Origin of the sequence: Croceibacter atlanticus HTCC2559 (assembly GCF_000196315.1) — a bacterium.
In the GTDB taxonomy this organism is placed as follows: domain Bacteria; phylum Bacteroidota; class Bacteroidia; order Flavobacteriales; family Flavobacteriaceae; genus Croceibacter; species Croceibacter atlanticus.
This window is the reverse complement of sequence record NC_014230.1, coordinates 807,401-865,071: the sequence shown is the minus strand read 5'-3', so window position 1 is coordinate 865,071 and position 57,671 is coordinate 807,401. Positions and strand designations below refer to the sequence as shown.

Annotated in this window: 54 protein-coding genes (2 of these 54 running past the window's edge); 36 read left to right on the top strand and 18 right to left on the bottom strand. The window is 34.7% G+C overall.

All coding sequences use genetic code 11. The annotated features are described in order from the left end of the window. The 3 genes from CA2559_RS03815 to CA2559_RS03805 all read right to left on the bottom strand — a co-directional run. On the bottom strand, window positions 1–3,334 hold the 5' portion of the coding sequence (locus CA2559_RS03815; RefSeq protein ID WP_013186525.1) for a translocation/assembly module TamB domain-containing protein. 1,727 nt of this gene lie to the left of the window's left edge; 3,334 of the gene's 5,061 nt are visible here — the first part of the coding sequence; it begins with the start codon at window positions 3,332–3,334; the stop codon falls past the left edge of the window. A gap of 113 nt (window positions 3,335–3,447) precedes the next feature. Then, on the bottom strand, window positions 3,448–4,158 hold the full coding sequence (locus tag CA2559_RS03810; protein WP_013186524.1) for a phosphoglycerol geranylgeranyltransferase: 711 nt from the start codon (window positions 4,156–4,158) through the stop codon (window positions 3,448–3,450). 6 nt (window positions 4,159–4,164) lie between these two features. Then, window positions 4,165–4,797 carry a 4'-phosphopantetheinyl transferase family protein gene (locus tag CA2559_RS03805; RefSeq protein WP_013186523.1) on the bottom strand — a complete coding sequence of 211 codons (633 nt, stop codon included), beginning with the start codon at window positions 4,795–4,797 and terminating at the stop codon, window positions 4,165–4,167. A gap of 94 nt (window positions 4,798–4,891) precedes the next feature. Between CA2559_RS03805 and ahcY the strand changes: the two genes are divergently transcribed. The 11 genes from ahcY (at window position 4,892) to CA2559_RS03750 (ending at window position 14,762) form a co-directional block, all read left to right on the top strand. Beyond that, a complete protein-coding gene (ahcY, locus tag CA2559_RS03800; RefSeq protein ID WP_013186522.1) occupies window positions 4,892–6,208 on the top strand; it encodes an adenosylhomocysteinase in 1,317 nt (438 codons plus the stop codon). Window positions 6,209–6,372: 164 nt separating this feature from the next. Next, window positions 6,373–6,825, top strand: a complete 453-nt coding sequence (locus tag CA2559_RS03795; protein ID WP_013186521.1) for a lipocalin-like domain-containing protein — start codon at window positions 6,373–6,375, stop codon at window positions 6,823–6,825. Between the two features lie 136 nt (window positions 6,826–6,961). Then, the gene (gene serS / locus CA2559_RS03790; RefSeq protein WP_013186520.1) at window positions 6,962–8,233 is read left to right on the top strand and encodes a serine--tRNA ligase; all 1,272 of its coding nucleotides are present in this window, start codon (window positions 6,962–6,964) and stop codon (window positions 8,231–8,233) included. 63 nt (window positions 8,234–8,296) lie between these two features. Continuing rightward, window positions 8,297–10,078: a tetratricopeptide repeat protein gene (locus tag CA2559_RS03785; protein ID WP_013186519.1), complete on the top strand. Its 1,782-nt coding sequence runs from the start codon at window positions 8,297–8,299 to the stop codon at window positions 10,076–10,078. Window positions 10,079–10,086: 8 nt separating this feature from the next. Continuing rightward, a complete protein-coding gene (locus CA2559_RS03780) occupies window positions 10,087–10,410 on the top strand; it encodes a DUF4286 family protein (protein WP_013186518.1) in 324 nt (107 codons plus the stop codon). 21 nt (window positions 10,411–10,431) lie between these two features. Continuing rightward, window positions 10,432–11,241, top strand: a complete 810-nt coding sequence (rsmA, locus tag CA2559_RS03775; protein WP_013186517.1) for a 16S rRNA (adenine(1518)-N(6)/adenine(1519)-N(6))-dimethyltransferase RsmA — start codon at window positions 10,432–10,434, stop codon at window positions 11,239–11,241. Window positions 11,242–11,305: 64 nt separating this feature from the next. Beyond that, window positions 11,306–12,655: a magnesium transporter gene (gene mgtE / locus CA2559_RS03770; protein ID WP_013186516.1), complete on the top strand. Its 1,350-nt coding sequence runs from the start codon at window positions 11,306–11,308 to the stop codon at window positions 12,653–12,655. After that, complete coding sequence (locus CA2559_RS03765) at window positions 12,652–13,041, top strand: acyl-CoA thioesterase (protein WP_013186515.1); 390 nt, start codon at window positions 12,652–12,654, stop codon at window positions 13,039–13,041. The genes mgtE and CA2559_RS03765 overlap by 4 nt, the downstream gene beginning before the upstream one ends. A gap of 15 nt (window positions 13,042–13,056) precedes the next feature. Then, complete coding sequence (locus tag CA2559_RS03760; RefSeq protein WP_013186514.1) at window positions 13,057–13,422, top strand: cupin domain-containing protein; 366 nt, start codon at window positions 13,057–13,059, stop codon at window positions 13,420–13,422. 3 nt (window positions 13,423–13,425) lie between these two features. Beyond that, window positions 13,426–14,361, top strand: a complete 936-nt coding sequence (locus tag CA2559_RS03755) for a 2-hydroxyacid dehydrogenase (protein WP_013186513.1) — start codon at window positions 13,426–13,428, stop codon at window positions 14,359–14,361. 14 nt (window positions 14,362–14,375) lie between these two features. After that, the gene (locus tag CA2559_RS03750; RefSeq protein ID WP_013186512.1) at window positions 14,376–14,762 is read left to right on the top strand and encodes a VOC family protein; all 387 of its coding nucleotides are present in this window, start codon (window positions 14,376–14,378) and stop codon (window positions 14,760–14,762) included. Window positions 14,763–14,765: 3 nt separating this feature from the next. Here CA2559_RS03750 and CA2559_RS03745 read toward each other — a convergent pair whose 3' ends face one another. Next, window positions 14,766–15,494 carry a metallophosphoesterase family protein gene (locus CA2559_RS03745; protein ID WP_013186511.1) on the bottom strand — a complete coding sequence of 243 codons (729 nt, stop codon included), beginning with the start codon at window positions 15,492–15,494 and terminating at the stop codon, window positions 14,766–14,768. A 78-nt stretch (window positions 15,495–15,572) separates the two neighbouring features. On the opposite strand from CA2559_RS03745, the gene CA2559_RS03740 reads away from it, so the two are divergent. After that, a complete protein-coding gene (locus CA2559_RS03740) occupies window positions 15,573–16,643 on the top strand; it encodes an isoaspartyl peptidase/L-asparaginase family protein (protein WP_013186510.1) in 1,071 nt (356 codons plus the stop codon). Between the two features lie 21 nt (window positions 16,644–16,664). On the opposite strand, the gene CA2559_RS03735 is transcribed toward CA2559_RS03740, so the two are convergent. Beyond that, the gene (locus tag CA2559_RS03735) at window positions 16,665–17,414 is read right to left on the bottom strand and encodes a TerB family tellurite resistance protein (protein ID WP_013186509.1); all 750 of its coding nucleotides are present in this window, start codon (window positions 17,412–17,414) and stop codon (window positions 16,665–16,667) included. Between the two features lie 163 nt (window positions 17,415–17,577). On the opposite strand from CA2559_RS03735, the gene CA2559_RS03730 reads away from it, so the two are divergent. The 4 genes from CA2559_RS03730 to CA2559_RS03715 all read left to right on the top strand — a co-directional run bounded on the left by CA2559_RS03730 (window position 17,578) and on the right by CA2559_RS03715 (window position 20,506). Then, complete coding sequence (locus CA2559_RS03730) at window positions 17,578–17,988, top strand: BrxA/BrxB family bacilliredoxin (protein WP_013186508.1); 411 nt, start codon at window positions 17,578–17,580, stop codon at window positions 17,986–17,988. Between the two features lie 98 nt (window positions 17,989–18,086). Then, complete coding sequence (locus tag CA2559_RS03725; RefSeq protein ID WP_041240900.1) at window positions 18,087–18,836, top strand: lysophospholipid acyltransferase family protein; 750 nt, start codon at window positions 18,087–18,089, stop codon at window positions 18,834–18,836. Further along, window positions 18,836–19,837, top strand: a complete 1,002-nt coding sequence (locus CA2559_RS03720; RefSeq protein ID WP_013186506.1) for an acyl-ACP desaturase — start codon at window positions 18,836–18,838, stop codon at window positions 19,835–19,837. Before CA2559_RS03725 ends, CA2559_RS03720 begins: the two co-directional genes overlap by 1 nt. Before the next feature lie 6 nt (window positions 19,838–19,843). Then, on the top strand, window positions 19,844–20,506 hold the full coding sequence (locus CA2559_RS03715; protein WP_013186505.1) for an HD domain-containing protein: 663 nt from the start codon (window positions 19,844–19,846) through the stop codon (window positions 20,504–20,506). Here CA2559_RS03715 and CA2559_RS03710 read toward each other — a convergent pair. From CA2559_RS03710 to CA2559_RS03665, 10 genes are all read right to left on the bottom strand, one after another. Further along, the gene (locus CA2559_RS03710; RefSeq protein ID WP_013186504.1) at window positions 20,503–21,573 is read right to left on the bottom strand and encodes a PA0069 family radical SAM protein; all 1,071 of its coding nucleotides are present in this window, start codon (window positions 21,571–21,573) and stop codon (window positions 20,503–20,505) included. The genes CA2559_RS03715 and CA2559_RS03710 overlap by 4 nt on opposite strands. 82 nt (window positions 21,574–21,655) lie before the next feature. Beyond that, entirely contained in the window at window positions 21,656–23,203 is a 1,548-nt protein-coding gene (locus CA2559_RS03705; protein ID WP_148232773.1) for a hypothetical protein, read from the bottom strand. 72 nt (window positions 23,204–23,275) lie between these two features. Next, on the bottom strand, window positions 23,276–24,058 hold the full coding sequence (locus CA2559_RS03700; RefSeq protein WP_013186502.1) for an enoyl-CoA hydratase/isomerase family protein: 783 nt from the start codon (window positions 24,056–24,058) through the stop codon (window positions 23,276–23,278). A 4-nt stretch (window positions 24,059–24,062) separates the two neighbouring features. Beyond that, window positions 24,063–25,520 carry a sensor histidine kinase gene (locus CA2559_RS03695; protein WP_041240899.1) on the bottom strand — a complete coding sequence of 486 codons (1,458 nt, stop codon included), beginning with the start codon at window positions 25,518–25,520 and terminating at the stop codon, window positions 24,063–24,065. A 30-nt stretch (window positions 25,521–25,550) separates the two neighbouring features. Continuing rightward, entirely contained in the window at window positions 25,551–26,099 is a 549-nt protein-coding gene (locus CA2559_RS03690; protein ID WP_013186500.1) for a CopD family protein, read from the bottom strand. A gap of 85 nt (window positions 26,100–26,184) precedes the next feature. Then, on the bottom strand, window positions 26,185–29,283 hold the full coding sequence (locus CA2559_RS03685; RefSeq protein ID WP_013186499.1) for a VPS10 domain-containing protein: 3,099 nt from the start codon (window positions 29,281–29,283) through the stop codon (window positions 26,185–26,187). A gap of 44 nt (window positions 29,284–29,327) precedes the next feature. Beyond that, window positions 29,328–30,695, bottom strand: a complete 1,368-nt coding sequence (locus tag CA2559_RS03680; protein WP_013186498.1) for an MATE family efflux transporter — start codon at window positions 30,693–30,695, stop codon at window positions 29,328–29,330. After that, window positions 30,695–31,759 (bottom strand): ferrochelatase, encoded by a 1,065-nt coding sequence (gene hemH / locus CA2559_RS03675; RefSeq protein WP_013186497.1) that lies wholly within the window; start codon window positions 31,757–31,759, stop codon window positions 30,695–30,697. The genes CA2559_RS03680 and hemH overlap by 1 nt, the downstream gene beginning before the upstream one ends. A 180-nt stretch (window positions 31,760–31,939) precedes the next feature. Further along, a complete protein-coding gene (locus CA2559_RS03670; RefSeq protein WP_013186496.1) occupies window positions 31,940–32,680 on the bottom strand; it encodes a head GIN domain-containing protein in 741 nt (246 codons plus the stop codon). 66 nt (window positions 32,681–32,746) lie between these two features. Next, window positions 32,747–33,637, bottom strand: a complete 891-nt coding sequence (locus CA2559_RS03665; RefSeq protein ID WP_013186495.1) for an AraC family transcriptional regulator — start codon at window positions 33,635–33,637, stop codon at window positions 32,747–32,749. Between the two features lie 188 nt (window positions 33,638–33,825). Here CA2559_RS03665 and hemA point away from each other — a divergent pair, with 188 nt between their 5' ends. From hemA to hemB, 9 genes are all read left to right on the top strand, one after another. Then, window positions 33,826–35,094 carry a glutamyl-tRNA reductase gene (gene hemA, locus CA2559_RS03660; protein WP_013186494.1) on the top strand — a complete coding sequence of 423 codons (1,269 nt, stop codon included), beginning with the start codon at window positions 33,826–33,828 and terminating at the stop codon, window positions 35,092–35,094. Next, entirely contained in the window at window positions 35,094–36,011 is a 918-nt protein-coding gene (hemC, locus tag CA2559_RS03655; protein WP_013186493.1) for a hydroxymethylbilane synthase, read from the top strand. Before hemA ends, hemC begins: the two co-directional genes overlap by 1 nt. Before the next feature lies 1 nt (window position 36,012). Next, window positions 36,013–36,666, top strand: a complete 654-nt coding sequence (locus CA2559_RS03650; protein WP_013186492.1) for a uroporphyrinogen-III synthase — start codon at window positions 36,013–36,015, stop codon at window positions 36,664–36,666. Between the two features lie 7 nt (window positions 36,667–36,673). Beyond that, window positions 36,674–37,705 carry a uroporphyrinogen decarboxylase gene (gene hemE / locus CA2559_RS03645; RefSeq protein ID WP_013186491.1) on the top strand — a complete coding sequence of 344 codons (1,032 nt, stop codon included), beginning with the start codon at window positions 36,674–36,676 and terminating at the stop codon, window positions 37,703–37,705. 84 nt (window positions 37,706–37,789) lie between these two features. Further along, the gene (locus CA2559_RS03640) at window positions 37,790–38,266 is read left to right on the top strand and encodes a DUF6973 domain-containing protein (protein ID WP_013186490.1); all 477 of its coding nucleotides are present in this window, start codon (window positions 37,790–37,792) and stop codon (window positions 38,264–38,266) included. A gap of 3 nt (window positions 38,267–38,269) precedes the next feature. Continuing rightward, a complete protein-coding gene (locus CA2559_RS03635) occupies window positions 38,270–39,016 on the top strand; it encodes an EI24 domain-containing protein (protein WP_041240898.1) in 747 nt (248 codons plus the stop codon). Between the two features lie 12 nt (window positions 39,017–39,028). Then, complete coding sequence (gene hemF, locus CA2559_RS03630) at window positions 39,029–39,931, top strand: oxygen-dependent coproporphyrinogen oxidase (RefSeq protein ID WP_013186488.1); 903 nt, start codon at window positions 39,029–39,031, stop codon at window positions 39,929–39,931. An 11-nt stretch (window positions 39,932–39,942) separates the two neighbouring features. After that, window positions 39,943–40,590, top strand: a complete 648-nt coding sequence (locus tag CA2559_RS03625; protein ID WP_041240897.1) for a tetratricopeptide repeat protein — start codon at window positions 39,943–39,945, stop codon at window positions 40,588–40,590. After that, window positions 40,590–41,576 carry a porphobilinogen synthase gene (gene hemB / locus CA2559_RS03620; protein WP_013186486.1) on the top strand — a complete coding sequence of 329 codons (987 nt, stop codon included), beginning with the start codon at window positions 40,590–40,592 and terminating at the stop codon, window positions 41,574–41,576. Before CA2559_RS03625 ends, hemB begins: the two co-directional genes overlap by 1 nt. On the opposite strand, the gene CA2559_RS03615 is transcribed toward hemB, so the two are convergent. Next, a complete protein-coding gene (locus CA2559_RS03615) occupies window positions 41,571–41,984 on the bottom strand; it encodes an NUDIX domain-containing protein (RefSeq protein ID WP_013186485.1) in 414 nt (137 codons plus the stop codon). The genes hemB and CA2559_RS03615 overlap by 6 nt on opposite strands. Window positions 41,985–42,124: 140 nt before the next feature. Here CA2559_RS03615 and CA2559_RS03610 point away from each other — a divergent pair, with 140 nt between their 5' ends. The 5 genes from CA2559_RS03610 to CA2559_RS03590 all read left to right on the top strand — a co-directional run bounded on the left by CA2559_RS03610 (window position 42,125) and on the right by CA2559_RS03590 (window position 46,164). Further along, window positions 42,125–43,216 carry a CNNM domain-containing protein gene (locus CA2559_RS03610; RefSeq protein ID WP_013186484.1) on the top strand — a complete coding sequence of 364 codons (1,092 nt, stop codon included), beginning with the start codon at window positions 42,125–42,127 and terminating at the stop codon, window positions 43,214–43,216. Further along, a complete protein-coding gene (locus CA2559_RS03605) occupies window positions 43,197–43,694 on the top strand; it encodes a methylated-DNA--[protein]-cysteine S-methyltransferase (RefSeq protein ID WP_013186483.1) in 498 nt (165 codons plus the stop codon). The genes CA2559_RS03610 and CA2559_RS03605 overlap by 20 nt, the downstream gene beginning before the upstream one ends. A gap of 15 nt (window positions 43,695–43,709) precedes the next feature. Continuing rightward, a complete protein-coding gene (locus CA2559_RS03600) occupies window positions 43,710–44,861 on the top strand; it encodes a serine hydrolase domain-containing protein (protein ID WP_013186482.1) in 1,152 nt (383 codons plus the stop codon). Between the two features lie 45 nt (window positions 44,862–44,906). Then, the gene (locus CA2559_RS03595) at window positions 44,907–45,620 is read left to right on the top strand and encodes a 3'-5' exonuclease (protein WP_013186481.1); all 714 of its coding nucleotides are present in this window, start codon (window positions 44,907–44,909) and stop codon (window positions 45,618–45,620) included. Window positions 45,621–45,696: 76 nt separating this feature from the next. Further along, a complete protein-coding gene (locus CA2559_RS03590; protein WP_013186480.1) occupies window positions 45,697–46,164 on the top strand; it encodes a type II secretion system protein GspG in 468 nt (155 codons plus the stop codon). A gap of 437 nt (window positions 46,165–46,601) precedes the next feature. On the opposite strand, the gene CA2559_RS03585 is transcribed toward CA2559_RS03590, so the two are convergent. Both CA2559_RS03585 and CA2559_RS03575 read right to left on the bottom strand, forming a co-directional pair. After that, entirely contained in the window at window positions 46,602–47,384 is a 783-nt protein-coding gene (locus CA2559_RS03585) for a DUF4382 domain-containing protein (protein ID WP_041240896.1), read from the bottom strand. Window positions 47,385–47,532: 148 nt separating this feature from the next. Further along, window positions 47,533–50,997 carry a M4 family metallopeptidase gene (locus CA2559_RS03575; protein WP_013186478.1) on the bottom strand — a complete coding sequence of 1,155 codons (3,465 nt, stop codon included), beginning with the start codon at window positions 50,995–50,997 and terminating at the stop codon, window positions 47,533–47,535. 213 nt (window positions 50,998–51,210) lie between these two features. On the opposite strand from CA2559_RS03575, the gene CA2559_RS03570 reads away from it, so the two are divergent. The 6 genes from CA2559_RS03570 to CA2559_RS03545 all read left to right on the top strand — a co-directional run. Further along, on the top strand, window positions 51,211–52,905 hold the full coding sequence (locus tag CA2559_RS03570; protein ID WP_013186477.1) for an ABC transporter ATP-binding protein: 1,695 nt from the start codon (window positions 51,211–51,213) through the stop codon (window positions 52,903–52,905). A gap of 41 nt (window positions 52,906–52,946) precedes the next feature. Beyond that, window positions 52,947–54,401 (top strand): oligosaccharide flippase family protein, encoded by a 1,455-nt coding sequence (locus CA2559_RS03565; RefSeq protein WP_041240895.1) that lies wholly within the window; start codon window positions 52,947–52,949, stop codon window positions 54,399–54,401. A gap of 68 nt (window positions 54,402–54,469) precedes the next feature. Then, complete coding sequence (gene dut, locus CA2559_RS03560) at window positions 54,470–54,904, top strand: dUTP diphosphatase (RefSeq protein WP_013186475.1); 435 nt, start codon at window positions 54,470–54,472, stop codon at window positions 54,902–54,904. A 55-nt stretch (window positions 54,905–54,959) separates the two neighbouring features. Beyond that, a complete protein-coding gene (locus CA2559_RS03555) occupies window positions 54,960–55,970 on the top strand; it encodes a sugar phosphate nucleotidyltransferase (protein ID WP_013186474.1) in 1,011 nt (336 codons plus the stop codon). Window positions 55,971–56,053: 83 nt separating this feature from the next. Next, window positions 56,054–57,352 carry a tetratricopeptide repeat protein gene (locus CA2559_RS03550; protein WP_013186473.1) on the top strand — a complete coding sequence of 433 codons (1,299 nt, stop codon included), beginning with the start codon at window positions 56,054–56,056 and terminating at the stop codon, window positions 57,350–57,352. Continuing rightward, on the top strand, window positions 57,352–57,671 hold the 5' portion of the coding sequence (locus CA2559_RS03545) for a DUF4292 domain-containing protein (protein ID WP_041240893.1). 457 nt of this gene lie beyond the right edge of the window; the window shows 320 of its 777 coding nt (coding positions 1–320); its start codon is at window positions 57,352–57,354; the stop codon falls past the right edge of the window. The genes CA2559_RS03550 and CA2559_RS03545 overlap by 1 nt, the downstream gene beginning before the upstream one ends.

The window sequence follows — 57,671 nt, the reverse complement described above, 5'->3', positions numbered from 1 at the left end:
CTTTAATATCTAAGTTTAAATCTAGTTCTGCTCCTGTGGTTTTTGCTAGATAATCTCCTTTTAACTGCAAGTTTACAGCGCCACCGTTTACAAGCATATCTAGATTGTACTTATCACCACCAGAAGAATTAGCTTTTAAGGTTAAAGTATTTAAATCTACATCCATAACACGAAATCGCTGTATAGATAAATCTGCAAGGAGACCAGATTGTCCAAAAGGTTCTTCTAAAACAACCTCTCCATTAAGTTCTCCTTTTGCCAATACCTTATCTGGGTTTAAGTAACTTAAAATGCTGGAAAGTTTGAAGCCCTTAAAATCTATGCCTAAATGGTCTTTGGTTACGTTAGGTTTCTTGTTGCTTATTGTAACAGATTGCCCTTCATTACTAAGTATAAAGTCATCGATATCTAATACATTATCTATATACCTAAGCCTATTATTAGCAGGAATACTCCAAGGTTTGGCATTTAATGTTAGGTCTGAAGGGTTTATATGTACACTTAAGCTATCACCTTGTCTAAAAAATTCTGGTTTTAAGTGAATGAGCTTTTCTGTATCATTATAGGCTAAGAAATCTAGCTTTAAGGAATCGTTAGAAACCTCACCTAAAATCTCAGTGCGTTTTATAGCAATAGGTCCAGCTTTTAAAGATTTTAATCCAAAATTGAAGGTTAAGCTGTCTCTCGAAGAGTTAAGGTTAAATGCCAGACTATCTAGTTCATTGTCTGCATAATTTATAAATGGAGCTTCAACTTTTGCGACAAGGTTTCGTTTTTCTGCACTAAAGTTTACATCTATATTAACAGTATCTAGTTGTCGTAAATCTGCTAAAAACACATCTTTTAATACAGGTGCATCGGTTAATTTACCTTTCAGCTTAAGCTTTACAAACTTTAAGCTGTCTGGTAGTTCTTGTTTAGATAGATAGGTGTTTATATGTTCTGTAATTGCAGTAGTTGTTTGTGTTGGGTTTGCATTAGATTCTAATTCTAAATTCAACATCCTGTTATCTACCTTAAGATAGGTTGTATCTGGTCTTACAAATGTATTTGCTGTTAGCTCACCTATGAGATAGGTTTGGTTGTCGTATACACTTACAGCATCGTGAATTGTTGCTCGAGCATCAAACGTATCTGCATTTCCTTCAAAGTTAACATTAAATTGAAACGCCGTTTTAATATTGCGTTTAGTTAGACCGAGTGCCTGCAAATCTGCTCCAACAAGGTCTAAAGTTGCATCTATTTGTGGTGAAACAGAATCTAAAGTCACTATAGATTTTAACTTCAAGTTTAAATTCTCATCCTTGTAGTCTAGATTAATAGGACCTTGCCCATCTTTTAATTCGCCTTGCAAAGCAATTGTATCATAGGTGTAATTGGCGTATTTAAAGTCTCTAATATTTGCGCTAACATTAGCATTTAACGTATTAATAGTACTACCACTTCCATTTGCGTTTAGGGTTAAGTTAAGTGTGTTTAGTTGGTCATTCTTTAAAATCTTACCAAGCTTAAGACTATCTGTTTCAACAAAAGCATTAAATGCAATAGCGTTTGCATTCTTAAAGTTTCCATTAATAGTAACATTACCGTCAGTTGTTACAATTCGAGAATCTGTTGTGATATCATTCAACATACCGCGCAAACTTCCTTTAATCTGAATGTCCTTAGGAATACTTACACCCAAAGAATCTTCAACTACAAATTGGTTTAAATCTGTTTTGGTTGAGTTTACTATATACGTCGGGATATTAAGCTGAAGGTTTTCTACGTCTGTAGCATTTTGAATGCGTCCCTTAACTGAAATAGATGTTGAATTCCCCCAATTTATACGTGCATTAGGAATATTAACATCACTCAATAACCCATACATCCTTAGAGATCCAGAAATATTTTTTTTACTTAAAGCACGCAAGTATTCGTTTTGTTTTAATTCTGGTTGAAACAGAAAAGCATCATTTACATTAACTATAAGGTTTGGTATATCTAAATTTATAGTTGCATTTTCAGGAGTTTCTATTGCTGAAGCTATGTTATTGTAGTCTAACTTTAAGCGACCTCTTAAGAAGTTATTATTTACCTCAAGGTTTAAATCTGAAACAGTAGCTTCTGTATCTGTAACCGTTAGATTTAAATTAGTTTCTTTTAACTGTATGCCAGATACTTCTGTAAATTGAAGATTATTAATACTTGCTAATGCAGATTTTTCTTTTAATTGAAGGTCTTCTGCTTCAAAATTAAAGTCATTAATAATAATGGCATCAGGATTAAATACACCACGTTTAGACACTGCATTGTTCTTAAAATAGGATATGTTATTATCACTCATTTTAATACCGTCTACATTTACAGTCCAGATTGGCCACTCAAAAGGTTGTGATACTGTAGGGTTAGAGACCTCATCTTCATCTTCTTGAGTATCCTCTATTTTAAATAAAAGTGAAGTAGAGTTTAATGAAAGCTGAGATACATCGACAGTGTTTTTGAGCAAGTCTGCCTCATCTAATTTTAAAATTAATTCACCAATATTAGCATCTGCAAAAAGTTTGTTAGGAACAGATTCAAAAGTTCCTTTAACTTTTTCTAGGGATAACTTTCCTATAGATATGTAGGGTTTAGGAGACTCATTTAGATCTTCTGTTTCTGGGACACTTTTAGTTTGTGTAAATGAAGCTGCTGTGTTTTTTAGTGAGACATTATCTATCTCAAAACGCATTTGATTTAGATCAAATTCATCCATATCTAGATTAAATTCGCCTAAGTTAAGCTTGCTGTCTATCCCACTTACCTCATCAATAAACTTTACCTTAAAATCCTTAAAGTTTATGGTCCCAATACTAATCTCTGGAAACTGAGCGTCTTTATCTGTTGCAGTTGTAGTGGTATCTGTTGGAGTAAAGGCATTAACTAGAAACTCATAATTAAATCCATTTATGGAGTCTTGTCTAATAATGTTGGCACGTAGGCCTTTCCAGTCTACATTATCTATCCCAATATTTCCATTAATAGCTTCCCAAAGTGGTATGCCGGCTTCTAAAGATTTAGAGTATACGAGTGTGTCTCCTTTTTTATCTTCTAAGTACAAGCCATCTAACTGTATATCGCCATCAAAAGTGATAAAGAGTTTTTCTATATCTACTTTAGTATTTGTTTTATTAAATACATAATTTACAGCCTTGCTTACAATTAGGTTTTGTCCCCATTCACTTCTAACTACTAAAACAAGAATAATAAATAGTAAAATGAGTACAGCTAAGAATTTTAAAAAAATTCTCAATATGCGGTTCCAAAGTGGTCGCTTTTGTTTTGGATCGTTATGCTCTTTTTCTTTAGTCAAATTTTAAGCTGATTTACAAGCAAGCAAATGTCTTAAACAATAGGCTATTAAACTGTTTACAAGTTGTTATAATTTATAATTATTTTTTAACAGAAACGGTAGTTTTAAAAGCCTTAACTTTTAAATGAATTGTTTTCAAAAGCAGTACCAACAACAACCATGGTTGCTCCTGCCTTATAAATTTCTGCTATAGTATTGTTATCTCTTAAACCACCACCAACAATAATAGGAATAGAAACTACGCGTGATACTGCCCTAACTATTTCAGGGTTTACAAATTGCTTAGCGCCACTACCAGCTTCAAGGTAAATTAGTTTTTTTCCAGAAAACTCTGCTGCTAAAGCTGTATTTACAATTGCATCAATATTATTTTGAGCCATTGGTTTTGTGTTGCTTACACGCTGTACAGCTGTTTTTATGCCGCCATCTATTAATAAATATGCTGTAGGTATAATCTCTAGGTTAGTCGATATTAATTTTGGTATAGCCTTAACGTGTTGTTCAATTAAAAACTCTGGATTTCTACCAGATAACAAAGAAAGAAACAATAAAGCATCTGCTGTATTGGTAATTTGAGATGCATCACCAGGAAATAAAAACACTGGTAACGTTGTATGTTGTTTTAGTGCTTTTACTAATGGTTCTGTTTGGTCTTTCTGTACAGTGCTGCCTCCAACAAATATGTGCGTAGTTTGGTTGGGTAGTTTTTTAAGATGTTGCGGTAATTGCTTTGGTTGGGTTTTGTCTGGATCTATAAGAATTGCAAATAACTCTTGTCCTTCTAAAAAAGCTTTATATAAAGTGTTACTTCTCTGAGGTTTCAATTTAGGCTAAGCTTTAGGTAATGCATATCCACAAGTAAATCCTTCAAACTCTAAAAAATCTATTGTGTATTCTGAGTGGGCATCTTCAAAATTAACTTCAGCAGTTGTTTTCAGGATCTCAAAATCAAAGTCTCTTACATTTATATGTTCTAAAAAGCCAAGACCTTGCTTATTGTAAAGTTTATAAATAGCTTCTTTGGCACACCAAACTATTGTTAGCTTTCGCATGACTGCTTCATCATTTGCCAGAGTTCTGTACTCTTCAATAGGTGTAAATTTTCTCGCGATACGAAGAATTTTCTCGCGCTGTTTTTCAATATCTATTCCTACTGGAGAGTTACCGACTATAATTCCGCTAAAATTGTAACTGTGTGTGATGGAGATTTCTTTTCCATCTTTAAGATGTGGTTTTCCAAACTCATCATAAAACAAATCAAAATCTGTATAACCAGCTTCTAAAAGTAAATGCCTAACACTCATAAAACCACGCTTGTGCAATACAGATTTCATGCCATCTACTCTATTTTGGCAATGTGTTGTTAACTTTACATCTTTAGATAGCCACTCAAAATCCTCTTCAATCTTCCAAATGAGGACTTTAGTAACTTCATCAAGTGTTATAGTTTTATAAAGAGGCATATATTATGATAGGTATTTTGTAATTTTGCGACCGATTTAAAAATCAATAATTAATAACTCCTGAAACGTTTCAGGATATATCAAATATAACAATATGTCTACTAAATCTGTGGCTTACGAGCCTTATAAAGTAAAAGATATGTCTCTAGCGGCTTATGGTCGTCTAGAAATTGAATTGGCCGAAGCAGAGATGCCTGGTTTAATGTCTCTTCGTGAAGAGTATAAAAATGAGCAACCATTAAAAGGAGCTCGTATTGCAGGATGTCTTCACATGACAATTCAAACTGCTGTACTAATTGAAACTTTAGTAGCATTAGGAGCAGAAGTAACATGGAGTTCTTGTAATATTTTTTCTACTCAAGATCACGCTGCCGCTGCAATTGCTGCTGCTGGTATTCCTGTTTATGCTTGGAAAGGTTTAACAGAAGAAGAGTTTAACTGGTGTATTGAGCAGACTTTATTTTTTGGTGAAGAGCGCAAGCCATTAAACATGATTCTTGATGATGGTGGAGATTTAACCAATATGGTTTTTGACCAATATCCAGAACTTGCTGAAGGAATTAATGGTCTTTCTGAAGAAACTACTACTGGTGTGCATAGGCTTTATGAGCGTATGAAGAATGGTACTTTAGTTATGCCAGCTATTAATGTTAATGATAGTGTAACTAAATCTAAGTTTGATAACAAGTACGGTTGTCGTGAAAGTGCTGTTGATGCTGTTCGTCGTGCAACAGATACTATGCTTGCTGGAAAGCGTGTTGTTGTTTGTGGTTATGGTGATGTTGGTAAAGGTACCGCGCAGTCTTTTAAAGGTGCAGGATCTATCGTTACTGTTACAGAAATTGATCCTATTTGTGCGCTACAAGCTGCAATGGACGGTTTTGAAGTTAAAAAACTTGAAACTGTAGTTGGTAATGCAGATATCGTTATTACAACAACAGGAAATAAAGACATTGTTAGAGGTGAGCACTTTGAGGCAATGAAAGACAAGGCAATTGTTTGTAACATTGGTCACTTTGATAACGAAATTGCTGTAGCTTGGTTAAACGATAATCACGGTGATACTAAAGTTGAGATTAAACCTCAAGTAGATAAGTATACCGTTAACGGAAAAGATATTATTCTTTTAGCAGAAGGTCGTTTGGTAAACTTAGGTTGTGCAACAGGACACCCAAGTTTTGTAATGAGTAATTCATTTACAAACCAAACATTAGCACAAATTGAACTTTGGAATAACAAAGATGCTTATGAAAACAAAGTATATATGTTACCAAAGCATTTAGATGAAAAAGTTGCTAAACTTCACCTAGAAAGAATTGGTGTTGAGCTTACAGAATTAAGCAAAGATCAAGCAGATTATATTGGTGTTGAGGTTGAAGGACCTTTTAAACCAGAGTATTACAGATACTAAAACTATCATTTTTATGATTATTAATCCTCGTTTTTAACTAAACGAGGATTTTTTATACAACAAATATTACTGTCCATTATAAATAATTAAAAAGTGTTAACTTATTTTAGGTTAGGTGGTTAGATATCTATAAAAAGCATATTTTTGCCACAAAAACCCCAATTATGAGGACAAACTCCTTTTTTCTGTTTTGTATTTTTGTTGCAAGCTTAATTTCTTGCTCAGATTCTACAGAAGATTTAGACGTAGATTATGAAGATAGTGCCATAAATAGAGCAGCATTAATTATTGGAACTTGGCAATTGTCTAATCAAACACAAAACGGCGAAACTGTCACGCTTAATGAATGTAACAAAAGCGGCACAATTACTTTTGATGGTGAGCAAGTAACAACCACAACATATAGAATAAACTCAGATACAGAAGACTGTAATTTAAACAGTACAAAGTCTTTACTGTATGAGTTTGAAGCAGATGATGCTTTATTATTTATTGAAAACCAAAATCAATCTCAAATTGAGATAGGTATTATAAACGATAGTATTTTAAGCCTTATAGAAGAAGGTTACACATCTTCTGGAGAACTTATTTCTTTTGAAACTACATTTACCAGATAGTTTCTCTTTATAAAACGTATTAAAAAAAGCTTCTATCATCATTATGGTAGAAGCTTTTTAAGTTTTAATAAACTTCAAACTTTGATAAGCCTAAACAACAACGTACCTTTGAAGCTTCAATTTAGTAAAGACCATTATGTTACAAGTCAACAACATTAGAGCGCACAAAGACGCTTATATCACAGCTTTAAAAAAGAGAAATTTTGATGCCACTTCATTATTTGAAGATGCTTTAAAATATGATGATATGCGCAAGGCTTCTCAAACAGATTTAGATGCTGTTTTGGCAGAAAGCAATCGCCTTTCTAAAGAAATTGGTATGTTGTTTAAAAGTGGTGAGCATCAAAAAGCAAATGCTGTAAAGGCGCAAACTGCAGACTTAAAAGAAAACTCTAAGCGACTACAAGATGAACTTCGTGACGCTGAAGAAAAGTTACAAAATATCTTATTTGAGATTCCTAATATTCCTAATGATCTTGTTCCTGCAGGTGTAGATGAAGCAGATAATGAAGAGGTCTTTAATGAAGGTGATATTCCTGTATTGGCAGAAGGCTCTCAACCACACTGGGAACTTGCAAAAAAATATGACATTATAGATTTTGAGCTTGGTAATAAAATTACAGGCGCAGGTTTTCCTGTTTATAAAGGTAAAGGAGCTCGTTTACAACGTGCTTTAATAAGTTATTTTTTAGATAAGAATACTGCTGCCGGATATAATGAAGTACAAGTACCACATTTGGTAAATGAAGCATCTGGATTTGGAACTGGGCAGTTACCAGATAAAGAAGGACAAATGTATGAGGCTACTGTAGATAAGTTATTTCTTATACCAACTGCAGAAGTACCTATAACTAACTTATACCGTGGCGATTTATTAGATGAAAAAGATTTACCTATAACTCACACAGGTTACACACCTTGTTTTCGTCGTGAAGCTGGAAGTTATGGGGCACACGTTAGAGGTTTAAACAGGTTACATCAATTTGACAAGGTAGAGATTGTACGTATTGAAAAAGCAGAAGACTCTTATGCAGTTTTAGACCAAATGGTAGAACATGTAAAAGACATACTTAGAGAGCTTAAATTACCATTTAGAATTTTAAGACTTTGTGGTGGTGATCTTGGCTTTACAAGTTCTTTAACTTATGATTTCGAAGTGTTTTCTACAGCACAAGACCGTTGGTTAGAAATTTCTTCTGTCTCAAACTTTGAAACCTTTCAAGCTAACAGATTAAAGCTTAGGTATAAATCTGCAGATGGCAGTAAGCAATTAGCACACACCTTAAACGGTAGTGCTTTAGCATTACCAAGAGTACTTGCAGGTATCTTAGAAAATTATCAAACACCAGATGGTATAAAAATTCCAGAAGTACTAGTGCCTTATTGCGGATTTGACGTTATAAACTAATACCGTAATTGCTTCGGCTTAGTTTTTGATTTATTTCCTTTTTCAAATGTGTATCTTTAGCCTATGCGTTACCTTATATTCTTTGTTCTGCTATTTATAAATCTAGCTGTTCTCGCACAAAATGAACAGTTGGCAAGAAACTATGTAGAGCAAGGTGAATATGCAAAGGCAAAAGCCATCTATGAAAAGTTGTATAAAAAACAAAAGTTTAATACAACCTATTTTATGGGGTTGGTCAATGCGCATCAGCAGTTAGAAGAATATAAGGAAGTAGAAAGCTTACTTTTAGAAAAGATTAAGCAATCACCTCAATTTCCAAACACCTATATAGAGTTAGGGCATAATTATGAACTTCAAGATAAAATTACAGAAGCTAATACTTATTATCAAGAGGCTTTGGCGCTAATAGACCAAAATCCTAATAGCGCTTATATTATTGGGTCTACCTTTCAAAAGTACAATAAGTTAGATGAGGCTATTACAGCTTACGAAAAAGGGATGACTTTAAACCCTAAGTCTAATTTCGACATACAATTGGCAAGACTTTATGGCGAACAAGGTAATATCGAGAAGATGTTTAATAGTTACCTAGATTTAGTTAATAAAAACCCTCAATATATGATAACTGCTAATAGAAATATAGAGCAGTTTATAAGTGAAGATCCATATAATGACGGCAATGTTATTTTAAAGACCTTATTACTAAAAAGGCTTCAGCAAGATCCCAAAGTCTTGTATAATGAAATGCTTAGTTGGTTATTTATTCAACAAAAAGAATATAAAAAAGCATTTCTCCAAGAAAAAGCGGTGTACTTAAGAACTCAAGAAACTTTGGAAGGCATAATCGATGTTGCCCTAATAGCTATTGAAGATAACGATAATGATGCCGCAAGAGATATTTTAAGCTATATAGTTGAAGAAGCAAGATTACCAGAAACCAAACTAAGAGCACACGAGTTAAAATTAGGATTAGATATTAAAAATGCAACACCTAAACATTGGGATGATATAGAAGAAGAGTTTTCTTCTTTGTTTCAAGCTTACGGTAAAAGCATTGAAACCATGTCGCTACAAATTGCTTATGCTAATTTTTTAGCCTTTAAAAAAGAGCAAACTGCAAGTGCTATTTCAACTTTAAAAAACTTACTAGACCAAGATAAAAATAGATTTCAGGAAGCGACAATTAAAATGGCCTTGGCAGATATTCTGGTTCTAGATGAAAAATTTAACCAAGCATTAATTTACTATTCTCAAATTCAGAATATTGTAAAAAATAACACCTTATCTCAAGAAGCACGCTTTAAGGTTGCTAAAACAAGTTACTATAAAGGCGATTTTTCTTGGAGTGAAACTCAACTAGATGTTTTAAAAGCCTCGGCATCACAGCTTATAGCAAACGATGCTATGGAGCTAAGTTTACTTATAAAAGACAACTCTCTAGAAGACAGCACCCAAACTGCGTTAAAAAAGTTTGCAAAAGCAGACCTATTAACTTTTAAAGGGAAAAATGAAGCTGCCATTGCGGTGCTTGAGGAGATTTTAATACAGCATAAAGGTGAAAAAATTGAGGACGAAGCGCTGCTAAGACAAGCAAACCTCTTTATTGAAGCTAAAGAATTTGAAAAAGCAGAAGCCAATTATAAAAAAATTATAACCTTTTATCCCACAGATATATTAGGCGATGATGCCTATTATGGCTTAGCAAAATTATATGATGAACACCTTGCAAGACCAGAAGATGCAAAAGCAAATTATGAAAAAGTAATTTTTGATTATGCAGACAGTATCTTTTATGTAGATGCAAGAAAACGTTACCGCACTTTACGTGGTGACGATATAAACTAAACAACCTTATGATTATTTACAACGTTACCACAAACGTAGAAGAAAGCGCTCACAACGAGTGGATACAATGGATGCAAAAAGAACACATCCCTATGATGTTAGACACTAAAAAGTTTTCAAGAGCCATTATGTCTCGTGTTCTTGTTGAAGAAGAAATGGGAGGTTTTACATACTCTGTACAGTATTTTACAGAAGATAAAGCTATGTTAGATCGATATTACAGTGAAGATGCAGATAGATTAAGGAATGAAAGCAAACGCTTTGCAGGTAAATTTGTATCCTTTAGGACAGAAATGGAAGTTGTAGGAGAAGCTATGGCTCAAGCAAAATAAGCAACAACTTAAAACTACAATGTGAGCGATCCGGTAAGAGCAAAAAAACATTTAGGTCAGCATTTTTTAAACGATGAAGAAACAGCCGAGAAGATTGGTAATACTTTATCATTTAAAGGTTATGATCACGTATTAGAAATAGGACCTGGAACAGGTGTGCTTACAAAGTACCTTTTAGAAAAAGATGTAGCATTAACCGCTATGGATCTTGATCAGGAATCTGTCGATTATTTAAAAGATCATTTTAGCATAGAGCATGCTAGTAAGATTTCAAGCAAATCATTTCGTGTATTATATGCAGATTTTTTAAAGTATGATTTGTCTCAATTGTTTGGTGATGAACAGTTTGCCATAACAGGAAACTTCCCTTATAATATTTCTACTCAAATAGTTTTTAAAACATTAGAGCTTAGAGATCAAATTCCAGAGTTTACAGGAATGTTTCAAAAAGAAGTTGCAAAACGTATCTGTGAGAAAGAAGGATCGAAAGCATATGGTATTCTTTCTGTTTTGGCACAAGCATTTTATAATGCCGAGTATTTGTTCACTGTACCACCTACAGTATTTAATCCGCCGCCAAAAGTTGAAAGTGGTGTGTTAAGACTCACAAGAAAAGAAGACTACAGTTTAAATGTAGATGAAAAGTTATTTTTTAGAGTAGTAAAGCAAGCATTTCAGCAACGAAGAAAAACACTTAGAAATAGTTTAAAGACCTTTCAACTTTCAGATGAGTTACGCGTTAATGATATTTTTAACAAACGCCCAGAACAGTTATCTGTAGCGGCCTTTTTAGAGTTAACTGCACTTATTCAAAAAGATTTAACGGTGTAATTAAAAAGAGATAGTCGCTAACTCCTATTCACTATATTTGTAATCGCACAAAACCATCTTAAAGATGACTTTCGAAATTAGCACAGAACTTATAGAAAAAATTAAGCTGCTTGTTCAAGAAAAGAACAACGCAGAGCTCTTGCTTCATTTTGAAGACCTTCACTTTGCCGATATTGCAGAGATTTTAGATGAAATTTCATTAGAAGAAGCAACCTATATCGTAAAGCTTCTGGACAGTGAAAAAACTTCTGAAGCTCTTATGGAGCTAGAGGAAGATGTTAGAGAGCGCATTTTAAACAAGTTATCTGCTAAAGAAATTGCAGAAGAGCTTGAAGAAATGGATACCGATGATGCTGCAGATATAATTTCTGAGCTTTCTGAAGAACGCGCCCAACAGGTCATCTCCGAAATGGAAGATGAAGAGCACGCAGAAAACATTGTCGAGTTATTACGCTATGATGAAGATTCTGCAGGTGGTCTTATGGCAAAAGAACTTGTAAGGGTTTATGAAGATTGGACTGTTACAGGCTGTGTTGCAGAAATGAGAAAACAAGCCGAAAATGTAACTCGTGTACATTCTATTTATGTGGTAGATGCTAAAGAGAAACTTAAAGGCCGTTTGTCTCTAAAAGACTTGTTAACTGCAAAACGAAATGCCCATATAAGCGATATTTTTATTCCTCAGGTAGACTTTGTTACCGTGCACACAAAAGGTGAAGAAGTGGCAAGAGTTATGCAAAAGTATGACCTAGAAGCCATTCCTGTTGTAGATGAAATGAACAGACTTGTAGGAAGAGTTACCATAGATGATATTGTAGACTTTATAAAGGAAGAGGCAGAGAAAGATTACCAAATGGCTGCAGGTATATCTCAAGATGTAGAAGCAGATGATAATGTTTGGCAACTCACTAGAGCACGATTACCTTGGTTAGTCTTGGGTTTATTTGGAGGTTTAGGCAGTGTTTATATCATGAAAGGTTTTGATGAAGCACTTGCAAATTTTCCGATTCTGTTTTTCTTCACGCCTTTAATTGCCGCTATGGCTGGAAATGTAGGCGTACAATCCAGTGCAATTATAGTACAAGGTTTAGCCAATGATAACATTAAAGGAAGCCTATTAAACAGGTTATTTAAAGAAGTTGGTTTAAGTCTTATAAATGGTACTGCTCTTGGGCTTTTAGTAATGCTTTTTGGCTTTGTGGTAGGGCAAGAACAAATGGTAAGTATAACGGTTGCCGTCTCTATGCTTTCTGTAATAATAGTAGCAGCCCTAATAGGAACATTTGTACCAATAATTTTAGATAAACAAGGCATAGATCCAGCCATTGCAACAGGACCTTTTATTACCACAAGTAATGACATCTTCGGTATCTTCTTATTTTTCTATCTCGCTAAACTAATACTAGGGTTTTGAAACGTAAATTCTCCAAAACTTTTGTGGTTACAAAAGCTGCTATAGATGATCTTAACCATGTAAATAATGTGGTTTACCTACAGTGGTGTATGGATATTGCAGAACAGCACTGGGAAGAAAGAGCAGTACAATCTGTAAAAGATGAATATGTTTGGGTGGCACTTAACCACTACATAAGTTACAAAGCAGCATCTTTTGAAGGAGATGAGCTTGTAATTGAAACTTGGATAGTTTCTCTAGAAGGCGTAAAAAGTGAACGTAAGTATAAAATTTACAGACCTAAAGACAACAAAACCATAGTTGAAGCTAAAACAGAATGGTGTCTTCTTAAATCTGAAACCAAAAGACCTTCAAGAGTACCTAAGGAGATTCAGGATATGTTTTAATCTTAATAAAAGCCTATGAAACCTATAAATGTAAAAGAGAAGTTTAAGAGTTTCAAAGCACAGTGGTCACCTCATCAAATAGCAGTTGTAGACAATATGCAGGTGTTACTGGCTAAACTTAAGGATGAGTTTGTCTGGCATAAACACGAGCAAGAAGATGAGTTGTTTTTTGTACAAAAAGGAACTCTAGAAATGCACTTTCGAGATTCTATAGAAATTGTAAACCAAGGCGAAATTATTGTAGTTCCTAAAGGTGTAGAGCATTGCCCTAAAACGCAAAACGGTGAAGAGGTTCACGTCTTATTATTTGAAAAGCTGGACACCAAGCATACAGGCAACGTTATAGATAAAAAAACGAAAACCCACTATCCTAAAATTTAAGTTTTGAAAATTTTACATCTAGATAATAATCACCCACTTCTTCTTAAGCAGTTAGCTGATGCTGGTTATATTAATGAGGAGGATTACACATCATCTAAAGAAGATGTTGAGCAAAAGATTAAAAACTATCAAGGCATCGTAATTAGGAGTAGGTTTAATATAGATAAGCAATTTTTAGATGCTGCTACAAATTTAAAATTTATAGCTCGTGTTGGTGCTGGTTTAGAGAGTATAGATATTCCTTACGCAAACGCTAAAAACATAGCACTCTTCTCCGCACCAGAAGGAAACAGAAATGCTGTTGGAGAACATAGTTTAGCATTACTACTCAACCTTTTTAATAAAATTAATTTAGCAGATGCTACAGTTAAGTCTGGCCAATGGTTACGAGAACAACATCGCGGTGTAGAGCTAGAGGGCAAAACTGTCGGGCTCATTGGGTATGGTAATATGGGCAACGCTTTTGCAAAAAAACTAAAAGGGTTTAATTGTAATGTGTTGTGTTACGACATTAAAGATAACTTAGGAAATGAGCATGCAAAACAAGTCTCTCTAAAAACGCTTCAAGAAAAAGCAGACGTATTAAGCCTTCATACACCTTGGACACCACTTACAGACAAAATGGTGAATGCTGAATTTATTAATGCATTTAGCAAGCCTTTTTGGCTTATTAATACCGCTAGAGGAAAGAGTGTTGTAACGGCAGATTTAGTTTCAGCTCTAGAAAATGGAAAAATATTAGGTGCTGGTTTAGATGTTTTAGAATATGAAAAACTGTCTTTTGAAAGCTTATTCTCTTCAGAAATGCCACAAGATCTTTCTAAACTTCTTAAGTTTGAAAATGTAATTTTATCGCCACACGTTGCTGGTTGGACTATTGAAAGTAAAGAAAAATTAGCCCAAACCATTGTCGATAAAATTATAAAACACTTCAACTAACCAAAAGCTATATTATGAAAAAACGAGTAACAGGATTAGGTGGTTTTTTCTTTAAAACTCAAAATCCAGGTCAGATAAAAGATTGGTATAACACGCACTTAGGATTAAATACAGACGATTACGGCTGTACGTTTTGGTGGAAAGATGAAAATGGAAACAAATGCTCTACACAATGGAGCCCATTTAAAGAAGACACAAAATATTTTGAGCCTTCTGAAAAACAATTCATGATGAATTTTCGCGTAGAGAATTTAGTTGAGCTTCTTAAAGTCTTAAAAGACGAAGGTGTTACTGTTGTAGGAGAAATTGAAGAATACGAATACGGAAAATTTGGTTGGATTTTAGATCCTGAAGGTAACAAAATTGAGCTTTGGGAACCTATTGATGCTGCTTTTTTATAGGCATTAGTTTCTACCAGGCTCATCTGGATAAAGTGACATAACTGGGTCACTTTGCCATACATCTTTAGTGTTAACATCTATTATAGAGACAGCTCCTTTAAAGGCTGCTCCAGTATCTACATTCCAAACATTTTGATAATTTACAGGGACATCAGACCCTACACGTTGGGTTGGTGTGTGCCCAATAAATATTTCGTTATAAAGATCTAACCGCTTAGGATAATGCTTAAAAGCATCTTTTGGTTTATTAGCCATTGCAGAGACCATTTCCCATAAAGTGCGATCCCAATAACACATAGGCTTAAAATACTCATGTTGTGGCCCGTTAGGATTAGTAAATCCTGCATGAAGAAAAAGCCTGTTATCATTATCTACCACATAATCTACCATTTGAGAATAAAAGGTATTGTGCTTCTTAGTTTCTTCATCTGTTAACTTACGGTAAGCATCTAAAGTAACTTGACCACCATGTGCAAGCCACGTCTCATTAGTTTCTTCTGTTTTTAACCAGTTATGAACCAAATCATCATGATTGCCTCTTATAAATACACAACTGTTCTGTTTTGCTAAGTTTATTAAGTAAGACACTACTTTGGCACTATCACTCCAACCATCTACATAATCTCCTAAAAATATTAGTTTATCTTCTGGAGTTACCTCAGCACGCTTCATAACTTGTTGCAGCGCCTTTAAACCACCATGTATATCTCCAATTGCAAGTACTCTTTTCATAGTCGTGTATATATATCAAAAATACGATTTCTGATTAATGACTGCTGAATTTTATATCTTTAGATTAAAATTTTGACCATGAAACAATTTATCATTACTACTGTTTTCGCTTTGCTATTGTTAAGCTGTACAAATACAGTAAAAAAAGAAGACAAAACTGCTAGTACAAATGAAGCAAACAACCCTAAAGATCATTTTGGAATTGTTATTCATGGTGGTGCCGGAACCATTCTCAAAAAAAACATGTCAGACTCTTTAGAAACTGCATATGAAGAAAAACTTGCTGAAGCTATAAAAACAGGTCATGCAATTTTAGAAAAAGGTGGTACAAGTTTAGAGGCTGTTACAGCAACCATTAATATTTTAGAAGATTCACCTCTGTTTAATGCTGGTAAAGGTGCTGTGTTTACGCATGATGAAACTAATGAATTAGATGCCTCAATAATGGATGGCAAAACGTTAAACGCTGGCGCTGTTGCTGGTGTTACACGAGTAAAAAACCCTATTAATTTAGCAAAATTAGTAATGACAAACTCTAATCATGTCATGCTAGCAGGCAAAGGAGCAGAAGTATTTGCAGAAGATCAAGGTGTAAAGCTAGTGGACCCACAATATTTTTATACTGAAAAGCGATTCAACTCCTTACAGAGATTAAAAAAGCGCAAACAAGCAGAATTAGATACTAATACGAAAACTGCACTTTTAGCAGAAGACCCTTTTATAAAAGATTCCAAATTTGGTACTGTTGGATGTGTCGCTCTAGATAAAGATGGAAATTTGGCCGCAGGAACCTCAACAGGAGGAATGACAGATAAGCGTTGGAACCGCATAGGAGATGCTCCAATAATTGGTGCTGGCACATATGCCAATAATGCAACTTGTGCAGTATCTAGCACAGGTTGGGGAGAATATTTTATAAGAGCTATGGTTGCTCATGATATTTCAGCTTTAATGGAATATAAAGGCTTGTCTTTACAAGACGCTGCAGAGCTTGTGATACAGAAAAAAGTACCAGATTTAGGAGGTGATGGTGGTATTGTAGCCATAGACAATAAAGGGAATATTGCTATGGAGTTTAATACTGCAGGTATGTATCGCGCACATATGAATGCAAATGGCGAATTGAATATTGGAATTTACAAGGAATAACGTGTAATAGATAACGTTAGCTTAAAAGCCTCGTTCTTTTTGAATAGTCTCATAAGCCTCTTGTACTTTTTGAAACTTATCACGAGCTCCTTTTTGGTAAGCTTCATCCATATGTTGTAATTTATCTGGATGGTATTTTTTAGCCATAGTTCTAAATGCCTTCTTAACTTCGGCATCTGTGGCTGTCTTATCTATCTCAAGTATTTTGTAGGCATTATTAGCATCCTTAACAAACATGGCTTTAATACTTTTAAAGTCATTTTGGTTAATTCTCATAAAGCCTGCAATAGAGCTAAGTTGTGAAACCTCTGGAGAGGACACTCTACCATCTGCCTGAGCTATGCCAAATAAGAAGTGAAGTATTTGTAATCTCACCTCATAGCGTGTTCTTGAGTTAAGGTATGTACAAATACGCTGTGCAGAAACTTCTCTGTTTTTTATAACATCATTAAACGTCTTAAATGTAGCGTTAGCACGTTCCTTTCCATAAGCTTGTACAAAGTAAGCGCGTACATAATCTAATTCTGTTTGGCTTACACTACCATCTGCTTTAATAACTATAGATGCTAGAGATAACAAGTTAAGCTCAAAATCACTTGGAGAAACGTTTTGGCTTCTGCTGGTAGTAAACACTGTATCAAAACCTTTACGGCCAGATTTCTTATTACTTTCAAAAGAACTGTCTATTAATGTGCCTATAAGATATCCTGCAATAGCACCTGGAAACCTATATATAAAATAACCTACCAAGGCCAACACCCACTTAACCATGTTTATGTTTTATAATTGGTTGGCAAAAATACGAATATGTTTCAGTTTTTTAGCCATAAGAAGTTTCAATACCTCTATAGGCGTCATTAACCTATGTTGTTATTAAGACGTAATAAAATAAGTATCTTTGCGACTTAAAGAATAACAAAAAAATTCAAAATATATGTATCCACCAGAATTAGTAAAACCAATGAAGGAAGACCTTACTAACGTAGGGTTTAATGAGCTTACAACTGCATCTCAGGTAGACGACGCATTAAGCAAACCTGGAACAACATTAGTGATGGTAAATTCAGTTTGTGGTTGTGCTGCTGCAAATGCAAGACCAGGCGCAAAAGCATCTATTCAAAATGCTAAAAAACCAGATCAATTAGTAACTGTATTTGCAGGTGTAGATAAAGAAGCTGTAGATTCGGCTAGAGCTAAAATGATTCCGTTTCCACCTTCTTCACCGTCAATTGCACTATTTAAGGATGGTGAGTTAGTTCATATGCTTGAGCGTCATCATATTGAAGGTCGTCCAGCAGATATGATTGCAGACAACTTAAAAGATGCTTATAACGAGTACTGTTAGTTTAATCGTGCATTAAATTTTATGCACGCATACTTTATTTAAAAAAATAAGGTATTTCACTTGGTGTTATACCTTATTTTTGTGCTTTATAATTACTTATGAAGAAGCTTCTATCATATCCTTTAACAGTGCTATTTTATCTGTTTTACGGACTTGCACTATTAATATTTCATCCCATACAATGGGTTTGTTTTAACGTGTTTGGTTACCAAGCACATAAAAAGAGTGTAGATATTCTTAACTTTTTCCTTATTGCGACAACGTATATATTGGGAACACGTAATACATTTAGCAACCCTCATAAGCTACCAAAAGGCGCTCCTTGTATTATTGTAAGCAATCACCAAAGCCAGTACGATATATCGCCATTAATCTGGCACTTAAGAAAGCTACATCCAAAATTTGTAAGTAAGATAGAGTTAGGTAAAGGGATTCCTAGCATTTCATACAATTTACGCCATGGTGGTTCCGTTTTAATAGATAGGAAGAATCCTAGACAATCGTTACCAGCTCTAAAAAACTTTGCAACTTACCTACAAGAAAATAACAGAAGTACAGTTATTTTTCCAGAAGGAACTCGTGGTAAAAAAGGGATGCCAAAACGATTTGCTCCAAACGGATTAAAAACATTATTTAAGTATATGCCTAATGCGTGGATTGTTCCTGTTACTATAAACAACTCGTGGAAACTTGTAGAACATGGTGCTTTTCCTATGAATATTGGCGTACATTTAAAACACAACGTGCACAAACCATTTCCTATTTCAGAATTTGATGATGTAGAGGAACTATTAGCACATATTGAACATACGATTACTAAAGACATACTAATTACAAAACAAACATAATGGCCTTAACGAATGTAAGATTAGAAGTAATGCAGCTTTTAGAAAAGAAAGTTGATGGCTTTTTAGAAGAGTTTCTTATTCCTGTTGACACCATTTGGCAGCCAACAGATTTTCTTCCTAATTCACAAAATGAAGATACATTTTTTGACGAGGTAAAAGAAATAAGAGAGCTTGCTAAAGAACTACCCTATGATTTTTGGGTAACCTTAGTAGGAGATACAATTACAGAAGAAGCGTTGCCTACCTATGAGTCTTGGCTTATGGATGTAGAAGGTATTAACCAACATGATGGTGTACAAGGTAACGGTTGGAGTAAATGGGTACGCCACTGGACAGCCGAAGAAAACCGTCACGGTGATACGTTAAACAAATACTTATATCTTTCTGGACGAGTAGACATGAAAGAAATTGAGCGTACTACACAACACCTTATTATGGATGGTTTTGATATTGGTACTGGACAAGACCCATATAAGAACTTTGTGTACACTAGCTTTCAAGAACTAGCAACGTACATTTCTCACAATAGAGTTGCTAAGTTGGCTCGTAAATACAAAAACAAATCTTTGTCTAAAATGTGTACTATCATCTCTGGAGATGAAATGAGACACTACAACGCTTATAGTCGTTTTGTTCAAGAAATCTTTAAGGTGGATCCTAGTAATATGATGATTGCATTTAAAGATATGATGGTTAATAAAATTGTCATGCCTGCTCAATTTTTACGAGAATCTGGAGACTCTCTTGGTGCTGCGTTCGAAGAATTTAGTAATGCTGCCCAACGTATTGGAGTTTATACTGCTCAAGATTATGTAGACATTATGCGTAAGCTTATCGTAAAATGGGACATTGCCAATTTAAATGAATTAACAGATGAAGCTCAAAAAGCTAGAGATTTTGTGATGGCATTACCCAACCGTATGGAACGTATTAGCCAACGCATTAAGATACCACAAGAAGTAACTCATTTTAAATGGGTTAATCCTGCTATGGTGAAGTAATTGCATATGGTTTCTTCTGAAGAATTAAAGGTAATAAACAACACTATTACCTTCGTAAAAACAACCTTGAGAAATGCTGAAGGTGGTCACGATTGGTTTCATATACAACGTGTCCTAAATACAGCCATTACTATTGTTAAGCACGAAAATGCAAATGAGTTTGTAGTACAGCTTGGCGCATTATTACACGATATTGCCGACTCTAAATTTTACAATGGCGATGAAACCGTAGGTCCTAAAATTGCACGTGAGTTTCTTTTTTCTCAAAATGTAGACTCTTCTGTTATTGAGCATGTCGTTAATATTATAAATGCTGTATCCTACAAAGGTGGCCACAACTCTAGTACTTTTAATTCTTTAGAGTTACAGATAGTTCAAGATGCAGACAGACTAGATGCTTTAGGAGCTATAGGTATTGCTCGTACATTTAATTACGGCGGTTATAAAAACAGAACTTTATATGATCCTGATGTTAAGCCTAATCTTAATATGACTAAGGAAGAGTATAAAGCCTCTAACGCTCCTACTCTTAATCATTTCTATGAAAAGTTATTGCTGCTGAAAGATTTAATGAATACAGAAACAGGAACATCTTTAGCCAAGAAACGACACGAATTTATGAAGCTTTACCTAGATCAATTTTTAAATGAATGGGAAGGCCAACTTTAAAATAAAGATAATTGCCCTGTTTTATAGTGTTGGTGTAAATCACAGTTTAGAGAGATTTTAGCAGAATCTCTTAAATACTTTGCCTTCGCAATTGCAAATTGTTGATGTATATAATGTGCCATTTCACCATCACCTGTCATACGTTTTCCAAATCGAGAGTCGTTTAAAGTACCACCATGACATTGTTCTATTTGGTGTAATACTTTATCTGCCCTATCTGGCATAGTAGCTCTAATCCATTCGCTAAATATATGGCTTATAGCTCCATTTAATCTTACAATGGTAAACCCTACGCGATGGGCTCCTCGTTGAGATACTTCTTTTACCAATGGTAAGATTTCATGACTATTAATACTGGGTATTATAGGCGCCATCATAACACCTGTTGGTATGCCAGCTTCAGTAAGTTTACTTAATGTTTCTAGTCGTTTTTTTATACTTGCTGTTCTTGGTTCTAATAGGCGTCGAGTTTGTTCATTTAAACTTGTGATAGATAGATATACAGATACCAAATTGTCTTTTGCCAGTTCAGTTAATATATCTAAGTCACGTTGTATTAAAGCATTTTTAGTGATTATCCCTACAGGATGTTTATATTTTAAAAATACCTTAAGCAATTGTCTTGTAATCTTAAGCGATTTTTCTATAGGTTGATAGCAGTCTGTGTTTCCCGATAAGGCAATTGTAGCAGCCTTCCATGACTTGCTTTGTAGTTTCTTTTCTAAAAGTTGAGGTGCTGTCTTTTTTATTAAAATTTTACTTTCAAAATCTATGCCTGCGCCATATCCCCAATATTCGTGTGAATTTCTAGCATAACAATACACGCAACCATGTTCACAACCTTGATACGGATTTAATGAATAGGACATCCCAACATCTGGGCTTGTTACCTTGTTAATAATACTTTTAGGAAAGGTTTCAATAAATGTGGTTTTTACAGTTCTATCTTCATCTTCAACAGCACAATAATTAAGGAAATCATCTCGCTCTTCATGGGAAAGCTCAAAAAATTTATTGTGTACTTGAGATTGTGCACCTCGACCTTTTATAAAATTTGGAGTTTTCAATAATGGATTTTAAACAAATATATGGAATATATCCATTATTAGGGGCGAAATAAAACCGAAGTTAAACTTCGGTTTTATGATATTATAGAGTTAGTTTAAGTAGTTGTTTCTTTTTTCCGCGCTGTCCTAAAAATATAATTTCGTTAGAGAAGTCATAAATACCATTTCCAACTCTAAAAGGAACCTCGGCGTCTTTATCATCTATTAAACTTTTATAGTCATAAGTGCCTGCACTATCAATTGTAATCACATAAAGGTTACTTTTCTTGGCTTTAATTCCTTTAAACTCTAAACGATCATTACGTAACTTTCTAACTTTATCTGAGCAATTTATAAAAATGTAAGCCTTGTCATTGTGATAGGTAGAAGTGAAAGATAAATAATCACTTGGTGCACTAGATGCCTGTTTTTTGTTTATGTTTCTAGCCCAAATTAAATCACCATCCTTACCTAGTTTCAAGCTTACAATGTCTCTATAGTGATAGGTGTATCTCCAAGTACCTCCATATTGGTTGGATACATAATGTGAGGTTACGTAAAACTCTTCACCATTAATAAGGCATTCACCATCGCTTGTAATTAGTATATCTCTGTAAGAAATGTTTCTTAATTCTTTATCTTTACTTTTTCCATATTTATCCATAATAAACTGCTCTGTAAAAGGAGAGAATTTTTTACTGGTTATGGTAAGAGTTTCTGGATCTATGTTGAAGTACCCAACACCTTTGAACCTATTGTCGTTTTTTTCTGAATAAAACCCTACACAAAATACTCGGTCGTTATCAAAAACAGGAGTAAGTGATCTTACAAATTTATCGTCTGTATCAAAACTTAAAGATTTGCTACTTTTTGCATTTATACGGTATAGCTCATATTGATATTTGCCGCCTTCCTTCTTTTTTCTCTTTTGATCTGTATAGGCTTTCCCTAAGAGATAAACAGTACCATTATTATCATCTACACTTATATCTTTTAATGCAAACTTTCTGTCTTTAATGTCCCTCTTAAACGTATTAGTAAAAACTTCTTCAAAATTTTTATTAAACACATGAATTTTATGTGTTTCCTCATCCTTGTTTTTAATATCAAAGTTTACAACAATGTAATTATTGTTTTTAGAAAGCGATATGCTTCCGAAGCTATCACCATCTACCTGCTGTAAACCAATACCATAAAACCCAACAAATCGACCTGAGGATTCCTTAATGTTTAAAGACATAAGCTCTTTTGAAGAAAACTTGAAGTTATTTACAGAGGTACTCTGTACAAGGCATTTTATTTCTCTTGAATCTCTATCATATTGCGTGGTTAACAAATGAAGCTCTCCATTGTTTACAAAGGCTTGCTGTACAGTCTCTCTATCTATCTCATAATCAAATTCCTTAACTAAGTTTAAGTTACTGTCGTAATGCTCAATATAATATCCTTTTAAGGTTTTAAGTAGGCCACCATAGTAGCTTCTACCTACAAAGAGACCACCTTTACCGTCTGATGCTGTAAAGCTTAATGTGGTGTTTTTCTTTTTGTCTTTATAAACCTCGCTGGTTTTAATATCAACATTTAAGTCTTGAGCAAGAAAGGCCTGCGTGTATCCTAAAAGAAACACGGTTACTAGTAATAATTTTTTCAAAATGAAGGTTTTAGGAGTAAGCTTCAAAATTAGCATTTTGAAGCTTACCTACAAATTGAAATATTGATGAGCTTATTTACCTGGAAACTCAGGTTTTCTTTTGTTTAAGAATGCAGTAGTTCCTTCAGTAAAATCTTCTGTTCCAAAGCTTTTTCCAAATTGCTCTACTTCTACATTAAAGCCATTTACACCATCTTCGTAATTGGCATTAACAGCTGCAATTGCTGCTTTAATGGCTACGGTTGAGTTTTTCATGATTTTGCCAGCAAGCTTTTCTGCAAGTGGCATTAACTCTTCTGCTGTTGTTACATGATTTACAAGACCGTACTGTAATGCTTGGTTAGCATCTACCATGCCAGCTGTCATAATCATTTCCATGGCGCGCCCTTTTCCTACCAATTGTGGTAAGCGTTGTGTGCCACCATAACCAGGTATAACACCTAAACTTACTTCTGGCAATCCCATTTTAGCATTGTCGCTTGCTATTCTAAAGTGTGCTGCCATAGCTAGCTCTAAACCGCCACCAAGTGCAAATCCATTTACGGCTGCAATAACTGGTGTTCCTAAGTTAGCGACTACATTAAAAAGAAGTTCTTGTCCTTTTGCAGCCAACTCTTTTCCTTTTTCAATAGAAAAATCTGCAAACTCACTAATATCCGCTCCAGCAACAAAAGCTTTATCACCAGATCCTGTAATAATAACAACTTTAGTGTCTTTGTCTTCATCTGCTTCAGTAAATGCTTCGTGAAGTTCTTGTATAGTATCTCTATTAAGTGCGTTAAGCTTTTTAGGTCTGTTTATAGTAATGTAGGTAATGTTATTTTTAAACTCTACTGTAATATTTTCGTAATTCATAGTTTTAATGTTTTGGAAATTTAATTCTAAATGTTGTTCCTATGTGTTCTTGAGACTCAAAGGTAATGGTTCCTTTAAAGGTTTCCACAATATTCTTGACCATTGCTAATCCTAAGCCCATACCGCTATTCTTGGTGGTAAACTTAGGTTCAAAAACTTTAGGCTTGTTGTCTTCTGGAATTCCTACACCATTATCCTGTACCGCAATACAAACGTAATAATTATCCTGAGAGACATCTACTTTTATCATAGGGTTTTCTTGCTCTTCTGTAGCCTGAATAGCATTTTTAACTAAGTTGGTAACTACACGTATAAGTTGAGTACGATCAAATTTTGCTAAGATTTCTTCATCTTCTGTTTGAAACTCGATATAATCTTCGTTAAAAATATCTAGCGCTAATTTTACAATCTTTGAGACGTTTAATGTTTCAGATTGTTGCGCTGGCATTTTCGCAAAATTGGAAAATGCAGAGGCAATACTACTCATTGTATCAATTTGTTGAATAAGTGTATTAGAGTACTCTTCTACTTTATGATTAATTTCTGGATCTTGAGGATCAAATTTTCTTTGAAAACTCTGTACACTAAGACGCATTGGTGTTAACGGATTTTTAATCTCGTGAGCAACCTGTTTTGCCATTTCTCTCCAAGCTGCTTCGCGCTCGCTAGTGGCTAGTTTTGCTGCACTTCCTTCCAGCTCATCAATCATACTGTTATAGGCATTTACTAAAGTGTAAATTTCCTCGCTAGCATCATTTATCTCAATCTTAGCATTTCGCTTATTAAGTCGTGTCTCTGTTATTTTATCTGAAATTGTTTTAAGCGAACGGGTTATGTATCTGGATAAAAAATAGGAAAGTGCTATGGCTACAACTAACATAAGCAAGTATACTTCTCCTAAGCGTAATAAAAACTCTGCCAGCTCTTTATTTAAAAAGTCGTCTTCCTCTAAGTAGGGTAAATTTAAAATGGCTAGTGGCCTAAATTTATTGTCTGTTATATAGGTGAAAGAAGATTGAAACTTTTCGCCATTACGCTCACTCTTTAATATAAACCGTTTATCTACAGATGTTGAAAGATCTTCTAGTATTTCTGCTTTAATCTGTATATCTGTTGAGTCTTTAAAGAAGCTCTCCTTCGATTTTAAAAGCAAGTTGCCTTCTAAAGAATATATATTTAATGGTAAGTTATGTACCTGAGACATCTCATAAATCTTATTACGCTCTTTAAAGATTAAGGCAATATTTTCTGGTGTTATCTCATAGGTTGTACTCCTTAGTACAAAATTAATATTCTCTCTTATGGCTTCTTCTTTTCGCTCTAAACGGTCTCTGTGATAGTCTTCACTTTCTTCTTTATATTGATAAATTGTAACACCTGCAATTAGTATAGATGCTCCCAATACCAATAGGATCATAAAGATGAAAATGCGACGTCTTAAAGACAATTTAAAATGCTTCATAGGGAAAATTTATATCAATTATAACGCCAATTACGCCTCTGGATTTTTTTCTCTTATGCGTTTGTACATTTTAAAACCAAGCATTAAGATTACAGAAAATAAAATGATGCCTATTACGCCATAAACCCAGTTTACAGCATCTCTTACAATAACTAAGAATATTACTGAAAACAGAATGATTGTTGATCCTTCATTCCATAATCTCATGTGATTACTTGTCCATTTTACCACATCGATTTGTAACTCCTTAAATATTAAATGACATTTTACATGATAAGCAATAAGTAAAACAACAAAGCCAAGCTTAACCTGCATCCAAGGTAATGAAAGCAGTCCTGGTTGAAGATGAAGTAAAACCAGCGCAAATAGCACAGCAAGTACCGCAGATGGCCACGTGATTATAAACCATAATCGTTTTGCCATAAGCTTAAGTTGCTTGCCCAAAATAGATTTTTCTGGCTCATCTTTGCTGAAGGCTTCTATTTGATACACAAACAATCGCGGAATGTAGAACAGTCCTGCAAACCACGTGATAACGAATATAAGATGCAGACTTTTTATATAAAGGTAATATTCCATATGTATTTATATAGGCAAGACTCTTTTTGATAGAAGATCTGCCTTTAGTGCTTTTTAGGTTATTGCTCGAATTAGTATTTTGCTTTTACTCCTTATCCTCAACAAATAAATAATTCAACTTCAAATTATTAAACTGTGTATTGAATTCTGAAATCTCTTGCGTCACCAAATTGTCAAACTTCACCAACTCTGCATTTATTTGTTGTTCTAGTTCACGTTTTACGGCTTTGTCTTGCTCTGTTGGTGCAAAATCACCCATTCCTACTAAGCTGTTTAAGTGTCCTAATTTGTTCGTCAACTTGATTGGAAAATTTAAAGGGTCTTGTCCGCTTCGGTTTTTGGTTTGGTATAACGCTTCTTCAATAGCGGTAAAATCGTCTTGAAGTTTTTTAGCTTTTTCTCTCAACTCTTTTGTGCGTTCATCATCCTTATACTGCTCTTGAAAATCTTTCAATTGCTTATTAATCGCTCGAATATTCTTTATGGATTTGTGCGCTTTATCTACCGTTTCATTAACATCGCTAATAAACTCATACTGCGCTTTCATATCTGCAGCAGTAGACTCACTGTTTGGGTTTGGAATGATTTCAAACGATTGTTCTTCATCTTTTCCGTTAACATTCAATCTAACTTTGTAAGTATCTGGATAGGCTCTTGGCGCATCTAGATTTGCCCACCATAAAATCATTCCGTCTAAAACCTCAGCACCTTTGCTACGTGTATCCCAAGTTGTCAGATTCGCACCTTGTTCTACGTCTAACTTATCTTTCTTTGAATGGTTGCTGAAACTCTTCAACGTGTCATTCTGTTTATTTAAATAGGTCACTGAAATCGTGTCCTTTTTCTCATCATAATTCTTCAGATAGAAATACGTCATCACACCACTTGGATGATTTGTTCCTGAAGTCAAGGAGCCTTCACGACTTCCACCTTGCATTCTGTACGTTGGCTTCGGCTTCATTAAAGCAACATCTTTATTGCTCATTTTCATCGCCTGATGAATAACACTCAAATCATCAATTATCCATAAGCCTCGACCTTGTGTTGCGACAATTAGATTGTTGTCTTTTATGGTTAAATCTGTAATAGGAACTATTGGTAAATTCAACTGAAATGGGTTCCAGTTTTTACCATCGTTAAACGAAATGTACATTCCTGTTTCTGTTCCTGCATATAGTAATCCCTTTTGTTTCGGGTCTTCACGAAGTACTCTTGTAAAATGCTCTTCGTTGATACCGTTTGTTATCTTAGTCCAAGACTTCCCGTAATCTGTAGTCTTATATAAGTAAGGCTGAAAATCTCCCCATTTGTATCGCGTTCCTGCAACATAGCACGTACCTTCATCAAATGCACTTGGTTCAATACTGTTAATCATTGTCCATTCTGGCATATTCTTCGGCGTCACGTTATCCCAAGTCTCTCCACCATTTCTGGTCACGTGCACCAAACCATCATCACTACCAACCCAAAGCAAGCCTTCCTTTAACGGGCTTTCTTGAGCAGCGAAAATCGTACAATAATATTCTACAGATGTGTTGTCTTGCGTAATTGGACCTCCAGAAGATTTCAACTTTTCTGGGTCGTTTCGGGTTAAATCTGGCGAAATTACTTTCCAGCTTTGCCCTTCATCTTCAGTAACGTGTACGCGATTTGAAAAGGTATACAACCTATCAGGATTATGCTTGCTGAATTCAATAGGGAAATTCCATTGAAAGCGATATTTCATATCCTCAGCGCCGTGTCCCATAGGATTGTCTGGCCAAACACTAATGCTTCGCACCGTGTTTTTGTCGTGATTCACTCTTGTTAGAAAACCGTCATAACTTCCGCCGTAAACAATGTCATTATTTTCTGGGTCAACTGCAATATGAGCACTTTCACCACCAGCAGTAGACTCCCAGTCGTCCTCTGAAATCGAGCGGCCTTCAGTCCTGTGAGGAATTCTTACTGTGCTGTTATCTTGTTGTGCAGCATAAATGCGATATGGAAATGAATTGTCTGTCGTCACACGATAAAACTGCGACGTTGGCTGATTGTGATAGGTGCTCCAAGTTTCGCCACCATCATAAGTCACTTGTGCGCCACCATCATCACCAATAATCATTCGAGTTGGGTCATTTGGCGCAATCCATAAATCGTGATGGTCGCCGTGCGGCGCGTTGTAGGTTTCAAAAGATTTTCCGCCGTTTTCTGATTTGTGGTAGCGCACATTTAACACATACACCACATCTTCATCTTGTGTATCGGCATAGACTCTTGTGTAATACCAAGCACGTTGACGAATTTTTCGCTCGTCATTCACTTGGCTCCACGATTCGCCACCATCTTCACTTCGGTATAAGCCGCCTTTATCTTTATGCTCGACAATAGCCCAAACACGTTCTGAATTTACTGGGGAAACCGTCACACCAATAATACCTAAAGTACCTTCAGGAAAACCTTTCATTTTTGAAATTTCTGTCCACGTTTCACCTTCATCGGTACTTTTCCAAAGTGCAGAACCATCACCACCAGAACTTAAACTGTATGGTGTTCTGCGGATATTCCAAGTTGATGCGTATAAAATTCGTGGATTGTTTGGATCAAAGGTTAAATCGACTGCACCTGCATCTTCATTGGCGAAAAGTTTTTTAGTCCAGGTTTTTCCACCATCTGTACTTTTATAAACGCCACGTTCCTGTGTGCCTTTGTAAAGGTTACCCATAACAGCAGCGTAAACAATGTCTGGATTTTTAGGGTGAATGCGAATTCTGGAGATATGTCGGCTTTTATCTAATCCTGATGCTTTCCAAGTTTTACCAGCATCAACACTCTTCCACACACCATAACCTGAGGAAACATTACCACGAACGGTCTTCTCGCCACCACCAACGTAGATAACATTTTTATCACTTTCAGCAACAGAAATAGAACCGACAGAGCCACCAAAGTAGCCATCAGAAATATTTTCCCAAGTGCGACCTCCATTTAAGGTTTTCCAAACGCCACCACCAGTTGCCCCAAAATAGAACAGATTAGGTTGGTCTGGCACGCCAGTTACTGCGGCACTACGACCACCGCGAAAAGGGCCAATTAAGCGATACTCTAATGCGTCATATAGGTCTTCGTTGACAGTTTGAGCTTCAGAAAAAAATGAACAGAATAAAGTGGTTAGGAGAAATAGAATTTTGGTTGAATAATTCATTGGTAATACTTAGAAGATTAAAGTCTAAATATACAGAAAATACGTTAGTCTATCTTTAAGTTAGAGGACTTAGGAATCAACTTAGTTCTGATCTCTCTGTTTAAAAATATACCAGTAACAATTGTAGACAACACATCTGCAATTGGAAAGCTTATCCAGACACCAATTTCTCCAAAATAGTTAGGAAGTATTAAAACTAACGGTATAAAAAAGAAGCCTTGGCGTGTTAGGGTTAATAAAAGTGCTGGAATAGCTTTTCCTATAGCTTGAAAATAAGCAGAGCCAATTAATTGGATTCCTATTATAGGCACAGCCATAAATACAATGCGCATTGCTGTTGGTGTATCTGTTAGCACACGTTCATCATCTGTAAATACGGATACTATTTCTGTAGGGAAAATCATTATAAATGCAAATACAAATAATCCTAAAACACCGGCGTATAATATCGCTTTGTTTATACTTTCTCGTACTCTAGGAAACTTATATGCTCCATAATTATAACCAGCTATAGGCAGGAAACCTTGCGTAACACCTAGTACAGGAAATAAGGCAAACATTAGCATTCTTCCAATAATTGCATACACAGCCACAGAAGACTCTCCTCCCAAATCGAATAAAATATTATTCATTAAAAGATAGGTGATACTCACTACAGCCTGTCTAGCTAATGTGACAAATCCTAAAGCAGACATTTCTTTAAGAATTGGCATATTTAAGCCAAAATCTGAAAGGCTTATACGTAACTCAGAATGTTTAGATAAAAAGAAATACAATATATAGGCAAAACAAAGCACGTAAGATACCGTAGTTGCCAATCCTGCTCCATACATACCCATATCTAGCAGGTTAATAAATACGTAGTCTAAAACCAAGTTTCCAACTGATGGTATAATCATTGCAATCATTGCAAACTTTGGCTTGCCTTCTGCGCGTATGACGTTGTTTCCCATCATACTTAACGCAAGTATGGGCACACCATATAATACAATTTTATAGTAAATTTTTGCAGGTTCAAAAATATCGCCCTTACCACCAAATGCAGGAATAAGATCATTTATAAATACTAAGCCTAAAATCACCATGGAAACGGTTAGTAAAAGTGTAACCGTAATCTGATTTCCAAATGTCTTGAGGGCTCTTTTTTTATTGTTTGCTCCTAATGCTCTAGATATAATAGATGAGCCACCAATACCTATTGCCATTCCTAATGCTGCGATGAAAAAAGATACAGGAAGTACTACATTTATTGCTGCAATAGCTATTGAACCTATCCAGTTTCCTACAAAAATAGTATCGACCAGAATGTTTAGAGACATGACCAAAATACCTATAGACGCTGGTAAGGACTGTCTTATAAGTAGTTTGCTAATAGACTTTGTTCCTAAATCTTCTGAACTAAACTTGGCCATTATGCAATTTGCGTTTCAGCCAAATTTACTGTATTAATTGCAGATGGATTCTCAATCCAATTACCAATCCAGTTAGACATTACTTTTGCCCAATCATCTCTATCATTAAGGCAAGGAATGGTAGTGAATTCTTTTCCGCCTACTTCGTGGAAAATTTCTTCACCTTCCATAGCAATTTCTTCTAAGGTTTCTAGACAATCACTTACAAATGCTGGTGTTACTATAGCCATATTTTTAATGCCTTCTTTACCCATACGCTCTATAGTTCTGTCTGTATAAGGTTGTAACCAAGGATCAAAACCTAAACGAGATTGAAATGATGTAGAAAATGTGCCAGGCTTTAATCCTAATTCTTCTCCTACTAATCGTGTCGTTTCATAACATTGGTGACGGTAGCAAAAACGATGTGCATCACTTTGAGCTTTGCAGCAACTGCCGTCTATTTGGCAATGAGAGTTTGTAATGTCACTTTTGCGAATATGACGCTCTGGAACACCATGATAACTAAATAACAAATGGTCATAATTTGTTGTGTCTAGCTTTTCTTTAATGCTTCTAGACAACACCTCAATATAATCTGGTTTGTTATAAAATGGCGCTAGGCTTGTTAGTTTAACCTGTGGAAACTTTTCTTTGCGAAGCTTCTCTGCCAATACCTCTATAGTTTCTGTTGTAGCCATAGCAAACTGAGGATACAAAGGCACTAAAAGAATATCATTAACTCCTTTATCTGTAAGACGCTTTAATGCTTTTTCAATAGTCATAGACCCATAGCGCATAGCTAAATCTACAGGTATTTCTGTTTGCTTTTGAATTTTATCTTGAAGTCTTTCAGATAATACAATTAGTGGAGAACCTTCTTCCCACCAAATTTTTGAGTAAGCTTCTGCAGATTTCTTAGGTCTTGTATTTAAAACAATACCTTTTACAAGGAATGCTCGAAACCAATATGGAACATCGATAACTCGAGGATCCATTAAAAATTCGTCTAAGTATTTTTTTACATCTTTCGGGTCGGTACTTTCTGGTGAGCCCAGATTAACCAATAAAACACCTTTGCTCATAGCTTTAGTTTAGCGAGTGTAAAATTACGATTTCTTATCATTTATAAACTTGAACAAATGATAAGAGTTTGTGATAATACTATTGCAATTAGTATATACTTTAAAGCTGAATGTTCTTAAATACAAAAAACCTGAAGCGAGTGACTTCAGGTTTTTTTGATAAATTATTAAAAAGTGTATTTATAATTTTCTTACAGTAGCGTCTCCAAAACTTAAACCTCTGCTTAATTTAGCATTTCCTTTATAGGTTACAACAGCTTCTCCATAAGACGTAACTTTTAATTTATCTGAAACGTTAAGTTGGAAAGTGCCTTCGCCATAAGCTGTTAATTTGGTTTCCTTATTATCTACATTTATTGCATTTAACTTAGATTCACCATATGCTCTAATTTGTTGATAGTTTGTAGTCCCACTTTCAATCATAAGGTAGCTTTCACCATAGGTTGCAATTTTAAGATTCTCAACTTCAATTTCTTTCATGTATACTTGAGAGTCTCCATAAACACTTAATTTTAAGTCTTTTGCTTCTACATTATCTACAAAATCAAAACGCTCTTCGCCTCTTAATGATAATGCACTTATAGTAGTATATGTTATCGTAGCTTTTACTACTGTACCATTATATACATCTTTTCTAATATTATTATTTTTCTCAGATTTAGTGTAAACTCTTGCATCATCTAAATATAGCTCTAGAGTCTCATCGTCTACCTCAACATTAAGCTTGTCTAAGGATTCTGTGCTGCTCTCAATAACTACAGAAGCTTTGTCACCCTTTATAAATGTAACTTGTATGTGTGGATTTATAGTAATCTTATTAAAATTTGATACGTCATAAGTCTTTGTCTGTGCGCTTACAGAAAATACAGATGCTAAAATTAAAGTTGAAAAAGCTATAATGTGTTTAATAGTAACTCTCATGATATGTTTTGTTTGGTTATGCTTTAAAGATGCATCAAATTTTAAATTGTTACAGTTAATTGAAAATTAACTAAGTGCCATCACATATTTCTTGGGAGTAGTTCCATATTTCTTTTTAAATGCAGAAATAAAGTGACTTGCAGTACTGTAACCCACTTTTAAGCCCACTTCATTTACATTGTGTGAGCCGCTTTCTAAAAGTTGTCGTGCTACTTCCATTTTATAATCAAACAAGAAACTAAAAACTGAGTCTCCATAAATTTGCTTAAAGCCTTCTTTTAATTTATTTAAGCTTAATTGTATTTCATCTGCTAACTCTTGTAAAGTTGGTGGTTCTGCCATGCGAGCAATAATAATTTGCTTGGCTTTTTTAATTTTCGCAACATTATCTTCGTCTACCAGAAATGGGCATTGTTCAATATCTGCATTAGCTGGCCTATTAAAATAAAGGCTTAACAGTTCATAAGCTTTTCCTTTAAAGTATAGCGCTTGTATAGATGGATGCAAATTATAGTTCATAAGTTGGTTAAGCACAACTGCCATAGATGGTGAAATAATCTCGTCTTTATAGTACTTTCTATCCTTATTCTCTGCCGTTAAGAATGTAATATAGTTGGCCTCTGTAGAAAATAATGAGTGAAATTTTTTGATAGGAATAAGTACCGAAACCACCCAAGAATCTTTTTCAATAGTAAGATCCATAGGCAAATCTCGCTGAGGATTGTAAAGTAATATGGAGTGCTCTTCATGTAATGGCAGTTGGTAACCACCATCATTAAATGCTAATTGAGCAGCACCTTTCACGCAAAAATGAAATTGTATAAAATCTCTACTTACTTCACGTATAAACTGCTTGCTATCAGTCGTTTCATTTTGTAACCTCAGCACATAAAAACCATCTTCTATATGTGTTTCTTTAACCAAACTTTCAGCGTTATTTTTTATTGAATGATCCATCGTTTTAAAAGCTATTTATTTAGAATAGTTCTAAATAATTTTAATGTATACCTTGTTTCCCACCACTAAATTAGCTGAATTGCTTCAAATTTTACCATTTTTAGATAATTTTCTGCGCCTATCGTTACAAATCGTACTTCTAGCGTTATTTTTTAAAAACTCTTCACTCTACATTTGCATCCGTCTTTATGATACAAAACTTGAAGCGACATTTTCCCCAAGCGGCTAACGCCAATTTTTTTGCCATCGGTCTTAATTACAAAAAAGCCGATGCCGAAATACGTGGTCATTTTAGTATTTCTGAGCAAGCACAATCTGCAATTTTACAGCAAGCTAAAGATGATGGCATTCCTGCCATTGTTGTAATCTCTACGTGTAACAGAACAGAGATTTATGGTTTTGCAAAAGACGAGATTCAACTCATTAAGTTACTTTGTGAGCACACTCATGGTACTGTAGATGAGTTTAAGAATGTCTCTTACATTTACAAGAATATAATAGCTATAGATCATCTTTTTAGAGTAGGTACTGGTTTAGACAGCCAAATTCTCGGTGATTTCGAAATTATCTCACAACTACGACACGGTTTTAAACAATCTAAAAAGATTGGTATGATTAATCCGTTTATGGAGCGATTAATTAATGCCGTTATACAAGCAAGCAAGCGCATAAAAAATGAAACAGAGATTTCTAGCGGTGCAACATCTGTAAGCTTTGCTTCTGTACAATATATATTGGCTAGAGTTCCTTATGTATCAGAAAAAAACATATTGTTATTCGGTACAGGTAAAATAGGTAGAAATACGTGTGAAAACCTTATTAAACATACCAATAACGAACATATTACACTTATAAACAGAACTAAAGGCAAAGCTGAAAAAATTGCCGGAAAGTTTAACTTAGTTGTAAAAGATTATGCAGATATACAGTCTGAGATTTCTTCTTCAGACATACTAATAGTTGCAACTGGCGCACAACAACCTACCATTAATAAAGATTTATTATTTCTTAAAAAGCCTTTATTAATTTTAGATTTATCTATTCCTAAAAATGTTTCAGAAGACGTTAAGGATTTAGATAACGTTACGTTGGTTCATTTAGATGATTTATCTGCCATTACAGACAAAACTTTAGAAAAGCGTTCTAAACAAATTCCGCAGGCAGAGCAAATAATTGCTGAGATTAAAGAAGAATTTGATGCTTGGCTAAAAACAAGAAAGTTTGCACCTACTATAAAAGCACTAAAAGGGAAGCTTAATGATTTAAAAGATGCTGAAATAGATTTTCAGAGCAAGAAGATTAAAGACTTTAATCAACAACAAGCAGAAATTATTAGCAACCGTCTTATTCAAAAAATTACCACACAGTTTGCCAACCATCTTAAAAGTGAAGGTAAAACTATTGATGAAAGTTTAGAGATGATTCAACGTGTGTTTCACTTAGAAGATAACGTATAATGAGTAAAGTAATACGCATAGGTACTAGAGATAGTGAGTTGGCATTATGGCAAGCTAATACTGTAAAAGCACAACTAGAAAACTTAGGCTACAAAACTGTACTTGTACCAGTTAAGTCGACTGGAGATTTAATTTTAGATCAGCCACTTTATGAATTGGGTATTACCGGTATTTTCACAAAGACATTAGATGTGGCTATGGTTAATGGCGATGTTGATATTGCTGTACACAGCATGAAAGATGTCCCTACAGCATTACCAAAAGGTATCATGCAAGGTGCTGTTTTAAAACGTGCTGCCACTAAAGACATACTAGTACATAAAGGGTTAGATTTTTTAGAAGCAGAAGGAACTATTGCTACAGGAAGTTTACGCAGAAAAGCACAATGGTTAAATAAATATCCAAATCACAAGGTTGTCGATTTAAGAGGTAATGTGAATACAAGACTTCAAAAATTAGAAGACAATTCTTGGAACGGAGCTATTTTTGCCAAAGCAGGCTTAACACGTATAAATGTATTGCCTGAGCATTTTATTGAGTTAGATTGGATGCTACCTGCTCCAGCACAAGGCGCTATGGTTATTGCAGTTATGGAGCAGGATGTATTTTGTAAAGAAGCTGTTTCCAAACTTAATGATCACTTTTCAGAAATTTGTACCACAATAGAACGAGAATTCTTAAAAACTTTAGAAGGTGGCTGTACTGCTCCAATTGGTGCTTTAGCAGTTATTGAGGATAAGGACATTTGGTTTAGAGGTTGTTTATTTAGTTTAGATGGCAAGCAAAAATTAGAAATTGAGAAGCGAGTATCTCTTAAAGAAAATCGTAATCTGGGTAGAAATTGTGCTATCGAGATTTTAGATCAAGGCGGTAAAGATCTTATGGCAGATATTAAAGCTTCGCTAGACAAATCATAAAATGGCTAGTATATTATCTACCAAAATTCTTACGCGCTCACAACGAGAGTTGGTTTTAAATACAGGATTTGGTCTGGTAGAATATAATGCCATAAACATTTCATTTACAAAGGTTAGTTTACCAAAAAGGATAGAGAACGGTATTTTTACTAGTCAAAATGCTGTTGCTGCTATAAAAGACAAAAATATTGAGATTGAACGCGTGTTTTGTGTAGGGCAAAACACTAGGAAAGCTTTAGAAAATCTAGGGTATAACGTCATGTTACACGCGGAACACTCTAGAGCGTTGGGACAAAAAATTACAATACAATATCCTGAAGCAACGTTTACTTTTTTCTGTGGAAATAAAAGAAGAGATGCATTACCAGAGCTCTTACACAAACATAATATAAACCTTACGGAGATAGAAGTTTACAAAACAAGTTTAAACATAAAAGAATTCCAAAGAACATTTAATGCCATTATGTGTTTTAGTCCTAGTGGTGTACAAAGTTATTTTGGAGCAAATAAGCCACAAAAAGAAACTATTGTCTGTATTGGTAATACTACAGCTACGGCAGCAAAGCTCTATACAGATCAAATTGCAATTGCTAACACAACCTCGATTGAAAGTGTTATAGCAAAGACAGTAAAGGTTTTAAATAAGACATTTTGATATAGTTATGATAAAAAACGATTTATTTTTAAAAGCATTAAGAGGCGAGTCTGTTGAGCGTCCTCCAGTTTGGATGATGAGACAAGCAGGTCGTTATCTGCCAGAATTTATGGAGCTTAAGCACAAGTATGATTTCTTTACGCGTTGCCAAACTCCAGAATTAGCAAGTGAAATTACCGTGCAACCTATACGCCGATATGGTATGGATGCTGCTATTTTGTTTTCAGACATATTAGTTATCCCTCAAGCTATGAATATAGATGTAGAGATGAAGCCAGGCGTTGGTCCTTGGCTACCTACACCTATACGCACAGCAAAACAAGTAGAGCAAGATGTTATTGTCCCTAATATAGATGAAACCTTAGGTTATGTTATGGATGCTATTACTATGACTAAGGAAAAACTTAATAATGAAGTGCCATTAATTGGTTTTGCAGGGTCACCGTGGACCATTTTATGTTATTGTGTGCAAGGGCAAGGCTCTAAAAACTTTGATAAAGCTAAAGAGTTTTGTTTTACTCAACCCGTTGCTGCTCATTTATTGCTTCAAAAAATAACAGATACTACTATAGCGTATTTAAAGCGTAAAGTTGAAACTGGTGTAAATGCAGTACAAGTTTTTGATTCTTGGGGCGGCATGTTATCTCCAGTAGATTATCAGGAATTTAGCTGGCAATACATTCAACAAATTATTGATGCCTTAAAAGATATGGCACCAGTAATTGCATTTGGAAAAGGCTGTTGGTTTGCTTTAGACGAGATGAGCAAAAGTGGCGCATCTGCATTAGGTGTAGATTGGACAATAACTGCAGAAAATGCCAGAAAATTTACTAACAACAGTATAACACTTCAAGGTAATTTTGACCCTACGCGTTTGTTCTCACCACCAAAAGAAATTAAGCGTATGGTTACTGAAATGATTGATGCTTTTGGTAAAGACAAGTACATAGTTAATTTAGGACATGGTATTTTACCTAATATCCCTATTGAAAATGCAGGTGCATTTATTGAAGCTGTTAAGGAATATAAAAGTAAATAGTGATTTAATCTTGTCTCATTTAAGTGTATTAAAATAAAGACACCGATTTTTATAGAAATAAAGAGGTTCTAAACGATTAAGACTATGAAAATCTGGTCCAGACTTAAAAAACTAAGTATAAAGCAATTACTAAATTTAGGAGTTGTTTTTATACAACGTCCCTTGTTAATTCGCCCAACGCTTAAAGCCACCTCTAAGACTATGTCTATCTCTCAAAAGGAGTTTGGTAGTGCACAACATAAAAATGGAAAACCAAATGCATTTAGACATGCGTTATGGAACATTCTTTTGGCAAATGTAGCTTACACAAAAAATGAGGCAGCAGCAACAGATTGGGCAGAACAAGTAACTACGCTTCACGAAAAACTAGCACCCAATGCACCATTAGAAACTGTTATGGATTTACATAATAATATGGTAGGGCGTCAGTTTTTTTCTGAAACTTTAGATCTATCTGAAAAGGAATTAATTCAGTTTTTAAAAGAGAAGTCTAGTAATGCAAAACAAATTACCAAGGTAGAAGACGTAGAGCGTTATCCTAATGAATTGGTTTATATTTAAGCTATGATAACATCAGTTTTTAAATCAATATCAGCCTACAGAAGTAGTTTCAGTTTAATTTCTAAATTAAAACTGTGGAAATACTTTGCTATCCCAATGGTTATTAGTTTTGTTACAGCTATGCTAATAGGAATTTCTGCTTGGGGATTGTCAGACAATATCGGTTCACTTATTTCTAAAGCTTGGATCTGGGATTGGGGCAAGGCAACATTTACTACAATTAGCACTGTTTTAGGTGGTCTTATAATTATTGCAATTGGACTTATACTTTACAAACACATTGTTATGGCATTAAGTGCGCCATTTATGAGTCCTGTTTCAGAAAAGATTGAGCAACATTTTAACCCTCAAGCAGTTCATTCACACAGAGATACAAACAATGCACAACAATTATGGCGAGGTATAAAAATTAACGTGCGTAATCTTACTATGGAGTTATTGTTAACAGTACCTATCCTACTTATAGGGTTTATACCGGTTGTAGGTATTTTCTCTACTGTATTATTGTATGCTGTTCAAGCTTATTATGCAGGGTTTGGAAATATGGACTATACATTGGAGCGTCATTATAATTATTCAGAAAGTATTTCATTTGTAAAACAAAATAGAGGCTTAGCCATAGGCAACGGTCTGGTGTTTATACTATTTCTTTTTATACCAATCATAGGTATTATTCTGGTACTACCATTATCTGTAACTGCAGCAAGTAAGGTGACACTAGAAAAGCTTCAGCAACATAAAACCTTATAGTTTAAGAGTACTATGAAAGAACAGTTTTTTAACTACATACAAACATTACAAGATACCATTACTGCAAAGCTAGAAGCGGTTGATGGCAAAGCCAAGTTTAAAGAAGACCTTTGGGAGCGCGAAGAAGGTGGCGGTGGCAGAAGCCGAGTTATAGAAAATGGAGATGTATTTGAAAAAGGCGGTGTGAATATTTCTAAAGTTCACGGACCGTTAAACCCAGCAATGCAAAAATACTTTAACGTTGGCGATGTTAATTTTTTTGCGTGTGGCTTAAGTTTAGTATTACATCCTAAAAATCCTTTTGCGCCTACTGTACATGCAAACTGGCGTTATTTCGAAATGTATGAGAAAGACGGCACTTTGGTAGATAGTTGGTTTGGTGGCGGTCAAGATTTAACACCGTATTATTTGTTTGAGGAAGACGCTATTCATTTTCATAGCATTTGCAAATCTGTTTGTGATGCTCACGACCCTTCTTTTTATGCGCTATACAAAAAACAATGCGACGACTATTTTTATAATGCTCACCGCGATGAAGCTAGAGGTTTAGGTGGTTTGTTTTTTGATCATTGTAAAGCCACACCAGAACGAAGTATGACAGATTGGTATAACTTTGTTACACAAGTGGGTGATAGTTTTTTAGATGCTTATGTGCCTATTGTAGAGAAAAGAAAAGATATACCGTTTACACCAGAACAACGCGATTGGCAAGAAATAAGACGCGGTCGTTATATAGAGTTTAATTTAATACATGATAAAGGCACGTTGTTTGGCTTAAAAACAAACGGCCGTATAGAAAGTATTTTTATGAGCTTTCCGCCTCACGTACAATGGCGCTATAATTACAAACCAGAAAAAGGTACCAAAGAAGACAAATTATTACACGTATTAAAACACCCCAAAGATTGGGTTTAAACACAATTAAAATGAAGCATATTTTCACAATACTAATCTTACTAATTACACTTAGTTCTTGTAAGAATAATAAAGAATTGGACATCTTATCAGATCCTGAGCCTTTAACAGAACTTAAATCTCAAGAAGAGCACATGAGAGCTGCAGTAACCTATTTAACAGCTAGCAGAATAGATGATGCTTTAAAGGAACTAACACAATGTATTAGAACTTACCATAACGAGCGCGCTTACATTATGAAAAGCGACATTCTTCTAAGAGAGAAGAGATACCAAGAGTATTTAGAAAATACAGAAGACGCCATGCGCTTCGAAGAATTTCAATCACCTACACTTTTTATGCATAATGGTTTAGGTTATGAACTTACTGGCGAAGAAGATAAGGCAAAACCCTTTTATGAGAAAGCATTGTTAAGGTGGACGCTAAACGGTACAACTCAAGAAAATTACAGACAAGTGCTAACACAAAAACCATTTTTAACAGCAGTGGTGTTTGGTAAAGACGTAGCCTTAAAAGACTTTGATAAAATCTTTTCAGATTTTGGTAAAACCCGCCAAGATACTATCATAAGAGAACAATTTAGACCATTGCTAGAAACCTATGACGGTACAGGAATGAGTTATTTTTATTTTGAAATTGAAAAAAATCCTACAGAATAATGTATCCATTAAGACGTAACCGAAGATTAAGAACTAACGCATCTATTAGAGGATTAGTTAGAGAAACCATGCTTTCACCTAATGATTTTATTGTACCGCTTTTTATTACTGAAGGCTCTGGCGTAAAAGATGAAATAGCATCTATGCCAAATTATTACAGATATAGCTTAGATCTTTTAAAAGCAGAAGTAAAGTCGCTTTGGGATTTAGGATTGCGTTCTGTGCTTTTATTTGTTAAAGTTCCCAATAACTTAAAAGACAATGCAGGAACAGAAGCATTAAATCCAGATGGACTAATGCAACGCGCCATAAAGACCGTAAAAGATACATGTCCAGATATGATTGTTATGACAGATGTGGCGTTAGACCCATATTCAATTTTTGGTCATGATGGTGTTGTGGGTGATGGCCAAATAATAAACGACGACACCAATGCAATTTTGGCAGAAATGTCTTTATCTCATGCTAAAGCAGGTGCAGATATAGTTGCACCAAGTGATATGATGGATGGACGTATTTTCGAGATTCGTAGCTTGTTAGAAGATGAAGGTTTTCATAATACCGGTATTATGAGTTATTCGGCTAAATATGCCTCTGCATTTTATGGACCATTTAGAGACGCTTTGGCATCTGCTCCTGTAGATGTAAAAGATGTTCCTAAGGATAAACAAAGTTACCAAATGGATCCAGCGAATAGAGACGAAGCCATTAAGGAAACTATTATGGACGTACAAGAAGGTGCAGATATCGTTATGGTAAAACCGGGACTTTGTTACTTAGATATTGTAAGAGATGTAAAAGAAGCGGTTGATGTACCTGTAGCTGTATACCAAGTAAGTGGAGAATATGCTATGCTTAAGGCTGCCGCAGAAAAAGGATGGCTGGATCATGATGCTGTAATGTTAGAGCAGTTAGTATCAATTAAACGAGCTGGCGCAAATATGATTGCTAGCTATTTTGCCAAAGATGCAGTAAAACTTTTATAGCGCTTTTAAAGCTTTTGCTATAATTTCAGAATGATCAAATGCCAAATTAGGAAGGTTATTTAAAGGCCACCATTTGGCATTTTTTGCATCGTCTGCAGCTTCAACTTTAGGAGTGCTAGATATTGTTCCTACAAAAGCAATACTAATAGTTCGTCCTCTTGGGTCTCTGCCAATAGCTCCAAAAACTCCTATTTGTTTAAGAGCCTTTACATCCAATCCTGTTTCTTCTTTTAATTCTCGTTTAGCTCCTGTTTCAAAGGTTTCATCTGTTTCTAAAAAACCTCCAGGAAGCGCCCACTCATCTTTAAACGGATCGTTTTTACGCTGTATGAGTAATACATAATCTGTATTGGATAATGTAGAAAAAATTACAGCATCTGTAGTAATGCTAATCTCTTGTTTTGGCATCTTTTCTAAATTTTTTAAGTGGTATAATTCAATTCTATACTAAAAGTAAGAAAGGTTTAGCGTTAATCATTATTTTTCAGAAAGGATTAATACAAAGACATTGTCTATTTCCTTAACTTGTCACAAAAATTTATCATCTAATGACATTACTCATAATTTACGCGGTAGTTTCTATCTTTTTTTCGTTTTTATGCTCGATTTTAGAAGCAGCTCTTTTAAGTGTTACACCAACATTTATTAAAATTAAAACTAAAGAAGGGAAAGGCTACGCACAAACTCTGGCAGAGTTTAAAAAAGATATAGACAAGCCATTAATAGCCATCTTAACATTAAATACCGTAGCGCATACGGTTGGTGCCATCTTGGTAGGTGTGCAAGCAGAAAAGGCTTTTGGAAGTGGAAATAATTCTGTAGGTATTGTGTCTGCAATTATGACGGTATTAATTCTTGTTGTTTCAGAAATAATTCCTAAAACCATTGGTGCTACCTATTGGAAAAGCTTAGGAAACTTTACAGCAAAGTTCTTAAAGCTTATTATGTTTCCGTTAAAATATACGGGTATACTTTGGATTCTTACACTTACCACAAAACTTATTGGAAAATCTGCGCACGTAAGTACAATGTCCAGAGAAGAGTTTATGGCTATTACAGACGCCGCTGAAGAAGAAGGCGTTTTTGAAGAAAATGAAACCACTGTAATTAAAAATTTATTGGTCTTTAAGTCTGTTGAAGCTAAAGATGTAATGACACCATTTTCTGTAGCTATTATTGAAGATGAAACAAAGACTATCGAAGAGTTTTACCAAGAACACAAGCATTTAAAATTTTCTAGAATTCCTGTTTATAAAGAGAAAACTAATAACATTACTGGTTTTATTCTTAAAGATGATGTGCTAGAGGAAATGTTAGACAACAAAGGACCAGACGCTTTATCTACATTAAGGCGTGATATCTTAATGACTTCTAACAACACACCGATACCAGAACTTTTTGAATTTTTTGTTGAGAAACGCGCACATATTGCCATGGTATCAGATGAATATGGTAATTCTGTAGGGATTGTAACCATGGAAGATATTATTGAAACGCTTTTAGGTCTAGAAATTATGGATGAGAGTGACCGTGTGGAAGATATGCAGGAGCTAGCTAGAAAAAACTGGGAAAACCGCGCAAAACGTATGGGATTATTAGAGTCTAAAAAAGCTAATGAAGATGGATCCTCTAAAGCTTAATAAATTAGATGAAGCTATTATTAGTTCTCCTCTAGGTGCTATTCAAGTTTTAGGAGATGAAAATGGCGTACAGTCTATTTTATTTTTAGAAGATGCCAAACCCTTTACCGAAGATATTCCCAAAAGCTTATCCATAGCCGTACAAGAGCTTACAGATTACTTTACCAAGAAAACTAAAGATTTTACTTTTAAATTAAACCCTCAAGGCACAGAGTTTCAACAGAAGGTGTGGCAACAACTGTGTACAATTCCGTTTTCTAAAACATCATCTTATTTAGATATGGCGAAAGCTTTGGGTGACCCAAAAGTAATTCGTGCCGCAGCTAGTGCTAATGGTAAGAATCCTATATCTATAGTAATTCCGTGTCATCGGGTTATAGGTAGTGATGGTAGTATGACCGGTTATGCTGGTGGCATTTGGCGTAAAGAATGGCTACTAAATCACGAAAGTGCTGTTACACAAGGTACATTGTTTTAAACATTAGATATATTCATGAAATTTTTAAAATCTGTTTTTAAAGGGATACTGCTAATTATTGGTTTGGCCATAGTACTACTCTATATCTTTGATTATGATTATATCCTTAAAGGTGTTCGCGTTGTTTACCTAACTGGCCATACAACTGCTTTTATAGATGATGCTAAGTATTTTGACAATAGGTTAATTGAGGCAGAAAACCCTCAAGATTGGCCTAAACACAAGCTATACAATCAAGCAACACCAACAACAACCTTAAATGAAATAAACGATAGATTAGGAACCATAGCGTATGTCATTATAAAAAATGATAGTATTTGGTATGAGGACTATGCTGAAAGCTATTCAGACACTTCTAAAACCAATAGCTTTTCAATGGCTAAAAGTATTACCGTAACACTTTTAGGCAAAGCCATCCGAGATGGTTTTATTACTGGTTTAGACCAACCTGTAGCAGATTTCTTTCCAAAGTTTAATACAGACCTAGGCAAAGAAATGACCGTAGGAGATTTGGCGTCTATGTCTTCTGGGCTAAATTGGGACGAGAGTTACTCAAGTCCATTTTCCTTAACCGCAAGATCGTATTATGACACTAATATAAGAGATGTAATTTTAGGGTTAAATGTTGTTGAAAACCCAGGTGAATCCTATAAATACCTAAGTGGTAACACACAGCTTTTAGGAATGGTAATAGAAAAAGCGACCAACCAAACACTAACAGACTATTTGCAAGAAAGTTTCTGGACACCAATGGAAAGTTTTGAAGATGCAACCTGGCAATTAGATAGTGAAGACTCTGGAATGGAAAAATCATATTGTTGCATTGCAAGCAACGCTAAAGATTTTGCCCGCTTTGGTAAACTTTATAAAGACAAAGGTGCCTGGAACGGAGAACAGCTGTTAGATTCATCTTTTGTTAGCACTGCAATCGAGCCAAGATTTAAAGACAGTCCTGAATACGGTTATGGATTTTGGTTAAGTAACCATTTGGGAAAAGATATTTTTGCAATGCGCGGTATTTTAGGGCAGTATGTAATAACTATACCAGAAGATAATGTCATCATTGTTCGCTTAGGTCATAAACGTGGGCAGTTTGTAGATAAACCATTTACCCAAGATTTTTATACTTACATAGAAGAAGCCTACAGCATGATGGCCGAACATTAAAAGGCGTTATTTTTTTAGTTATCTTTTCATTTAAATAGATAAACTATGATTTCTAAGCTTAATCTTGAGCACATTTTATTTTTAGATATTGAAACTGTACCAGAGTATAAACAGTGGAGTGAGTTAGATGATGATACAAAATTACTTTGGGAAACTAAAACTCAATACCAACGTAAAGACGAGTTTACACCAGAAGACTTTTATGATCGTGCAGGTATTTGGGCAGAATTTGGTAAGATAGTTTGCATATCTGTAGGATATTTTAAAATTCAAGGTGACAGCAGGCAGTTTAGAACAACCTCTTTTCACGGAGATGAACCAAAAATATTAAGAGATTTTAAGGGGCTTTTAGAATCTCATTTTAATAGACCTCATCATTTGCTTTGTGCTCATAACGGTAAAGAATTTGACTTTCCCTTTATTGCTCGCCGTATGATAATACATCATATCGAGCTGCCATTTAAACTTAATTTATTTGGAAAAAAACCTTGGGAAATACCACATCTAGATACATTGGAACTTTGGAAATTTGGGGATTACAAACATTATACGTCTCTAAAATTACTTACCAAAATATTAGGGATTCCTTCACCTAAAGATGATATTGATGGTAGCCAGGTTCGTGATGTTTTCTATAATGAAAAAGATGTTGATCGTATTATTATATACTGTGAAAAAGACACCGTTTCTGTAGCCCAAATATTCTTAAGATTAAGAAATGAAGAGCTTTTGCATGACTCAGAGGTACTTTCAGTTTAAAGATTTTAAGAACTTAGACTACTACATTTGAACTTCAAACTATAGGAAGTTGTAGCACATTTGAGAAAAGAACTAAATGATTGAATTAATACTTTCGATTTTAGCAGATTTTGGACTGATTCGCGAAGATTATAAACACCAAAAGCGGATAAGTAAAAAAGAAAGAGAAGACGGTACTAAAAGACCGATTCAAAAATATTTTATGCAACCGAGTGCATTAATTTTAATTGCTGTTTTAATTATAGGAAGTATAAGTGCAATTCTATTTTTTACTTACCAAAGGACATCAGTATTTCCAGATAAAACGAAAAAAGAAATACATGAAATGAGTAAGAGAATGGAAAACTGGAATGAAAAGCTCGGGAAATATCCAAAGGAACTGAACGAATTAATCGGAAATAGTCCTATTAGACAAGGTTGGAAAAAAGATGCGTGGAATCGAGAATATCAGTTTGAAATAACAAATAATGGCAAAGGATTTTTAATTACATCTGCTGGTTCTGATGGCAAATTTAAAACTGAAGATGACATTAAATCGCAATAAAAGAAATTCAATAATCATAAGACTATACATAATTAGCTTATTCTGTATTATCTGCTATTTCTTTTTAGAGAATTCTAACATCATATCTGATCTTGTTCAAATATCTGAAAAAGGTCGTTATGTTGGATTTCCTATATTTTTTCTAACAGGATTATTCAAATACGGTTTGTTAGTAATCGGAATAGGTATTATTTTAATTCTAAGTTTTCTGTTAACCAGAGAAAAATTAAAAAACAGTTGAATAAAGAATTATTGCCTTGACATTGCTAGTAGTTATCATTTAAAAACCAGTTATCATCTTCAATTTAAAAATTTGGGGCAAGCATTAGACCCATTACTTCTCTTCTATAAAGAGTTTATAGATAACTTTTCAGTTAATACATAATAAAAAAGCCGCTCTATTTCTAAAGCGGCTTAGTGTATTTATAAAATTAATTTTAAAGCTCTACATTACCTATAGATGTAACCTCACCATTAACCACCTCAACATCAACAAAAGTTTGTGATTCAAATCCTGATTCTGGATCTGGGTTTATCGATACTATATAAACACCATTTGGAACGCCGCTTAAAACAAAATTACCTGTAGCATCTGTATATGTAGTAATCTCTAATTCGCCTGAAACCGCTATAACTTCTGTTTGAAAGTCACTTGGGTTTACTGTTCCTGAAATTGCACCACTTTCCGCTACTGTAGATGCTCTTATGACTGGCTTTAAACTATAGCCTCCATTACCTTGATTTACGATAGACTTATCTGCATCAAAATCTAAAATAAACTCATAAAAAATACCACCTTCTAAAGTTTCATTTACCTGTATTTTTAATCCAGATTGTTGTGCACTTGGTGTACTCAAAGGAAATGTTTCTCCATCTACAACAACAGAGTTGTTTGTGCCCAAAATTAATCGTATCTGACTTATGTTCCCTGCAGGTATATTATCATCAACTAATAATACGCTAGCTCCACCAGTAAGTTCTAATAAGTTGTAAATACCAGAATTTACGTCACCTATTACAACATCGTCTTCATCATCTAAATTACCGTTATATTTTACAACAACGTCTTGTACATCTACAAACACAGCATCATAATCACCAGGAGCATCAACTAACTTAACACTTAATCTAGCTGGTTCTTCACTTGAAGAGTCATCTTCATTACAAGCTAAAAAGATAACAGCTAACATTATCAAGCTTATTTTAATTACATATTTCATAACTATCTTTAATTTTTTATTTTATCAAAAATAGAGGTTAATCAATGTATGAAAAGTCTTATTAACATATTTTAAGTGTACGTTTAACATAAAATAAAAAAGGCCGCTCTATTTCTAAAGCGACCTTTTCATTTAAGTGTTGGTTAATTTACTCTTTAATAAAGCGTTTTGTTATAGTTTGTCCATCTATAGTAGCATTTAGTAAATAGATACCACTTTCTAGATTTCCTACTTCTAACGTGTTGCTCAAGTTTCCTTTTGCAACTTGCTGTCCTAACATATTAACTATTGTAAATGTTGCTTCTTTTTGAGACACAAAGTCTACTTGTAAAGATGTTCCTTTTACAGGGTTAGGGTAAATATTAAATGTTGAGTTAACTGGTGGCGCCTGAGGCACTAAGTTTGTGATTCCAAAAGAAGATCCACAAGCTCCCAAGTTTGTCCAACCACTAGCTGTTCTTTCAAATAAATTACCTTGATACGTAACACGATCTCCAGTACTATAAGATTGAGAACTGCTATAAGGTGCAACACCTGCGCAAATGTCTGCTGTACCATCTATAACTCTCACATCATCAATAGCGATATCTGCTTGCCACGTAGAGCCTGTAGTTCTATTAAACCTTAGTCTAATAGATGATCCATTATAAGCTGAAAGATCTACAGTTGCAGATTGCCAAGCATTTCCTTTATTTCCTGTTTCGGAGAATAACGTTGTCCAAGTTGCTCCATCATTATCACTAACATCTACTTTTAAACTTCCCATATCTGATGCACCATACATATGATACTTAAATGTAAAATTTGGTTGTGCAGTAGCAGATAAATCTATACAAGGTGAATTTAAAATTGCTTGTTTGTTAGGATAGCCTGTACCGTTTCCAGAAGCTTCAACAAAAACATAAAAACTACCTTCAACCGCACTTGATGGTCCTGTATTGCTAGATGGTGTACCACTAGCGTCTCTAGTCCAGTTTATATCGTCTGAAGTAGATTGCGTCCAAGCTCCTAAATTACTTTCATAACCTTCTGAATAAGGGAATGAAGAAATACCATTTACACAACCACCACCAGATGCTGGTGAGTCTGTAGTTACAGACACAGTATTACTAGCTCCAGATACATTTCCTGCGTCGTCTTTTGCGCGAACATTAAATGTATAATTAGTTCCAGAAGATAATCCGGTAATTTGAGCAGATGTATTAGCTGTAGTTCCTAATAAAGCAGTTCCTTGATAAACATCATATCCTGTTACTCCAACATTATCGTTTGAAGCATTCCAAGATAAATCTACTGTAGTTTCTGTGATGTTAGAAGCAGATAAATTTGTTGGTACACTAGGTGCTTGAGTATCTGCAGCAGAGCTTCCAATATTAACTGTATAATCTTCTACTTCACCATAGCTAAATGATTCACAAGCGCTAGGCACACCGTTATATTTCATAGAAACTCTCATACGAGTAGCTCCATCTGAAGCATTGGTTGGCACTGTAAAGCTACCACTTACAGGTGTATTTTGTGTAGCTGCAACACTTGTAACTAATTCTCCAGAATCAGAAAAATCACCATCTTGGTTATAATCTATCCAAACGGCATAGCCCTCAGAATATACAGTTCCTGTCCAGGTAGGTGTAATTGTAATTGTATATACATCACCTTTTGCCAAGTCTGTTTCCACAGCTGTATGATTTTGGTATCCACCGCTTCCGGCACCAGAAGTATTATTAATATCTGCCAATTGTACTCTAGAGATATACTCATCTGCAACACTGTTACCATTAGAGGCACAATAGTTAGAGCCACCATTTCCTCCACCAAAAGCATCACCTACATTAACGGCATGCCAAGCATTTGTTACTGCCTGCTCTTCTGCGCCACCAGCTCCATAAAGATCTTTAGCCGCTTGTATTGCGCCAGCTCTTGCATTTGCAAACGTAGAGTTTGCAGATAAATAGTTATTTAAAGTTCTGTAGGCAATTTTAGCAGATTTATCCATACCAATTCCACTTACTGAAAACACATCGCCAACGTCATTTGTACCATTGCCACCTTCAACTAATAAGTAAAACCAGTAGTTTAATACACCAGAGTTTGTATGTACTCCACAATAGTCATTAGATTGCGTTGGTGTTCCACAATTAGGGTTTTGCCAGAATTGTCCTCCATAAGTATCTGGTTGTCCTAATGATGTTGGATTACTCATAGAGCGTAGAGCTGCAGAGCCGCTTCGTCTATCAATTTCATCTCCAATTAACCAAACTTCATCAGTTGGATTAGTATCACTTCCATTTCCTTTTGCAAAATGCTCTACTGCTGCACCCCAAATATCTGAGAAGCCTTCATTAAGACCACCAGATTCTCTTTGGTATGCAAGATTTGCAGTAAACGTTGTTACAGCATGTCCTATTTCGTGAGATGCAACATCTATACTTGTTAACGCATCAAAAAATCCATTTCCTTCATTACCATTCGAAGAACCATCACCGTAAGACATTACAGAACCATTCCAGAATGCGTTATCATAATTGTTATCTACGTGAACATAACTTCTAATTTGTGCACCACTACCGTTGTAACTATCACGACCGTGAACTTGTTGCCAGTAATCATACGTTTCCATTGCACCCCAATGAGCATCTAAAGCCGCATTATCTTTATTTGCGCTATGCTCTGCAGTTGTCCAATTATTATCATTGTCTGTAAACTCATCATAATTATTAATGTAAGGATACGTGCCTCCTGGCGCCTGATTTTTAGCATCACGAGTATAAACATCTCTACCAGTATCTGCTAACCTATAGCTACCACCAGTAAGTTGAGTTTCAATAGTACGAGAACCACTATAACGTGTAGCAGCAGTACCACTAGCCATCATAGCTATGCTTGTATAATTATCATACGTTGTATCGTCTTCAAATTGAGATACAGTTACCATTGGCTCACCTACGTGACCAAAAGAGTTTGCGTGTTTAATAGTTGCATTGTAAAATAATGCGTCTCCATTTTTAGCATCTATATAAAGATCTCCACGACTAATTGGATACGTTGCATAAATATCAAATTTGTAGGCTAACTTGTAAGTGGAAATTTCATCACCATTATACATTGGTAAAATTACTAGGTCACCTGTAGGTTTTTGGTAACCATCCATTTCTGCAGCTGCATCTGGATATTCCCATAAATAATGTTGCGCACCTATGTGGTTAACAGCGCGCATTAATGCTTGTTGGTTAGTTAATGTTGTTGTAACATCTAAATCTTTTATAGGATAATACTCACCACTTACTGCTTGTGGGATACCTTGTTTAGAATGTAGTTTTGAAATTGCAAACTCAACAGGAATGCCTTGATGGCGTTGTTGAAATTCTTGCTGTGAAAATCCGAGATTATCTGTAGATTGCTTTCGAGGAGTAAGTTGATTGTTTTGGCCTAGGTTATAAACTTGTCCTAGTACATCTTGAGGGCTAGATGATTTTCTTTGAGTATCGTCTAAAACAATTAGTTTAGGCGGTTGCTTTACATTGCGTTTTTCGTCTCTTCGATCTGTTTGTGCTTGTAGCATTGGAGCACAGAATAAAAGAGCGAAAAATACACTTCCATAAAAATTTCTCATAAAATAAAGGGTTTAGTTAATGAATTGTGTAAATACTTCCTGAATTCACAAAAAGTAACCGAAGTAAATGAATTTTATTTAAACACTATGTTATAATCGTTGAAGCGCACAATAAATTAACTTATTGTTAACAAATAGAGTGTTCTTTTTGTTAAAATTATGGTTTAACCATAGTTTGAAAGCCACGACTTTACCTCTATTAATTGTTAAAAGATGATTACTTTTGAAGATATGTTAACTGTACAGAACCTAACCATTGCTTTTAAATCGCAAGACGACTTTATTCCGGTTGTTAACAACATATCATTTGATCTTAAACCTAACGAAATACTTGGCGTTGTTGGTGAATCTGGTTCTGGGAAATCTGTGTCTACTCTCGCTATATCTGGTCTTTTGCCTAAGAAAATCTCTAAAATAACTTCTGGTAATATCATATTTGAAGGAACTTCTCTACTAGAATATTCTAACGCCCAAATGACAATGTTAAGAGGCAAAGAGATTGCTATGATTTTTCAAGAACCTATGAGTGCTTTAAACCCTTCTATGACTTGCGGAGCACAGGTACTTGAAATTATATTGCAACATAAAGACATAACACCTGCTAAAGCTAAGGTTGAAACGCTTCAGTTATTTGAAAAGGTTAAGTTACCTAGGCCAAAAGATATTTTTAAAAGCTATCCTCATCAAATAAGTGGAGGCCAAATGCAACGTGTAATGATTGCCATGGCTATTGCCTGTAAACCAAAGATTCTTATTGCAGACGAACCAACAACAGCATTAGATGTAACTGTACAGAAAGAAATAATTCAGCTTTTAAAGGAGCTTCAGAAAGAAACTAAAATGAGTATTATATTTATATCTCATGACTTGGCTTTGGTTTCAGAAATTGCTCAACGTGTTATTGTTATGCACAAAGGTAATATTGTTGAAGAAGGCAAAACAGAAGACATATTTTTGCAACCTAAGCAACTTTATACCAAAGCATTAATTGCATCTAAACCTAATACTAAAATTCATTTAAAAAGACTACCTACAGTTAGTGACTTTGTGAACAATACTGTACCAACAGAAACGATAAGTGACAATGAAAGACGTTTATTTAGGAAACAACTCTTTGAGCAAAAACCATTATTGGAAGTAGTTAATGTAGATAAAGAGTTTTACAGCAATGCCGGATTATTTAATAAAACAACCATTGTAAAGGCAGTTAATAATGTAAGCTTTAAAGTTTATGAAGGTGAGACCTTAGGATTGGTTGGTGAAAGTGGATGCGGAAAATCTACACTTGGAAATGTTATTCTACAACTTCACAAGGCTACGAAGGGTAAAGTATTTTATAAGGGAGAAGATATTACTAAATTAAAGGGCAAAGCTTTAAGGGTTTTACGTAAAGATATTCAGTTAATTTTTCAGGACCCATTTTCTTCATTAAACCCAAGGATTACTGTTGGTAAAGCAATTGAAGAGCCTATGAAAGTTCATAAATTATACCAAAACGATGACGAGCGTAAAGAAAAAGTAATTTCTATTTTAAAACGCGTAGGCTTAGACGCTTCACACTATTATAGGTATCCTCACGAGTTTAGTGGCGGCCAACGCCAACGTATTGGTATAGCTAGAACTATAGCATTGCAACCAAAACTAATTGTGTGTGATGAATCTGTTTCTGCCCTAGACATCTCTGTGCAAGCGCAAGTGCTTAATTTGTTAAATGAGTTAAAAGAAGATTTTGGATTTACCTATATCTTTATTTCTCATGATTTGTCTGTTGTTAAGTATATGGCAGATGAGCTTATTGTCATGAATAAAGGACAGATTGAAGAGCAAGGTGATCCAGACCATATTTATGAAAACCCAAAAACGCATTACACCAAACGTTTAATAGCAGCTATTCCTAAAGGCATCTAATCCTATAAAGTTTCCTACTTTTACACTTTAAATCAATACGATTGAGTGTTCTAAAAAACTTATTTAAGCAAACCGTTATTTATGGCCTAGCTACGGTCATACCTAGAATGATGAGTTTTGTTTTATTGCCACTTTATACAGACTTGCTGCCTACTCAGGAATACGGTAAAGTTTCAATAATATTTGCTTGGATAGTTGTTTTTAATGTTATCCTAGCCTACGGTATGGAAACTGCTTTCTTTAGGTTTTATCACGATGATAAGACTAAAAACAGTGTAAAAGGCACATCTGCACTCTCTATTGCAATTAGCTCCATAATTTTTTTAGGCTTAGCACTGTACCTAAAATCTCACTTAGCATCTTTAATAAATATTGATGTTAAGTATATCACTTTCGTGATCTGGATTTTAGTTTTAGACGCCTTGGTAATCATCCCTTTCTCAATATTAAGAGCGAAAGGAAAATCTATGCTTTATAGCATATTAAAGATAGTTAATGTTGCTATAAACTTGGGGTTAAATGTTTTCTTCCTAGTTATTTTAAAAGATCTTATAAACCCTTCTAAAGAAGTGTTTTGGAATAGTATTTGGTTTTCTGGTGCAGAGGTTTCATATATCTTTATTTCTAATCTAATTGCCAGCTTACTAACACTTTTAATGTTGGTTCCTCTTTACTTTAAAATTAAACTTAGAATAAACTTTTCACTATTAAAGAAAATGCTTCGATTTGGGTTTCCAGTTATGATAGCAGGCTTGGCGTACGCAGTTAATGAAACTTTTGATAGAATTTTATTAGATTACTTATTACCACCAGAAACTGCAGAGTCTCAAATTGGTGAATATTCAGCTTGTTATAAATTGGCATTGTTTATTACTCTTTTTGCCACTGCATTTAGATTAGGAATCGAGCCTTTTTTCTTTAGCCACTCCAAAGAAAAAAACTCAAAAGAAACTTATGCTGTAATTACAAAATACTTTGTGTTAATTGGCTTAGGCATTTTACTTTCTGTTATTGTGTTTGTTGATGTTTTAAAAGAGCTTTTTATAAGCGATGAATCTTATTGGGAAGCAATGCCTGTAGTGCCTTATATCTTATTAGCAAATTTATGCTTGGGTATTTACTTTAATCTTTCTGTTTGGTATAAGATTACAGACCGCACTAAATTTGGTGCATACTTCTCAATTGTTGGAGCCTTAGTTACATTGGCCTTAAATTTCTGGCTAATTCCAAGTATTGGTTATAAGGGTTCGGCAATTGCCACATTATCTGCATATGGCACAATGATGATTTTATCCTGGTATTTTGGCAAAAAACACTACCCTATACCTTATAATTTAAAAAAACTGGGGATTTTTACTGTTTTGGCTCTTGGGTTTTCTGCACTTTCGTTCTTGTTGTTTAGAGGCAACCTTATTATAGGAGTGTTATTAATAGCTGTGTTTTTTGGGGCTTTATATGTTTCAGAGCGCAAGGAACTTAAACAATTTTTAAAATAGATACAGAATCTCTTTCAATAAAAGACAATATTTTGAGTTACAATTAAGACTAACAAACAAACTAGTATATGACCATTAATATTATTAATAAATCATCTCATAAACTACCTCATTACGAAACCATCGCTTCTGCAGGAATGGACCTAAGAGCACACCTAAGTGAATCGGTAATCTTAAAACCATTAGAGCGTGCTATTATAAAAACAGGATTGTTTATTGAACTTCCTATTGGTATAGAAGCTCAGGTTAGACCACGTAGCGGCTTGGCAGCTAAAAAAGGAATTACTGTATTAAATGCGCCTGGTACAATAGATGCAGATTATAGAGGTGAAATTGGAGTGATTCTTGTAAATTTGAGCAACGAAAACTTTAAAATAGAAGATGGTGAGCGCATAGCTCAATTGGTTATAGCCAAGCATGAAAGAGCTGATTGGCAGGAAGTAACTACACTATCTGAAACCTCTAGAGGTGAAGGTGGCTTTGGTAGTACTGGTACAAAATAACACGTACATTTTAAAAATTAACTAACTAAAATTAGTCCTAAACAGGACAAGAGATATGAAAATTATTGTTCCAATGGCAGGTCGAGGTTCTAGGCTACGCCCACATACACTTACAGTACCTAAACCATTAATTCCTATTGCAGGTAAACCAATTGTACACAGATTGGTAGAAGATATTGCAAAAGTTTTAAATGAACCAATTGATGAAATTGCATTTATTATTGGAGAAGATTTTGGTGAAAAGGTAGAAGTAGATTTACGTGAGATTGCCGGACAGTTAGGTGCTAAAGGCACTATTTATTATCAAGATAAACCAATGGGAACTGGTCACGCTATTATGTGTGCTGCAGATTCTTTAAATGGTCCTGCAGTAGTAGCATATGCAGATACGTTATTTAGAGCAGACTTTAAACTAGATCCTAGCGCAGATGCTGTAATATGGGTAAAGCAGGTCGAAGATCCTTCACAATATGGTGTTGTACAACTTAATGATAATAATGAAATTACAGCCTTGGTAGAAAAACCAGAAGAAGAAGTTTCAGATCTTGCTGTAATAGGTATTTACTATTTTAAAAAGGTTGAAGTTTTAAAAGAACACTTACAAAGTGTGCTCGAAAACAACATTCTTCGTGGTGGCGAGTATCAAATAAATGACGGTATTTTAGGAATGATGACTAGCGGAAATGTATTTAAAACCGGTCAAATAGATGAATGGATGGATTGTGGTAACAAAACTGTTACTGTCGATACTAATTCTAGAATGCTACAGTTCCTAAAAGAAGATGGCAATTCTTTAGTTAGCGATACTGTTACATTAACAAATTCTGAAATTATCGAGCCTTGCTATATAGGTGAAAATGTTGTGTTAGAAAACACTACCGTTGGTCCTAATGTTTCTTTGGGAGATAACTGTAAACTTACAGATGTTACCATAAAAAACAGTTTAGTACAGCACAATACTGTAATAAAGAACGCAAAACTTAACAATGCTATGATTGGTAGTCACGCTGTATATAATGGCGATTTTACCGAAATTAGTATTGGAGATTACTCTAAGTTGGAATAAAAGTTGATTTAAAAATTATAAATTTTATACGCTTGAAACTCATCTGTATCTTTTTAACTTTCTTTTTGTCTTCAACACTGTTGATGGCACAGGAAGATGATGCCCAACAAGATATAAATGTAGATGATTTAGGTAATGTATCTAATACATTTAAAGAGCAGTTTTTTGAAGCTTTAAAACAAAAGGGTATAGAAAATTATGATCGTGCCATTCAAGCATTACAGCGTTGTTTAGCACAAGAGCCTAAAAATGCAGTCATTCATTTTGAATTAGGGAAAAACTACAACGCCTTAAAACAATATGACGCTGCAGAAGAAAGCCTAAAAGAAGCGTTGGTTTATCGAAAAGATGATGAAGACATCTTAAAAGAATTGTATGATGTACAATTTAGTAAACAGGATTTCCAGGCTGCAGTAACAACAGTAAAACAGCTTATTTCTTATAACATTATTTATAAGGAAGACTTGGCTAAGCTTTACCAACGTACTAAAGAATTTGATAAGGCTATAGAGCAGTTAGATGAGATAGACAATGCTCAAGGTTCCAGTATTTACAGAGATAATTTACGCCGTGTTATTTACAACCAAACAAATAATAAAGAAGCACAAGCTAACAGATTAGAGCAACAGATAAAGGCAGCTCCAGGCAATATTCAAAATTACCTCAACCTTATATATGTTTATAGTGAGATGGCAGCTAATGATAAAGCCTTTTCAACTGCACAGCGCCTATTAAAAGCGCATCCAGATGCAGAACCTGCACATTTAGCACTTTACAAAGGTTATCTAGAAAAAGGCCAAGTTGAAAATGCAATTGCATCTATGAAAATAGTCTTAAAAAGCAATCAAGTAGATAAGGAAACAAAAGGAAAGGTTCTTAAAGACTTTATGCGTTATTCTACTGAAAACCCTGAGGTTTCAAATGAATTAGAATCTGTATTAAGTGATGAAGACAATGATAAAGACCCTAAAGAATTAGGTTTGTTTTATTTAGAGCAGAAAGATAAGCCTAAAGCGTTAGCATATTTTTTTGAGGCGCTAAACGACTATCCTACAGACTATGTAGTATTAAAAAACCTAGCTTTATTACAAATTGATGCACTTCAATTTAAAGAAGCTATTATTACCACATCAAAAGCATTAGAGGTATACCCTTCACAACCACTACTCTATTTGTTACAAGGTGTGGCCTATAACAACACATCCAATTTTAATAAAGCCTTAGAAAGTTTAGAATTTGGCATAGATTATATTATTGAAGATGCTCAAATGCAAGCAGATATGTTCACTCAAATGAGCGAGGCATATAAAGGTATGGGCAATAATGCAAAAGCTACAGAGTTTTTAAATAGAGCTACCCAAGCTAAAAAACAAGCCAATTAATGACCTACAAACCACTATTATCACTTTGCATCGTTTTGATACTAATGTCTTGCGGAAGCAAAAAATTGGTGTCAGAAACCAGTGGCACTACAGATTTAGCAACAGCAAATGTTATTAAAAAACATTATGAAAATGCAGTTAGTTTTGAAACGCTAGCAGGTCGTTTAAAAGTGCGGTACCAAGATGAGAAGCAAACTCAAAACGTTTCTGTAAGCATACGTATGGAAAAAGATAAAGCCATATGGATGAGTGCTAATATATTAGGTATACCACTTGCTAAAGTTTTAATTACACCTAATAGCGTTAAATATTACGAGAA

Coding starts and splice junctions, on each gene's coding strand:
- CA2559_RS03805 (WP_013186523.1), bottom strand. CDS start 4,797: ATGCCTCTTTATAAAACTATAACACTTGATGAAGTTACTAAAGTCCTC.
- ahcY (WP_013186522.1), top strand. CDS start 4,892: ATGTCTACTAAATCTGTGGCTTACGAGCCTTATAAAGTAAAAGATATG.
- CA2559_RS03795 (WP_013186521.1), top strand. CDS start 6,373: ATGAGGACAAACTCCTTTTTTCTGTTTTGTATTTTTGTTGCAAGCTTA.
- serS (WP_013186520.1), top strand. CDS start 6,962: ATGTTACAAGTCAACAACATTAGAGCGCACAAAGACGCTTATATCACA.
- CA2559_RS03785 (WP_013186519.1), top strand. CDS start 8,297: ATGCGTTACCTTATATTCTTTGTTCTGCTATTTATAAATCTAGCTGTT.
- CA2559_RS03780 (WP_013186518.1), top strand. CDS start 10,087: ATGATTATTTACAACGTTACCACAAACGTAGAAGAAAGCGCTCACAAC.
- mgtE (WP_013186516.1), top strand. CDS start 11,306: ATGACTTTCGAAATTAGCACAGAACTTATAGAAAAAATTAAGCTGCTT.
- CA2559_RS03760 (WP_013186514.1), top strand. CDS start 13,057: ATGAAACCTATAAATGTAAAAGAGAAGTTTAAGAGTTTCAAAGCACAG.
- CA2559_RS03750 (WP_013186512.1), top strand. CDS start 14,376: ATGAAAAAACGAGTAACAGGATTAGGTGGTTTTTTCTTTAAAACTCAA.
- CA2559_RS03745 (WP_013186511.1), bottom strand. CDS start 15,494: ATGAAAAGAGTACTTGCAATTGGAGATATACATGGTGGTTTAAAGGCG.
- CA2559_RS03740 (WP_013186510.1), top strand. CDS start 15,573: ATGAAACAATTTATCATTACTACTGTTTTCGCTTTGCTATTGTTAAGC.
- CA2559_RS03735 (WP_013186509.1), bottom strand. CDS start 17,414: ATGGTTAAGTGGGTGTTGGCCTTGGTAGGTTATTTTATATATAGGTTT.
- CA2559_RS03730 (WP_013186508.1), top strand. CDS start 17,578: ATGTATCCACCAGAATTAGTAAAACCAATGAAGGAAGACCTTACTAAC.
- CA2559_RS03725 (WP_041240900.1), top strand. CDS start 18,087: ATGAAGAAGCTTCTATCATATCCTTTAACAGTGCTATTTTATCTGTTT.
- CA2559_RS03720 (WP_013186506.1), top strand. CDS start 18,836: ATGGCCTTAACGAATGTAAGATTAGAAGTAATGCAGCTTTTAGAAAAG.
- CA2559_RS03715 (WP_013186505.1), top strand. CDS start 19,844: ATGGTTTCTTCTGAAGAATTAAAGGTAATAAACAACACTATTACCTTC.
- CA2559_RS03700 (WP_013186502.1), bottom strand. CDS start 24,058: ATGAATTACGAAAATATTACAGTAGAGTTTAAAAATAACATTACCTAC.
- CA2559_RS03695 (WP_041240899.1), bottom strand. CDS start 25,520: ATGAAGCATTTTAAATTGTCTTTAAGACGTCGCATTTTCATCTTTATG.
- CA2559_RS03690 (WP_013186500.1), bottom strand. CDS start 26,099: ATGGAATATTACCTTTATATAAAAAGTCTGCATCTTATATTCGTTATC.
- CA2559_RS03685 (WP_013186499.1), bottom strand. CDS start 29,283: ATGAATTATTCAACCAAAATTCTATTTCTCCTAACCACTTTATTCTGT.
- CA2559_RS03680 (WP_013186498.1), bottom strand. CDS start 30,695: ATGGCCAAGTTTAGTTCAGAAGATTTAGGAACAAAGTCTATTAGCAAA.
- hemH (WP_013186497.1), bottom strand. CDS start 31,759: ATGAGCAAAGGTGTTTTATTGGTTAATCTGGGCTCACCAGAAAGTACC.
- CA2559_RS03670 (WP_013186496.1), bottom strand. CDS start 32,680: ATGAGAGTTACTATTAAACACATTATAGCTTTTTCAACTTTAATTTTA.
- CA2559_RS03665 (WP_013186495.1), bottom strand. CDS start 33,637: ATGGATCATTCAATAAAAAATAACGCTGAAAGTTTGGTTAAAGAAACA.
- hemA (WP_013186494.1), top strand. CDS start 33,826: ATGATACAAAACTTGAAGCGACATTTTCCCCAAGCGGCTAACGCCAAT.
- hemC (WP_013186493.1), top strand. CDS start 35,094: ATGAGTAAAGTAATACGCATAGGTACTAGAGATAGTGAGTTGGCATTA.
- CA2559_RS03650 (WP_013186492.1), top strand. CDS start 36,013: ATGGCTAGTATATTATCTACCAAAATTCTTACGCGCTCACAACGAGAG.
- hemE (WP_013186491.1), top strand. CDS start 36,674: ATGATAAAAAACGATTTATTTTTAAAAGCATTAAGAGGCGAGTCTGTT.
- CA2559_RS03640 (WP_013186490.1), top strand. CDS start 37,790: ATGAAAATCTGGTCCAGACTTAAAAAACTAAGTATAAAGCAATTACTA.
- CA2559_RS03635 (WP_041240898.1), top strand. CDS start 38,270: ATGATAACATCAGTTTTTAAATCAATATCAGCCTACAGAAGTAGTTTC.
- hemF (WP_013186488.1), top strand. CDS start 39,029: ATGAAAGAACAGTTTTTTAACTACATACAAACATTACAAGATACCATT.
- CA2559_RS03625 (WP_041240897.1), top strand. CDS start 39,943: ATGAAGCATATTTTCACAATACTAATCTTACTAATTACACTTAGTTCT.
- hemB (WP_013186486.1), top strand. CDS start 40,590: ATGTATCCATTAAGACGTAACCGAAGATTAAGAACTAACGCATCTATT.
- CA2559_RS03615 (WP_013186485.1), bottom strand. CDS start 41,984: ATGCCAAAACAAGAGATTAGCATTACTACAGATGCTGTAATTTTTTCT.
- CA2559_RS03610 (WP_013186484.1), top strand. CDS start 42,125: ATGACATTACTCATAATTTACGCGGTAGTTTCTATCTTTTTTTCGTTT.
- CA2559_RS03605 (WP_013186483.1), top strand. CDS start 43,197: ATGGATCCTCTAAAGCTTAATAAATTAGATGAAGCTATTATTAGTTCT.
- CA2559_RS03600 (WP_013186482.1), top strand. CDS start 43,710: ATGAAATTTTTAAAATCTGTTTTTAAAGGGATACTGCTAATTATTGGT.
- CA2559_RS03595 (WP_013186481.1), top strand. CDS start 44,907: ATGATTTCTAAGCTTAATCTTGAGCACATTTTATTTTTAGATATTGAA.
- CA2559_RS03590 (WP_013186480.1), top strand. CDS start 45,697: ATGATTGAATTAATACTTTCGATTTTAGCAGATTTTGGACTGATTCGC.
- CA2559_RS03585 (WP_041240896.1), bottom strand. CDS start 47,384: ATGAAATATGTAATTAAAATAAGCTTGATAATGTTAGCTGTTATCTTT.
- CA2559_RS03575 (WP_013186478.1), bottom strand. CDS start 50,997: ATGAGAAATTTTTATGGAAGTGTATTTTTCGCTCTTTTATTCTGTGCT.
- CA2559_RS03570 (WP_013186477.1), top strand. CDS start 51,211: ATGATTACTTTTGAAGATATGTTAACTGTACAGAACCTAACCATTGCT.
- dut (WP_013186475.1), top strand. CDS start 54,470: ATGACCATTAATATTATTAATAAATCATCTCATAAACTACCTCATTAC.
- CA2559_RS03555 (WP_013186474.1), top strand. CDS start 54,960: ATGAAAATTATTGTTCCAATGGCAGGTCGAGGTTCTAGGCTACGCCCA.
- CA2559_RS03550 (WP_013186473.1), top strand. CDS start 56,054: ATGGCACAGGAAGATGATGCCCAACAAGATATAAATGTAGATGATTTA.